At 69.8% G+C, this 57,252-nt stretch carries 55 protein-coding genes and 1 pseudogene; 22 read left to right on the top strand and 34 right to left on the bottom strand.

The genetic code is table 11. The features are described from left to right. Positions 1–1,599, bottom strand: a complete 1,599-nt coding sequence (locus ACFY3L_RS36705; RefSeq protein WP_389335014.1) for an ABC-F family ATP-binding cassette domain-containing protein — start codon at positions 1,597–1,599, stop codon at positions 1–3. A gap of 201 nt (positions 1,600–1,800) precedes the next feature. Here ACFY3L_RS36705 and ACFY3L_RS36700 point away from each other — a divergent pair, with 201 nt between their 5' ends. The 5 genes from ACFY3L_RS36700 (at position 1,801) to ACFY3L_RS36680 (ending at position 5,252) form a co-directional block, all read left to right on the top strand. Beyond that, a complete protein-coding gene (locus ACFY3L_RS36700) occupies positions 1,801–2,751 on the top strand; it encodes a neutral zinc metallopeptidase (protein ID WP_389335011.1) in 951 nt (316 codons plus the stop codon). Beyond that, positions 2,748–3,407, top strand: coding sequence for a DNA alkylation repair protein (locus ACFY3L_RS36695; protein ID WP_389335008.1), 660 nt, complete (start codon positions 2,748–2,750; stop codon positions 3,405–3,407). The genes ACFY3L_RS36700 and ACFY3L_RS36695 overlap by 4 nt, the downstream gene beginning before the upstream one ends. A 142-nt stretch (positions 3,408–3,549) precedes the next feature. After that, complete coding sequence (locus ACFY3L_RS36690; RefSeq protein ID WP_389335465.1) at positions 3,550–4,149, top strand: LysE family transporter; 600 nt, start codon at positions 3,550–3,552, stop codon at positions 4,147–4,149. Positions 4,150–4,179: 30 nt separating this feature from the next. Continuing rightward, the gene (locus ACFY3L_RS36685; RefSeq protein ID WP_389335005.1) at positions 4,180–4,677 is read left to right on the top strand and encodes an RNA polymerase sigma factor; all 498 of its coding nucleotides are present in this window, start codon (positions 4,180–4,182) and stop codon (positions 4,675–4,677) included. Then, the gene (locus ACFY3L_RS36680) at positions 4,674–5,252 is read left to right on the top strand and encodes a permease-like cell division protein FtsX (RefSeq protein ID WP_389335002.1); all 579 of its coding nucleotides are present in this window, start codon (positions 4,674–4,676) and stop codon (positions 5,250–5,252) included. Before ACFY3L_RS36685 ends, ACFY3L_RS36680 begins: the two co-directional genes overlap by 4 nt. Here the strand turns inward: ACFY3L_RS36680 and ACFY3L_RS36675 are convergent. The 8 genes from ACFY3L_RS36675 to ACFY3L_RS36640 form a co-directional block, all read right to left on the bottom strand. After that, positions 5,242–5,568, bottom strand: a complete 327-nt coding sequence (locus ACFY3L_RS36675) for a metal-sulfur cluster assembly factor (protein ID WP_389334999.1) — start codon at positions 5,566–5,568, stop codon at positions 5,242–5,244. The genes ACFY3L_RS36680 and ACFY3L_RS36675 overlap by 11 nt on opposite strands. Continuing rightward, entirely contained in the window at positions 5,565–6,014 is a 450-nt protein-coding gene (sufU, locus tag ACFY3L_RS36670; RefSeq protein ID WP_389334996.1) for a Fe-S cluster assembly sulfur transfer protein SufU, read from the bottom strand. The genes ACFY3L_RS36675 and sufU overlap by 4 nt, the downstream gene beginning before the upstream one ends. Next, positions 6,011–7,258 (bottom strand): cysteine desulfurase, encoded by a 1,248-nt coding sequence (locus tag ACFY3L_RS36665; RefSeq protein ID WP_389334993.1) that lies wholly within the window; start codon positions 7,256–7,258, stop codon positions 6,011–6,013. The genes sufU and ACFY3L_RS36665 overlap by 4 nt, the downstream gene beginning before the upstream one ends. 7 nt (positions 7,259–7,265) lie before the next feature. Next, complete coding sequence (gene sufC / locus ACFY3L_RS36660; RefSeq protein WP_389334991.1) at positions 7,266–8,045, bottom strand: Fe-S cluster assembly ATPase SufC; 780 nt, start codon at positions 8,043–8,045, stop codon at positions 7,266–7,268. Continuing rightward, positions 8,042–8,368: a non-heme iron oxygenase ferredoxin subunit gene (locus ACFY3L_RS36655; protein ID WP_389334988.1), complete on the bottom strand. Its 327-nt coding sequence runs from the start codon at positions 8,366–8,368 to the stop codon at positions 8,042–8,044. The genes sufC and ACFY3L_RS36655 overlap by 4 nt, the downstream gene beginning before the upstream one ends. Continuing rightward, entirely contained in the window at positions 8,365–9,501 is a 1,137-nt protein-coding gene (sufD, locus tag ACFY3L_RS36650) for a Fe-S cluster assembly protein SufD (RefSeq protein WP_389334986.1), read from the bottom strand. The genes ACFY3L_RS36655 and sufD overlap by 4 nt, the downstream gene beginning before the upstream one ends. A gap of 82 nt (positions 9,502–9,583) precedes the next feature. Beyond that, entirely contained in the window at positions 9,584–10,990 is a 1,407-nt protein-coding gene (sufB, locus tag ACFY3L_RS36645) for a Fe-S cluster assembly protein SufB (RefSeq protein WP_389334983.1), read from the bottom strand. Further along, the gene (locus ACFY3L_RS36640) at positions 10,987–11,739 is read right to left on the bottom strand and encodes a helix-turn-helix transcriptional regulator (RefSeq protein WP_389334980.1); all 753 of its coding nucleotides are present in this window, start codon (positions 11,737–11,739) and stop codon (positions 10,987–10,989) included. Before ACFY3L_RS36640 ends, sufB begins: the two co-directional genes overlap by 4 nt. 324 nt (positions 11,740–12,063) lie before the next feature. Between ACFY3L_RS36640 and ACFY3L_RS36635 the strand changes: the two genes are divergently transcribed. Continuing rightward, complete coding sequence (locus tag ACFY3L_RS36635; RefSeq protein WP_389335462.1) at positions 12,064–12,999, top strand: heme A synthase; 936 nt, start codon at positions 12,064–12,066, stop codon at positions 12,997–12,999. A 4-nt stretch (positions 13,000–13,003) separates the two neighbouring features. Here ACFY3L_RS36635 and ACFY3L_RS36630 read toward each other — a convergent pair whose 3' ends face one another. From ACFY3L_RS36630 to ACFY3L_RS36620, 3 genes are all read right to left on the bottom strand, one after another. Continuing rightward, positions 13,004–13,537 (bottom strand): GNAT family N-acetyltransferase, encoded by a 534-nt coding sequence (locus tag ACFY3L_RS36630; RefSeq protein ID WP_389334977.1) that lies wholly within the window; start codon positions 13,535–13,537, stop codon positions 13,004–13,006. After that, positions 13,488–14,204, bottom strand: a complete 717-nt coding sequence (locus ACFY3L_RS36625) for a DUF4184 family protein (RefSeq protein ID WP_389334974.1) — start codon at positions 14,202–14,204, stop codon at positions 13,488–13,490. The genes ACFY3L_RS36630 and ACFY3L_RS36625 overlap by 50 nt, the downstream gene beginning before the upstream one ends. A 64-nt stretch (positions 14,205–14,268) precedes the next feature. After that, positions 14,269–14,634 carry a VOC family protein gene (locus tag ACFY3L_RS36620; RefSeq protein WP_389334971.1) on the bottom strand — a complete coding sequence of 122 codons (366 nt, stop codon included), beginning with the start codon at positions 14,632–14,634 and terminating at the stop codon, positions 14,269–14,271. A 112-nt stretch (positions 14,635–14,746) separates the two neighbouring features. Here ACFY3L_RS36620 and ACFY3L_RS36615 point away from each other — a divergent pair, with 112 nt between their 5' ends. Then, positions 14,747–15,037: a hypothetical protein gene (locus ACFY3L_RS36615; protein ID WP_389334968.1), complete on the top strand. Its 291-nt coding sequence runs from the start codon at positions 14,747–14,749 to the stop codon at positions 15,035–15,037. 155 nt (positions 15,038–15,192) lie between these two features. Beyond that, positions 15,193–16,356: a lyase family protein gene (locus ACFY3L_RS36610; RefSeq protein WP_389335459.1), complete on the top strand. Its 1,164-nt coding sequence runs from the start codon at positions 15,193–15,195 to the stop codon at positions 16,354–16,356. An 81-nt stretch (positions 16,357–16,437) separates the two neighbouring features. Here ACFY3L_RS36610 and ACFY3L_RS36605 read toward each other — a convergent pair whose 3' ends face one another. The 6 genes from ACFY3L_RS36605 to ACFY3L_RS36580 all read right to left on the bottom strand — a co-directional run bounded on the left by ACFY3L_RS36605 (position 16,438) and on the right by ACFY3L_RS36580 (position 21,460). After that, complete coding sequence (locus tag ACFY3L_RS36605; protein WP_389334965.1) at positions 16,438–17,181, bottom strand: TIGR03089 family protein; 744 nt, start codon at positions 17,179–17,181, stop codon at positions 16,438–16,440. A 310-nt stretch (positions 17,182–17,491) separates the two neighbouring features. Beyond that, positions 17,492–18,118 carry a fibronectin type III domain-containing protein gene (locus ACFY3L_RS36600; protein WP_389334962.1) on the bottom strand — a complete coding sequence of 209 codons (627 nt, stop codon included), beginning with the start codon at positions 18,116–18,118 and terminating at the stop codon, positions 17,492–17,494. A 31-nt stretch (positions 18,119–18,149) separates the two neighbouring features. Continuing rightward, entirely contained in the window at positions 18,150–18,986 is an 837-nt protein-coding gene (locus ACFY3L_RS36595) for an undecaprenyl-diphosphate phosphatase (protein ID WP_389334960.1), read from the bottom strand. Beyond that, positions 18,983–19,900, bottom strand: coding sequence for a RimK family alpha-L-glutamate ligase (locus tag ACFY3L_RS36590; RefSeq protein ID WP_389335457.1), 918 nt, complete (start codon positions 19,898–19,900; stop codon positions 18,983–18,985). The genes ACFY3L_RS36595 and ACFY3L_RS36590 overlap by 4 nt, the downstream gene beginning before the upstream one ends. A 21-nt stretch (positions 19,901–19,921) precedes the next feature. Next, a complete protein-coding gene (locus ACFY3L_RS36585) occupies positions 19,922–20,245 on the bottom strand; it encodes a hypothetical protein (RefSeq protein ID WP_344502999.1) in 324 nt (107 codons plus the stop codon). Between the two features lie 300 nt (positions 20,246–20,545). Further along, positions 20,546–21,460: a heme o synthase gene (locus ACFY3L_RS36580; protein WP_389335454.1), complete on the bottom strand. Its 915-nt coding sequence runs from the start codon at positions 21,458–21,460 to the stop codon at positions 20,546–20,548. A gap of 518 nt (positions 21,461–21,978) precedes the next feature. Here ACFY3L_RS36580 and tkt point away from each other — a divergent pair. From tkt to ACFY3L_RS36550, 6 genes are read left to right on the top strand one after another with little or no spacing between them, the layout of a single operon-like run. Beyond that, on the top strand, positions 21,979–24,120 hold the full coding sequence (gene tkt, locus ACFY3L_RS36575) for a transketolase (RefSeq protein ID WP_389334956.1): 2,142 nt from the start codon (positions 21,979–21,981) through the stop codon (positions 24,118–24,120). Between the two features lie 33 nt (positions 24,121–24,153). Next, a complete protein-coding gene (gene tal / locus ACFY3L_RS36570; protein WP_389334953.1) occupies positions 24,154–25,263 on the top strand; it encodes a transaldolase in 1,110 nt (369 codons plus the stop codon). A 48-nt stretch (positions 25,264–25,311) separates the two neighbouring features. Continuing rightward, positions 25,312–27,096, top strand: coding sequence for a hypothetical protein (locus tag ACFY3L_RS36565; protein ID WP_389334950.1), 1,785 nt, complete (start codon positions 25,312–25,314; stop codon positions 27,094–27,096). 5 nt (positions 27,097–27,101) lie between these two features. Next, on the top strand, positions 27,102–28,619 hold the full coding sequence (gene zwf / locus ACFY3L_RS36560; protein WP_389334947.1) for a glucose-6-phosphate dehydrogenase: 1,518 nt from the start codon (positions 27,102–27,104) through the stop codon (positions 28,617–28,619). Between the two features lie 14 nt (positions 28,620–28,633). Next, positions 28,634–29,650 (top strand): glucose-6-phosphate dehydrogenase assembly protein OpcA, encoded by a 1,017-nt coding sequence (locus ACFY3L_RS36555; protein WP_389334944.1) that lies wholly within the window; start codon positions 28,634–28,636, stop codon positions 29,648–29,650. Further along, positions 29,647–30,615: a 6-phosphogluconolactonase gene (locus ACFY3L_RS36550; RefSeq protein WP_389334941.1), complete on the top strand. Its 969-nt coding sequence runs from the start codon at positions 29,647–29,649 to the stop codon at positions 30,613–30,615. The genes ACFY3L_RS36555 and ACFY3L_RS36550 overlap by 4 nt, the downstream gene beginning before the upstream one ends. 83 nt (positions 30,616–30,698) lie before the next feature. Here ACFY3L_RS36550 and ACFY3L_RS36545 read toward each other — a convergent pair whose 3' ends face one another. The 14 genes and pseudogenes from ACFY3L_RS36545 to rsgA all read right to left on the bottom strand — a co-directional run bounded on the left by ACFY3L_RS36545 (position 30,699) and on the right by rsgA (position 49,545). Next, positions 30,699–31,037 carry an RNA polymerase-binding protein RbpA gene (locus ACFY3L_RS36545; protein ID WP_389334938.1) on the bottom strand — a complete coding sequence of 113 codons (339 nt, stop codon included), beginning with the start codon at positions 31,035–31,037 and terminating at the stop codon, positions 30,699–30,701. 124 nt (positions 31,038–31,161) lie between these two features. After that, on the bottom strand, positions 31,162–31,419 hold the full coding sequence (gene secG / locus ACFY3L_RS36540; protein ID WP_389334935.1) for a preprotein translocase subunit SecG: 258 nt from the start codon (positions 31,417–31,419) through the stop codon (positions 31,162–31,164). Positions 31,420–31,478: 59 nt separating this feature from the next. Beyond that, a complete protein-coding gene (locus ACFY3L_RS36535) occupies positions 31,479–33,179 on the bottom strand; it encodes an ABC transporter substrate-binding protein (protein ID WP_389334932.1) in 1,701 nt (566 codons plus the stop codon). 234 nt (positions 33,180–33,413) lie between these two features. Continuing rightward, positions 33,414–34,196: a triose-phosphate isomerase gene (gene tpiA / locus ACFY3L_RS36530; RefSeq protein ID WP_360558129.1), complete on the bottom strand. Its 783-nt coding sequence runs from the start codon at positions 34,194–34,196 to the stop codon at positions 33,414–33,416. A gap of 3 nt (positions 34,197–34,199) precedes the next feature. Beyond that, positions 34,200–35,387 carry a phosphoglycerate kinase gene (locus ACFY3L_RS36525; protein ID WP_389334929.1) on the bottom strand — a complete coding sequence of 396 codons (1,188 nt, stop codon included), beginning with the start codon at positions 35,385–35,387 and terminating at the stop codon, positions 34,200–34,202. Continuing rightward, positions 35,384–36,388: a type I glyceraldehyde-3-phosphate dehydrogenase gene (gene gap / locus ACFY3L_RS36520; protein WP_389334926.1), complete on the bottom strand. Its 1,005-nt coding sequence runs from the start codon at positions 36,386–36,388 to the stop codon at positions 35,384–35,386. Before gap ends, ACFY3L_RS36525 begins: the two co-directional genes overlap by 4 nt. Before the next feature lie 828 nt (positions 36,389–37,216). Further along, a complete protein-coding gene (gene whiA / locus ACFY3L_RS36515) occupies positions 37,217–38,197 on the bottom strand; it encodes a DNA-binding protein WhiA (protein ID WP_033359740.1) in 981 nt (326 codons plus the stop codon). Next, the gene (yvcK, locus tag ACFY3L_RS36510) at positions 38,188–39,159 is read right to left on the bottom strand and encodes a uridine diphosphate-N-acetylglucosamine-binding protein YvcK (protein ID WP_389335451.1); all 972 of its coding nucleotides are present in this window, start codon (positions 39,157–39,159) and stop codon (positions 38,188–38,190) included. Before yvcK ends, whiA begins: the two co-directional genes overlap by 10 nt. Positions 39,160–39,226: 67 nt before the next feature. Further along, positions 39,227–40,099 (bottom strand): RNase adapter RapZ, encoded by an 873-nt coding sequence (gene rapZ / locus ACFY3L_RS36505; RefSeq protein ID WP_389334923.1) that lies wholly within the window; start codon positions 40,097–40,099, stop codon positions 39,227–39,229. A gap of 1,837 nt (positions 40,100–41,936) precedes the next feature. Continuing rightward, positions 41,937–43,976 carry an excinuclease ABC subunit UvrC gene (gene uvrC, locus ACFY3L_RS36500; RefSeq protein WP_389334920.1) on the bottom strand — a complete coding sequence of 680 codons (2,040 nt, stop codon included), beginning with the start codon at positions 43,974–43,976 and terminating at the stop codon, positions 41,937–41,939. Between the two features lie 52 nt (positions 43,977–44,028). Further along, positions 44,029–44,451, bottom strand: coding sequence for a Rieske (2Fe-2S) protein (locus ACFY3L_RS36495; RefSeq protein WP_389334917.1), 423 nt, complete (start codon positions 44,449–44,451; stop codon positions 44,029–44,031). 129 nt (positions 44,452–44,580) lie between these two features. Next, on the bottom strand, positions 44,581–45,090 hold the full coding sequence (locus ACFY3L_RS36490; RefSeq protein ID WP_389334914.1) for a Rieske (2Fe-2S) protein: 510 nt from the start codon (positions 45,088–45,090) through the stop codon (positions 44,581–44,583). Positions 45,091–45,431: 341 nt separating this feature from the next. Continuing rightward, a pseudogene (uvrA, locus tag ACFY3L_RS36485) lies at positions 45,432–48,371 on the bottom strand (excinuclease ABC subunit UvrA); the annotation flags it as partial. Between the two features lie 148 nt (positions 48,372–48,519). After that, on the bottom strand, positions 48,520–49,545 hold the full coding sequence (gene rsgA, locus ACFY3L_RS36480) for a ribosome small subunit-dependent GTPase A (RefSeq protein WP_389334911.1): 1,026 nt from the start codon (positions 49,543–49,545) through the stop codon (positions 48,520–48,522). Positions 49,546–49,634: 89 nt separating this feature from the next. On the opposite strand from rsgA, the gene ACFY3L_RS36475 reads away from it, so the two are divergent. From ACFY3L_RS36475 to ACFY3L_RS36450, 6 genes are all read left to right on the top strand, one after another. Further along, positions 49,635–50,069, top strand: coding sequence for a hypothetical protein (locus ACFY3L_RS36475; protein ID WP_389334908.1), 435 nt, complete (start codon positions 49,635–49,637; stop codon positions 50,067–50,069). 182 nt (positions 50,070–50,251) lie between these two features. Next, on the top strand, positions 50,252–50,929 hold the full coding sequence (locus ACFY3L_RS36470; protein ID WP_389334905.1) for a maleylpyruvate isomerase family mycothiol-dependent enzyme: 678 nt from the start codon (positions 50,252–50,254) through the stop codon (positions 50,927–50,929). 85 nt (positions 50,930–51,014) lie between these two features. Next, complete coding sequence (locus tag ACFY3L_RS36465; RefSeq protein ID WP_389334902.1) at positions 51,015–51,605, top strand: MBL fold metallo-hydrolase; 591 nt, start codon at positions 51,015–51,017, stop codon at positions 51,603–51,605. 103 nt (positions 51,606–51,708) lie between these two features. Beyond that, on the top strand, positions 51,709–51,867 hold the full coding sequence (locus ACFY3L_RS36460; RefSeq protein ID WP_389334899.1) for a hypothetical protein: 159 nt from the start codon (positions 51,709–51,711) through the stop codon (positions 51,865–51,867). 11 nt (positions 51,868–51,878) lie between these two features. Then, on the top strand, positions 51,879–52,250 hold the full coding sequence (locus ACFY3L_RS36455) for a hypothetical protein (RefSeq protein WP_389334896.1): 372 nt from the start codon (positions 51,879–51,881) through the stop codon (positions 52,248–52,250). Continuing rightward, positions 52,247–52,882: a DUF2637 domain-containing protein gene (locus ACFY3L_RS36450; protein ID WP_389334893.1), complete on the top strand. Its 636-nt coding sequence runs from the start codon at positions 52,247–52,249 to the stop codon at positions 52,880–52,882. The genes ACFY3L_RS36455 and ACFY3L_RS36450 overlap by 4 nt, the downstream gene beginning before the upstream one ends. A 171-nt stretch (positions 52,883–53,053) precedes the next feature. Here ACFY3L_RS36450 and ACFY3L_RS36445 read toward each other — a convergent pair whose 3' ends face one another. Further along, positions 53,054–53,191 carry a hypothetical protein gene (locus ACFY3L_RS36445; protein WP_389334890.1) on the bottom strand — a complete coding sequence of 46 codons (138 nt, stop codon included), beginning with the start codon at positions 53,189–53,191 and terminating at the stop codon, positions 53,054–53,056. Positions 53,192–53,400: 209 nt separating this feature from the next. Between ACFY3L_RS36445 and ACFY3L_RS36440 the strand changes: the two genes are divergently transcribed. Beyond that, complete coding sequence (locus ACFY3L_RS36440) at positions 53,401–55,053, top strand: hypothetical protein (RefSeq protein ID WP_389334887.1); 1,653 nt, start codon at positions 53,401–53,403, stop codon at positions 55,051–55,053. 776 nt (positions 55,054–55,829) lie between these two features. Continuing rightward, complete coding sequence (locus ACFY3L_RS36435) at positions 55,830–56,951, top strand: DUF4238 domain-containing protein (RefSeq protein ID WP_389334884.1); 1,122 nt, start codon at positions 55,830–55,832, stop codon at positions 56,949–56,951. A gap of 14 nt (positions 56,952–56,965) precedes the next feature. On the opposite strand, the gene ACFY3L_RS36430 is transcribed toward ACFY3L_RS36435, so the two are convergent. Beyond that, on the bottom strand, positions 56,966–57,252 hold a 287-nt coding region (locus tag ACFY3L_RS36430), incomplete at its 5' end, for a hypothetical protein (protein WP_389334881.1).

Here is a 57,252-nt window from a genome sequence, read left to right as displayed (position 1 = left end):
TCAGGCGAGTTCCACGAGCTCCAACAGGTCGTCGCTCCACGCGTCCTCCACCCCGTCGGGCAGGAGGATCGCGCGGTCCGGCTTCAGCGCCGTCACCGCGCCCGGGTCGTGCGTGACCAGCACGATCGCCCCCGGGTAGCGGGCGATCGCATCGAGGACCTGCTCCCGGCTGATCGGGTCGAGGTTGTTGGTCGGCTCGTCGAGCAGCAGCACGTTGGCGCCGGAGCAGACCAGCGTGGCGAGCGCGAGCCGGGTCTTCTCGCCGCCGGACAGGACCCCGGCGGGCTTGTCGACGTCGTCGCCGGTGAACAGGAACGCGCCGAGGATCTTGCGCAGCTCGGTGTCGTTCTGGTCCGGGGCGGCGGAGCGCATCAGCTCCAGGATCGTGCGGTCGACGTCGAGCTGCTCGTGCTCCTGGGCGTAGTAGCCGCGCTGCAGGCCGTGCCCGGCGTGGACCTCGCCGGTGTCGGGCTCCAGTTCGCCGGCGAGCATCCGCAGCAGGGTCGTCTTGCCGGCACCGTTGAGCCCGAGGATCGCGACCCGGGAGCCGCGGTCGACGGCCACGTCGACATCCACGAAGATCTCCAGGGACCCGTACGTCTTCGACAGGCCGGACGCCGTCAGCGGGGTCTTGCCGCACGGCTTCGGGTTGGGGAAGCGGACCTTCGCGACCTTGTCGGAGACGCGGACCTCTTCCAGGTCGCCCAGCATCCGCTCGGCCCGGCGGGCCATGTTCTGCGCGGCGACGGTCTTGGTCGCCTTGGCCCGCATCTTGTCGGCCTGCGCCATGAGGGCGCCGGCCTTCTTCTCGGCGTTGGCCCGCTCGCGCTTGCGGCGCTTCTCGTCGGTCTCGCGCTGCTGCTGGTACAGCTTCCAGCTGAGGTTGTAGAAGTCGATCGTCGCCCGGTTGGCGTCCAGGTACCAGACCTTGTTGACGATCGCGTCGAGCAGCTCCACGTCGTGGGAGATCACCACGAGGCCGCCCTTGTGGCTGGACAGGAAGTTGCGCAGCCAGGCGATCGAGTCGGAGTCGAGGTGGTTGGTCGGCTCGTCGAGCAGCAGGATGCCGCCGCCGGTCGCCGCCGCGTCACGGAACAGGATGCGGGCCAGCTCGATCCGGCGGCGCTGACCGCCGGAGAGCGTGCCGATGGTCTGGGCGAGCACCCGGTCGGGCAGGCCGAGGTTGGCGCAGATGCGGGCGGCCTCGGCCTCGGCCGCGTAGCCGCCGAGACCGGCGAACTGGTCCTCCAGCTGGCCATACCGCCGGATGAGCCGCTCGTCGTCGCCGAGCGTGGCCTCCAGGGCCTTCATCTCGGCGTAGATGGTGTCCAGGCCGCGGGCGGACAGCACCCGGTCACGGGCGGTCACGTCGAGGTCACCGGTGCGGGGGTCCTGCGGCAGATAGCCGACGGGGCCGCGGCTTTCCACCGACCCCGCGTGCGGGGTGCCCTCACCGGCGAGGACCTTGAGGGTGGTGGTCTTGCCGGCACCGTTGCGGCCGACGAGACCGATGCGGTCGCCGGGCTGGATGCGCAGGTTGATGTCGCTGAGGAGGATGCGCGCGCCCGCGCGCAGCTCAAGACCCGTGGTCGTGATCACAGGAAGGACTCGCTCTCGCAATATTCACAGGGAAGGGTGGGCAGACTCCTGGCGTGAACCGGGGTCACTCCCTCTGGGTGCGAGTCACGGGGCATATCGTACCGTGCGCACCACCCCGAACCGCCACACGATTACGTCACAAGATCATCGGGTACCGACGCAGCAGACGCCGATCGATTCCCCCGTCTGAAGAGGTGTGCCATGCAGTTCAACGACGATGCCGATCTCGACAGCAGCCAGGTCAACGACCTGCGCGGCTCGACCAGTGGTGGCGGCGGTGGCGGTGGCGGCCTCGGTGGCATCCCGATCCCCATCCCGGGTGGCGGCGGCGGGAAGATGGGCCTCATCATCACCCTGGTCGTCCTCGCCCTGGTGGTGTGCGGCGGCGGTGGCCTCTTCGGCAGCGGCATGCTCGGCGGCGGTGGCGGCGGCAACCAGCAGGCCGACAACTCCGACATCGAGAAGCGCTGCGACAAGTCCAACAAGGACCGGTTCAACGACGCCGACTGCCGCAACCTGCTGTACGTCAACTCCGTCCAGGCGTACTGGAAGGCCGAGATGCCGCAGGCGTTCGGCCAGCAGTACCGGCAGGCGAAGACGAACTACTTCAACGGCTCCGTGAACACCGGCTGCGGCCAGGCCGACTCCGGCGTCGGGCCGTTCTACTGCCCAGCCGACAGCCAGGTCTACATCGACCTGAGCTTCTACAAGGAGCTCTCCAGCCGGTTCGGCGCCAAGGGCGAGTTCGCCGCCCCGTACGTCATCGCCCACGAGTACGGCCACCACATCCAGAACCTGCTCGGCACCAACGCCAAGGTCCAGCAGGGCGACACCGGCCCCACCTCGGGCTCGGTGCGCCTGGAGCTGCAGGCCGACTGCTACGCCGGCACCTGGGCCTTCCACGCGACCGAGACGAAGGACCGCGAGGGCGACGCCGTGCTCTTCACCTCCATCACGCAGGCGGACATCAACGAGGCGCTCGAGGCCGCCGAGGCGATCGGCGACGACACGATCCAGAAGAAGTCCGGCGGCGGCGTGCACCCGGACGCCTTCACCCACGGCACGTCCGCGCAGCGCAAGAAGTGGTTCACGCAGGGCTTCAACACCGGCGACCCGAAGCAGTGCGACACCTTCTCCACCAGCAACCTGTGACACTGATCGATCTGCGGCAGGTGTACCGGGGGCACGCCGCCCCCGGTACCGCCGTTTCCATGCGCGCGTACATGCGGGACCAGTTCGACTTCCTCGGCATCCCGTCGCCGGTCAGACGGAAGCTGGACAGACCGTTCCTGAAGGCGGACGACCCGCTCCGGCTGGCCCAGGAGTGCTGGGAGCAGCCCGAGCGGGAGTTCCAGTACTTCGCCTGCGACCTGCTGACCAGGCACGCGAAGCGCCTCACGACGGAAGACCTGCCCGCCCTGCGCGCCCTCATCACGACCAAGCCCTGGTGGGACACGGTCGACCTGCTCGCCGCCAACGTCGTCGGGCCGGTCGTCCGCCAGGACCAGACCCCGATGGACGCCTGGATCGAGGACGACGACCTGTGGGTGGTGCGGACCGCGATCCTGCACCAGCTGCGGTACCGCGAGGCGACCGACCCGCGGAGGCTCTTCTCGTACAGTGGCCGATGGCAGCACGAGCAGGACTTCTTCATCCGCAAGGCCATCGGATGGGCGCTGCGCGAGTATGCGAAGACCGAACCGGACGCGGTGCGCGCCTTCGTGGCGGCGAACCCGGACCTGTCCGGACTGTCCAAGCGGGAAGCGCTGAAGAATATCGGTGGCGGCACCCCGGCACCGGCGCCATGATGCACGCCATGAACCGATGCCTCCTGACCGCGGCCCCCGCCACTTCCGGCGAAGGGGCGAAGCGACAGGCCGGCGTCCTGACGGAGGCGAGCCGCAAGCAGCGTTCGTGACCGCCGGCCTCGGCGAGGTCGTCCTCTCCGGGATGCTCGCCGGTTACGGGGTCGCGGTGCCGGTCGGCGCGATCGGCGCCCTGATCGCCGGCCTCGCCGCCCGCACCGGCTGGCGGACCGGCGCCGGCGCCGCGATGGGGGTCGCCACCGCCGACGGGATCTACGCGGTGATCGCCGTCCTCGGCGGCGCCGCCCTCGCGGGGCTCATCGCGCCGATCTCCACTCCCCTGCGCTGGGTCGCCGCCGTGGTACTGGTGGCGCTCGCCGTCAAGACCGCCACCGACGCGCTGCGCCACCGTCACGAGGCGGCGCGTCCCAGGGCTGCCGACGGCAGGATGACCCGCCCGGCCGGCGCGTACTTCGCGCTGCTCGGCCTGACCCTGCTCAACCCGGCGACGATCGTCTACTTCGGCGCGCTGGTCCTCGGCCGCCGCGCCGACGACGGGCTGTCCGCGGCCGGCGAGACCGTCTGGGTGCTGTCGGCGTTCGTGGCGTCGGCGAGCTGGCAGCTGCTCATCGCCGGCGGCGGCACGCTGCTCGGCAAGGTCCTCACCGGCCCGCGCGGCAGGCTGTGGACCGCGCTGACGTCGAGCGCCGTGATCGCCGTCCTCGCCGTCGTCCTGGTCGTGTGACCTTTTGCCGCGCTCGCGCGTGATGTCGGCATGAGGGATGCCGAAGGGTTCGCCGAATGCTACGCGCTGCAGTTCCGGCAGATCGCCGCCCAGCTGAGCGTGTACCTCGGCGACCTCGACGAGGCGCGGGACCTGACCCAGGAGGCGTTCGTGCGCGCCTGGCAGCGCTGGGACCGCATCAGCCGGTACGAGGAGCCCGCCGCCTGGATCCGCCGCGTGGCGTGGAACCTCGCCACGTCCCGGCTGCGCCGGCTGCGGGTGGCGCTGCGTCACCAGCGCGGCGCCAGGCTCGAGCTGGTGCCGGGCCCGGACGAGCACGGCGGGCACGGCGTGGCGATCCGCGACGCGCTCGCCGGGCTGCCCGACGGGCAGCGCCGCGCCGTGGTCCTGCACTACCTGGTGGGGCTGCCGGTGGCGGAGATCGCCGAGCTGTGCCGGGTCCGTGAGGGCACGGTGCGCAACTGGCTGTACCGGGCCCGGCAGTCCCTCGCGGCCACGTTGGACGACTTCCGAGAGGCACGCCGATGAACCAGCAGCTGCGCGACGCGCTGCACGCCGAGTACGAACACGCCCATGACACCATCCGGCCCGACGGGGTCGCCGCCGTCCACGCCGGCGCCGCCCGCAAACGGCGCCGCGCTCTCCTGACGGCCGGCGCCGTGGTCGTAGCCCTGGCCGTGACGGCCTCGTGGCGGCTGATGCCGGGCAGCGGGCCCACAGGGCCAGCGGATTCCACCGGGCCCGCCACACCGGCGCAGGCCCGGCCCGGCTGCGACCGGCCGGGCTTCGACGTGGCCGTATTCCTCAAGTACGGCAGCACCGCCGAGCAGGCCGAGCGGATCGACCGGACGCTGCGCGACTCCCCCGAAGTCTTCTGCCTGGTGTTCGAGACCCGCGAGCAGGCCTGGGAGAGGTTCAAGGTCCAGTTCGCGGACGCGCCGGACCTCGTCGCCGCGACCACGGTGGACTCGCTGCCCGAGTCGTTCCGCTTCAGGGTCTCCCAGGCGCCGGAGGCCCACGCCGTCGGGCAGCGGGTCGGCGGCCTCGACGGCGTCTCGGACTACCTCTGCTCCTGCCTCAGCGTCACACCGACTAGACGTTGAACCCCAGGGCGCGCAGCTGATCGCGGCCCTCGTCGCTGATCTTGTCCGGGCCCCACGGCGGCAGCCACACCCAGTTGATCCGGATGTCGCTGACCAGGCCGCCGCCCGGGCCGGAGCACAGCGCCTGCCGGGTCTGGTCCTCAATGACGTCGGTCAGCGGGCACGCCGCGGACGTCAGCGTCATGTCGAGGGTCGCGACGTTCTCCTCGTCGACGTGGATGCCGTACACCAGGCCGAGGTCCACGACGTTGATCCCGAGCTCCGGGTCGACGACGTCCTTCATCGCCTCTTCGATGTCGGCGAGCACCGCGGTCATGCCTTCTCCTCACTCGGGACGGCTCGGCTGAGCGCGTCCTTGTATGCCATCCACGCCAGCAGGGCACACTTCACCCGGGCCGGGTACTTCGCGACACCGGCGAACGCCACCGCGTCCTCCAGCACATCCTCGTCGGGCTCGACCTGGCCGCGGCCGCCCATGAGCTCCGTGAACGCCTCGTGCCGCCGCAGCGACTCCTGCACGGTGCCGCCCTTGAGCAGGTCGTGCAGGATGCTCGCGGACGCCTGGCTGATCGAGCAGCCCATGCCCTCGTACGACACGTCCGCGACGGTGTCGCCCTTGATCGACACGCGCAGGGTCACCTCGTCGCCGCAGGTCGGGTTGACGTGGTGGGCCTCGGCGTCGAACGGCTCGCGCAGGCCACGGCCGTGCGGCCGCTTGTAGTGATCCAGGATGATCTCCTGGTAGAGCTGGTCCAGCTTCATGCGAAGACCTTCCGCACCCGCTCCAGGCCGCGGACCAGCGCATCGATCTCGTTGGTCGTGGTGTACAGGTAGAACGACGCCCTCGTGGTCGCCGGCACCCCGAAGCGCACGCAGGTCGGGCGGGCGCAGTGATGCCCCACGCGGACCTGCACGCCCTCGTCGTCGAGGATCTGCCCCACGTCGTGCGGGTGGACGCCGTCGACGGTGAAGGAGATCGTCGCCCCGCGGCCTTCCGCACTGGCCGGGCCGATGATCCGCACGTCCGGCGTCGCGGCCAGGGCGTCGAGGGCATACGCGGTGAGCTGCTTCTCGTACGCCTGGATCGCTTCCATGCCGACGGCGCTGAGGTAGTCGACGGCCGCGCCGAGTCCCACGGCTTCCGCGATCGGCGGCGTGCCGGCCTCGAAGCGGGCGGGTGGCGGCATGAACGTCGAGCCGGTCATCGCGACCGTCTCGATCATCGAGCCGCCGCCCAGGAACGGCGGCATGGCGTCGAGCAGCTCGAACCGGCCCCACAGCCCTCCGATGCCGGTCGGGCCGAGCATCTTGTGCCCGGTGAACGCGACGAAGTCGGCGCCGAGCGCGGTCACGTCGACGGGGATGTGCGGCACCGACTGGGAGCCGTCGAGCAGCACCAGCGCGCCGACCTGCCGGGCCCGGGCGACGAGGACGTCGACCGGGTTGATCGTGCCGAGGATGTTGGAGTAGTGCACCACCGAGACGAGCTTCGTGCGCTCGTTGATCAGCTCGTCGATCGCCGACAGGTCGAGCCTGCCGTCGTCGGTGAGCCCGAACCAGCGCAGCGTCGCGCCGGTGCGCTGCGCGAGCAGCTGCCACGGCACGATGTTGGAGTGGTGCTCCATCTCGGTGATGACGATCTCGTCGCCGGGACCGATCCGCAGGCGCGGGTCGTCGGCAACCGCCGTGAAGGCGTGCGCTACGAGGTTGATCGCCTCGGTCGAGTTCTTCGTGAACACGATCTCGGCCGCGGTGCCCGCCCCGACGAACGCGGCGACCTTCTCGCGCGCGCCCTCGAACGCCTCGGTCGCCTCGGTGCCGAGCGTGTGCACGGACCGGGCGACGTTGGCGTTGTGCTGCTCGTAGTGTTCCCGGACCGCGTCGATCACCTGGCGTGGCTTCTGCGACGTGTTCCCGGAGTCGAGGTAGACGAGCGGGTTGCCGTTGACCTCCCGGTCCAGGATCGGGAAGTCCTTGCGTACCGCGTCAACATCCAGCGCGTTCATGATTCCCCTATGCGTGGTGCGTCGCGGGTCCCGCGCCGGCGAGGTACCGCTCGTAGCCCTCGGCTTCGAGCTGCTCGGCCAGCTCCGGGCCGCCTTCCTCCACGATGCGCCCGCCGACGAAGACGTGGACGAAGTCAGGCTTGATGTACCGCAGGATGCGGGTGTAGTGCGTGATGAGCAGCAGTCCGGTGTCGCCGGCCTCGCGGACCCGGTTGACCCCTTCGCTCACGATGCGCAGCGCGTCGATGTCGAGGCCGGAGTCGGTCTCGTCGAGCACCGCGACCTTCGGCTTGAGCAGCTCCAGCTGCATGATCTCGTGCCGCTTCTTCTCGCCGCCGGAGAAGCCCTCGTTGACGTTGCGCTGCGCGAACGCCGGGTCCATCTGCAGCTTCTCCATGGCGCCGCGCAGCTCGCCGGCCCAGGTGCGCAGCTTCGGCGCCTCACCGTCGATCGCGGTCTTCGCGGTGCGCAGGAAGTTCGCGACCGACACGCCGGGGACCTCGACCGGGTACTGCATCGCCAGGAACAGGCCGGCACGGGCCCGCTCGTCGACGGTCATCGCCAGCACGTCCTGGCCGTCGAGGGTCACCGAGCCGCCGGTGACCTCGTACCGCGGGTGACCGGCGATCGAGTACGCCAGAGTGGACTTGCCCGAGCCGTTGGGGCCCATGATGGCGTGGGTCTCCCCCGCCCCTACGGTCAGATCGACCCCGGCGAGGATCGGCTTCAGCTCGCCGTCAGGCAGCTTCACCGATACCTGCAGGTTGCTGATCTCCAGCGTGCTCACTTCGTCACTCCGTTACTGGGATTCAAGTCGATGTAGACGTCGCCGTCGCGGATCTCGACGGGGTAGACCGGGACCGGCTCGGTCGCCGGGAGGCCGGTCGGCTCGCCGGTGCGCAGATCGAAGCGCGAGCCGTGCAGCCAGCACTCCAGGGTGCAGCCCTCGACCTCGCCCTCCGACAGCGGGACCGCGGCGTGCGAGCACTCGTCGTAGACGGCGTAGAAGTTGTCGTCGTCGGCGTGGACGAGCGCGATCTCGGTCCCTTCGACCTCGACCTGCCGCACCGCCCCCTTGGCCAGATCGGCCGCCGCACACACACGGATCACGTGCCGGCCGCCTCGAGCCGCGCGTCGATGGCCTCGCCCAGCCGGTCGCGCAGCGACTCGACCGGGATCTTGTGCAGCAGCTCCGCGAAGAAGCCGCGGACCACGAGCTTGCGGGCCTGCTCGTCCGGGATGCCCCGGGACATCAGGTAGAACAGCTGCTCGTCGTCGAACCGGCCGGTGGCGCTGGCGTGGCCGGCACCCGCGACCTCGCCGGTCTCGATCTCCAGGTTGGGCACCGAGTCGGCGCGCGCCCCGTCGGTCAGCACCAGGTTGCGGTTGATCTCGTACGTGTCGGTGCCGGTCGCCTCGGCCTGGATCAGCACGTCGCCGACCCACACCGTGTGCGCGTCCTGACCCTGCAGCGCGCCGCGGTACGCGACGTAGCTGCGGCAGTCGGGCACCGAGTGGTCGACGAGCAGCCGGTGCTCCAGGTGCTGCCCGGCGTCGGCGAAGTAGAGCCCGAACGCGTCGATCTCGCCGCCGCGGCCGGTGTAGTCGACGCTGGTGTACTGCCGGACCAGGTCGCCGCCGAGCGTGACCTGGACGTGCGTGACCTTGGCGTCGCGGCCGAGCCGGAAGCGGATGTGCTGCGCCTGGACGGCGTCGGCGTCCCAGTCGGTGACCGTGACCAGCGTGAGCCTGGCCGCGTCGCCGACGAGCACCTCGACGTTGTCGGCGAGCGTGACCGAGCCGACCTGCTCCAGCACGACGGTCGCCTCGGCGAGCCGGCCGACCTCGACGACGGTGTGCCCGAACGCGACCTCGGTGCTCGATCCGACGAGCCGCACCACGGCGGCGGTCTCCGGCACGGCGTTCGCCGCGACCGACACGACCAGCGTCTCGGCGGCCCCGCCGGCGGCGAGGGCGCTGATCCGGTCGAACGGGGTCAGCGCCTCGCCGACCTTCCGGTCCGCGCTCTCGACGGTGACGCCCTCCGGCAGCTGCAGCGTCTCCGCCTTCGGCGCTGTCACGCCTTGCGTGTCGGCGCCGCCCGTCGCCAGCCCTCGCAGGCGCTTGAGCGGGGTGAACCGCCACTCCTCCTCCCGCCCGGTGAGGGCGGGGAAGTCGGCGACGTCGAACGAGCGGACCTGCTGCGCGCGGGTCTTCGGTGGTACCAGGACGGGTGCGCTCATTCCGCCGCCTCCGCTACGCTCCGGCGTCGGCCTGAGCCAAAACTGACACACGATGAGCGGCCCGAGCCGCTTCGCTGGCCGCTCATCCGACCGCGCCCTCCATCTGCAGCTCGATGAGCCGGTTGAGCTCCAACGCATACTCCATGGGCAGTTCCTTGGCGATCGGCTCGATGAAGCCGCGCACGATCATCGCCATCGCCTCGTCCTCGGTGAGGCCGCGCGACATCAGGTAGAAGAGCTGGTCGTCACTGATCTTCGAGACCGTCGCCTCGTGCCCCATCGACACGTCGTCCTCGCGGATGTCGACGTACGGGTACGTGTCCGAGCGGGAGATCGTGTCGACGAGCAGCGCGTCACACTTCACCGTCGACCGGGAGTGGTGCGAGCCCTCCAGGACCTGCACGAGGCCGCGGTAGCTCGTCCGGCCGCCGCCACGGGCGATCGACTTCGACACGATCGTGCTCGACGTGTGCGGCGCGGCGTGCACCATCTTGGCGCCCGCGTCCTGGTGCTGGTTCTCGCCGGCCATCGCGACCGACAGGACCTCACCCTTGGCGTGCTCGCCCAGCATGTACACCGCCGGGTACTTCATCGTGACCTTCGAGCCGAGGTTGCCGTCGATCCATTCCATCGTGGCGCCCTCGTGGCACACCGCCCGCTTGGTGACCAGGTTGTAGACGTTGGTCGACCAGTTCTGGATCGTGGTGTACCGGCAGCGGGCGCCCTTCTTCACGACGATCTCCACGACCGCGGAGTGCAGCGAGTCGGAGGAGTAGATCGGCGCGGTGCAGCCCTCGACGTAGTGGACGTACGCGTCCTCGTCGACGATGATCAGCGTCCGCTCGAACTGGCCCATGTTCTCGGTGTTGATCCGGAAGTACGCCTGCAGCGGGATCTCCACCTTCACGCCCTTGGGCACGTAGATGAAGCTGCCGCCGGACCACACCGACGTGTTGAGCGCGGCGAACTTGTTGTCGCCGACCGGGATCACGGTGCCGAAGTACTCCTTGAACACGTCCTCGTGCTCACGCAGCGCGGTGTCCGTGTCGAGGAAGATGACGCCCTGCTCCTCGAGATCCTCGCGGATCTTGTGGTACACGACCTCCGACTCGTACTGCGCGGCGACACCGGCGACGAGGCGCTGCTTCTCCGCCTCGGGGATGCCGAGTTTGTCGTAGGTCGCCTTGATGTCGTCGGGAAGGTCTTCCCAGCTCGCCGCCTGCTTCTCGGTCGAGCGGACGAAGTACTTGATGTTGTCGAAGTCGATGGTCGACAGGTCCGCGCCCCAGGCCGGCATCGGCTTGCGGTCGAACAGGCGCAGGCCCTTCAGGCGCAGGTCGAGCATCCACTGCGGCTCGCTCTTCTTCGCCGAGATGTCGCGCACGACGTCCTCGTTGAGGCCGCGGCGTGCCGCGGCACCGGCGCTGTCCGAGTCGGCCCAGCCGTACTCGTACCGGCCGAGACCGGCAAGCTGATCGGCGGTGGTCATCTCACGTTCCTTTGCCTATTTGGCCGAATTTCACGGGCATTATCGGATCGGGCACCGGGGACCGGCGCCGGGATGTGCGTCGTGCAGACACCATCACCGTTGGCGATGGTCGCGAGGCGCTGGACATGGGTGCCCACCAGGCGCGAGATGACCTGGGTCTCGGCCTCGCACAACTGCGAGAACTCCGCGGCGACGTGCGCCACCGGGCAGTGATGCTGGCACAGCTGGCCACCGGTGGCGATCGTGGTCGCGCCGGCAGCGTAGCCCTCAGCGGTCAGCGCCTGGGCGAGCGCCTCGGCACGCGCGAGCGGGTCGTCGCCGGCCTCGGCCATGGCGGCCTTGCAGCGCTCCTCCAGCCCGGCGACCTGCGCCATGGCGAACGCGGCGACCGCCGCCTCGCCGTGGTGCTCGGCGATCCACCGCAGCGCGGACGTTGCGAGGTCGTCATAGGTGTGCGGCAGCGTCTCACGCGCCGCGGCGGTCAGCGTGAACACCCGCGCCGGCCGCCCCCGCCCGCGGCGCCCGCGGTCCGGCCGCTCCCGGCTCTCCACCAGGCCTTCTGCCAGCATCGCGTCGAGGTGCCGGCGGATCCCGGCCGCGCTCAGCCCGAGGGCGAGCCCCAGCTCGGTCGCCGTCGCCGACCCCTGCTGCAGCAGCAACTCCGTGACCCGGTCACGGGTGCGCACGTCGAGCGGTGGGCACGCGTCAGCGACAGCAGACCCCCGCTGCACCACCTCCGCGTTTTTCACAACACCAACGTTACGTAAATCGCCTGACGCAGGCAAACCGCCCTACGGGTGATCCAACGCACGGAAGGTAAGGCTCTCCTTAGCAACGCCACCCCGCTATCGAGCAGGGTGTATAACGGTGAGTGGCGAGGCGACATGACTTTTCGCTGTCCGATTAGGAGAGCAGGGGTACGGTTGCTTTGAAAGCGGAGCGGGCACCGACGCAGACCCGTGACGCGGAATGGCGACGGCGAGACAGGACCACAGCGGCGGAACGGCGACGGCGAGACAGGACCGCGGCGGGAGTGATATGTAGCCGCGCGTAGTATCGGCCGGGTGTTAGGGATGGTGTCGTCGCTGCTCGATCGGCCGGTGGTGCTGCGGCGGGCGGCGTTCGCGTCGCTGGCGGCGAATATCGGGATCGTGTGCACGGGCGGGTTGGTCCGGCTGACCGGGTCGGGGCTCGGCTGCCCGACGTGGCCGCGGTGCACCGAGGAGTCGTACGTGACGACCCAGGCCATGGGGCATCACGGGATCATCGAGTTCGGCAACCGGACGCTGACGTTCGTGCTCGGGCTCATCGCCGTCGTCGCGCTCGCGGCGGCGTGGCGGCAGCGGCAGCGCGTGCCGGGGCTGCTCGCCGCGGGGGTCTGGATGATGGCGGGGATCGCGTTCCAGGGAGTGCTGGGCGGGATCACCGTGCGGATGGCGCTCAACCCGTGGACGGTGATGGCGCACTTCCTGGCGTCGATGCTGCTGATCGCGCTGGCGTACGTGTTCTGGCACCGCACGCGTGAGGTGCCGCCGCGGTGGACCGCGCCGCGGGCGATCAGGACTGCCGGGGTCGTGATCACGGCGGTCTCGGCGGTGGTGCTGGTGCTCGGGACGATTGTGACGGGCAGCGGGCCGCACTCCGGCGACACGAAGGCGGCGCGGACCGGGTTCGACCCCGAGACCGTGTCGCAATTGCACGGGGATGCGGTTTTTGTCCTGGTCGGGCTGACCGTGGCGCTGTGGTTCGGCCTGCGCGCGCTGGGAGCGCCGCTGCGGGTCACCCGGGCCGCCGCCCTGCTGCTCGCCGTCGAGCTGGCGCAGGGAATTGTCGGGTTTGTCCAATACTTCACGGGCCTGCCCTGGCCGGTGGTGTTGCTCCACATGCTGGGCGCCTGCCTGGTCTGGGCGGCGACGCTGGGGTTGCTGCTGGCGGTGTCACCCGGCCGCGAACCGGCCGACGGGACGCCGGTCGCGGATCAGCTGGTGCCCGACGCGAGCACCGCGTGAACGGCTACGCCGGCCACTCGGCGGCGAGGACGGCGTAGAGCAGGTCGTCGGTCCACTCGCCCTTCCAGTAGCTGGCCCGCACGAGCAGCCCCTCCCGGCGGAAGCCGAGCCGCTCCAGGAGCCGGGCCGAGCGCTCGTTGCGGGCGTCCAGCGACGCGTGCACGCGGTGCAGGCCCTCCTCGACGAGGAGGTGCCGGACGACCCGCCCGACGGCCTCGGTGGCGTAGCCCTGGCCCTGGAACGCGGGCGCGAACGTGAAGCCGATCTCCGCCTGCCGGCCGCCGTCGCCGCGGTTGACGCCCACGTCGCCGAGGAGCAGGCCGTTGTCGCGGCCCTCGACGGCGTACTGGAACCAGCCTTCCCGCTCGGGGTCCAGGCGCGCGGTCTCCGCGACGAAGGCGAGTGCGTCGCCGAGCGGATAGGGCGCGTCCCAGGACTGGTACCGGGCCACGTCCGGGTCCGAACGGTAGGCGGCGAGGGCGGCGGCGTCACCGGCGTGGAAGCGCCGCAGCAGCAACCGGTCTGTCTCCAGGAGCACGCACGAAGTGTAGTGCCAGACAGGCCGCGAGCAGAGCGATCACCGCCGATACGATCAGCCGGACGACGAAGACGTGCGGGCCGCCGTAGTGCAGGTTGCCCACGACGAACGCGCAGGCCGCGAACGCTTCGACGGCGCACGACCAGAACAGCCACGGCCGCCGCGTCACGACCGGTGCGTCCCCGTGCCATTCCCTGAGCAGATGGCGGCGTTGCACGTACCAGATGAACAACGGCAGCAGGAGCAGTGCGGCGTAGTCGCTGACGTCGCGGACCAGGCGCCACGACGAGATCACCTCGGGCTGCGGGTGGGTGACCAGGTCCCACAGCAGGTGGCTGGCGTCGCCGAGCAGCGCCGAGGTCGCGGTGATCCACCACCGGTGCCTGACCCGCCCCAGCACACCGAACTCCCGCAGCGCCCCCGGGAGGTGCGCCGCGACGACGGGGGCGCCGAGGCGGATCAGCCACGCGGTGAGCACGGTGACGGGTAGCCCCCACCAGAACGCCGCCGCGACCGTGTGGCTGCGGATGGTGACGGCGTCGCCGAGCGCGTACGCGATGTCGGGGGCGGTGGCGCCGACGGCGAGCGCGACGCCGTCGAACCAGCGCGGCCGCCACAGCTTCAGGGGCAGGACCGCCAGCGGGTGGGTCGGGAGGGTCGATGGCACACCGCCGACCCTGCCGCACCGGCGCCCGGATCCGGTGGGCCTGCACCGCAGTTGCACACGATCTTCACGAATGCGGGCGGGTCATGCAGAACTCGTTGCCCGCCGGGTCGTGCAGGACCACCCAGCCGGAGCCGCCGGGCTCGCGGTGGTCGGCGGCGAGGGTCGCGCCGAGTGCGAGCAGCCGGTCGATCTCGGCGTCGCGGTCGCGGTCGCCGGGCTGGAGGCACACGTGCACGCGGTTCTTCAGCGTTTTCGGCTCCGGTACCGCCTGGAAGTACCACCTCGGTCCGTCCTCCGGCTCGATCACGACCTCGGCGTCGCCGGGCGAGCAGCCGGGGTGGACGGGGTGGCCGACGACCTCGGCCCAGAAGGACGCGAGCGCATACGGGTCGGCACAGTCGAAAGCGACGTTGCGGAGAAATGACACCATCCGCAAGACCTTAGCCGCATCTATTGCCAGGTTGTAAATTCATCTGCACGTTCTTTGTATCGGTATCTTCATGTGTAACGCTGCTCCGATGGGGCAACGAGAACCGCTCATCATGCAGATCTACTGCCGCCTGGAAGTCGCGGTCAACGACCCCGACGTGATCGCCAAACTGGCCGGTCAGCAGCTTCGCGAGGCCGAAATCGACTGGTCACGCAAGGAAGAGGACCTCGAAGAGGCGGTCCACCAACTCGAGTCGGACTTGCAAGAGGCATTGGCATGCGTCGTTGAACAACAGCGCATGACAGAGCATCTGCCCGGGGTCGAGCCGCGCGGCGGGCTGGTGTTCACGACGCTCGGCAAGCCCGACGACCGCTTCCGTCCGGGGTTCACCGACTTCCTCTAGAGCGTCCGCCCCCGGTCCTCGATCCGGGGGCGGCCGGCACCGCCTCGCCGATTCGGTCGTGGCGGGGACGGCGGCGGCCGAACTGACCGCGTTGCGAAAGCTCACGATGAGGGTCTGCGCCCCCGGCCTGCTCGATAGAGTCCACCAAAGTGAGCATGAAACCGTCCTCCGCGACCCTGTTCGACGGCGTCCTGGCCCGCGGCGAGGTCGCGACCGCCGTCGGCGACGACGCGTGGCTGACCGCGATGCTGCAGGTGGAGGCGACGCTCGCACAGGTGCAGGCGTTCAGCGGGCTCATCCCCCAGGCCGACGCCGACGCGATCGCCGGCTGCGCCCGGCCCGAGCACTTCGACGCCGCCGACCTCGGTGTCCGCGCCGCCGCCAGCGGCAACCCCGTCGTGCCGCTCGTCGAGCGGTTGCGCGCGCTCGCCGGCCCCGCCGGGCCGTCCGTGCACCTCGGCGCCACCAGTCAGGACATCCTCGACACCGCCGGCATGCTCGTCGCCGCGCAGGCGCTGCGGCCGCTGCTCGGCGACCTCGCCGCCTGCGCCGACCAGGCCGCCCGCCTCGCCCGCGAGCACCGCGACACCCGGATGATCGGCCGTGCGCTGCTGCGCCAGGCCGGGCCGACCACGTTCGGCCTGAAGGCCGCCGGCTGGCTCACCGGCCTCGACGCCGCCCGCCGCCGGCTCGAACAGGTGCGACGGGAGCGCCTCGCGGTGCAGTTCGGCGGCGCGGCCGGGACGCTCGCCCCGTTCGGCGACGACGGGCCCGACGTCGTCGAGTCCCTCGCCACGCTCCTCGGTCTCGCCGAGCCCGTCCTGCCCTGGCACACCGAGCGCACCCGCGTCGCCGAGCTCGCCGGCGCCCTCGGCGGCGCCGCCGGGACCGTCGCGAAGATCGCCCGCGACCTGACGCTCATGGCGCAGGACGAGGTCGACGAGGCCTCCGGCGCCGCCCCCGGCGGCTCGTCGGCGACGCCGCACGAGCGCACCCCCGTCGCCGCCGTCTGCGCCCTCGGCAGCGCCGCGTCCGCGCCTGGCCTCGTCGCCAGCCTCCTCGCCGCGATGGCCCACGAGCACGAACGCGCCGCCGGCGCCTGGCACGCCGAGTGGCGTCCGCTGCGCGAGCTGCTCGTCTGCACCGGCTCGGCCGCGTCGTGGCTGCGTGTGGCCCTGGAGCGGCTTCTCGTGCACCCCGACGTCATGCGCGCCAACCTGGCCCGCGCCACCGCTGCCTCCGGAGCGGCCGACGAGTCTGCCGATGCCGCCGGTGTACTGGTGGACCGCGCCCTCCAGGCGCACGCCAAATCCCCCTAGCGACTCACCGCTCCGCCCCTGCGGTGACGTCTCATGATCCTGTGCGGTTCTGGTAGCCAGGGCTACCGGAACCATTCGGGATCATGAGGTGCCGAAGACTCGGGTGGCGGACTCGGCGGTGGTGATGGTGGAGAGCTGGGCCGGGTCCGGGCAGAGGATGATCGATGCGCCGACCGACAGCGGGGCGAGCAGCCACTTCACCGGGTGCTCGTGCTCGGTGGTGTCGATGACGACGCGGTCGCCGGGGCGGAGGTCCTGCCGGTCGGCGAGCTCGCGGGCGATGCTGCCCCACTGGCCGTACGTGGTGCCGTCGCCGCTCGCCGCGGCGCCCGGCCGGACCAGGGCCGGTGGTGGGACGTCGGCCGGGTAGGGGGCGACGGCGGTGTCGAAGTCGCGGTAGCCGAGCACGTCGCGGGGATCCCCCGACGCCGAGGTGCCGAAGACGAAGCGGTGCGGGGCGTCCGGGATGGACTCCAGCCAGGAGCCGAGCCGGTCGCGGGCGGCGAACACCACGTCGAACGGCACGCCCGCATTAGGGCCCACGTCGGGCAGGCCGGCGGTCGCGGCCAGTCGGAAGGAGACGGTGACGCCGAGGGACCAGGCGCCGAGCAGCGCGGCGGCGGTGCGCCAGTGCGGCGGGAGCAGGGCGGCGGCGCGGCTGCCGGAGCCCAGGCCGCAGTCGTGCAGCAGACCCGCGGTGCGGGCGGCCCAGCCGCCGAGCTGCGCCGCGGTCAGGGCGGTGCGCCGGCCGTCGGGCTCGTAGTGGACGAGCAGCGGCACGTCGGCGCCGGCGACACCCGCCGGCGGGAGCAGCTCGGGAATCATCCAGCCACCATAGCCGTATCAGAGCATGGTGACGCCTCGCAGCGGGCCACCTCGGGGACGGCGGGCGGACGTGGATGCGCCTTGCGCGATCCACCCGGCAGCCAGGCTGACCGCACGATGCCGCTGGCGCAGAAGCCGCATCGTGGACACCGCTTGCCCTGCCTCACGCCTCAGCGCGGGCAGTGCGCCGCAGCGCGGCGCACTGGGGTGCGGGTGAGCATCCCCACCGGGACCCGCCGCGGCAGCGGTGGAGCGGAAATACAGCGGGTGAGAGTCCCCGCCGGGACCCGCCGTGACAGCGGCGGGGGAACTACAGCATCGTGACGGCCTCGGAGCGGGCGACCTCGGGGGCGGTCGGCGGGAGGGACTCGTACTTCTTCAGGACGGCGTGGACGACGAAGACATACGGCGTCTGCGAGATCAGGCCCGTGACCGTGGTCGTCACCCGCGTGCAGCCCCTGCCCGGCGGGACGGTCTGCCACGTCCAGCCGGGCTGCGGGCCGATGAGCAGCTCCTGCGACATGGCGGTCAGCTGGTAGGAGGCGATGGACGGGTCTCCGATGTTCCACCAGCTGACGGTGGCGGACGTGGTGCCGGGGACGACCTCGACGCCGTTGATGACGCCGGGGCGCACGACGCCGGTGCAGTCGGTCGGGCTCATGCTCGGGGTCGGGTGGCTGCGGCTGACCTTGGGCAATGGCGAGATCGACGCGAGGGGGCCGCGGACCGGGGCGCCGGTGGTCGTGCCGGCCGACGGGTCGACCGCGTCGCCCTTCGAGTAGACGGTCTTCTGCGGCAGGTCCAGCACCTTGCCGTCCTGCTTCTTGTTCGCGTCGCCGCCGCCGGTACCGCCGAGCCCGGGCAGCACGGAGCAGCCGGCGACGCCGCTGAGCAGTGCCGAGGCCAGAACAAGGGCCGCGCCGGGCCGCCGTTTCACATGGTGTTCATCGGCGGCCCGGGCGGGAAGCTTAGGTCGCCTCGATCGTGCCGGTGCCGACGAGGAGGAGCAGGAGGGCGCCGAGTGCCACCCGGTACACGATGAAGACGGTGTACGTGTGCCGCGCCACGAACTTCAGCAGCCACGAGACGGCCAGGTAGCCGACGGCGCCGCTGACGACGGTCGCGGTGATCGTCGCGGGCCAGCCGACGCCGGTGGCGATGTTCTCGTGCTCGTCGGCGATCTGCAGGACGCCGGCGGCGAGCAGCGCGGGGATGGACAGGAAGAACGACAGCCTGGTGACGGTGACCCGGTCGAAGTCGCGCAGCAGGCCCGCGGACATCGTCGCGCCGGAGCGGGAGACGCCCGGGATGAGGGCGAGGGCCTGCGCGGTGCCGATGATGAGTGTGTCCTTCCACGTCACGTCGGCCTCGTGGCGCTGCTGGGTGGCGGCCCGGTCGGCGAACCACATGACGCCGGAGAACACGATGAGCGCGCCGCCGACGAACCAGAGGCTGCGCAGCGTCGTCTCGACCTGGTCCTTGAAGAGCAGGCCGACGATCCCGACCGGGATGGAGCCGAGGATCACCGACCAGCCGAAGCGGTAGTCGAGGTTGTCGCGCCGGGACCTGTCGAACAGGCCACGGAAGAACGCGGGGACGATCCGCACGATGTCGCGCCGCAGGTAGAAGGCGGTCGCGAGGACGGCGCCGGTCTGGATGATCGCGGTGAAGGCGGTGATGTCGGGGTCGTCGATCGAGTAGCCGAGGAGCTTCTCCAGGATCGTGAGGTGGCCGGTGCTGGAGATCGGCAGGAACTCGGTCAGTCCTTCGACGAAGCCGAGGAGGACCGCTTCGAAGATGTTCACGAGCGGATGGTCAGACGGTCGGCGATGGCCCGGGCGAGGCGGTCCGGGGCGCCCTCGGCGGTGGTCAGGAACAGCGACGGCTCGGTGAGCTCGACCTCGATGACGACCGGGTCGCCGGACGGGGTCGGCAGGAGGTCGACACGGGCGTAGAGCAGGCCGGCACGGTCGAAGGGCAGCGCCGCGAGGACCCGCTCGGCGAGGTCGCGCTCGGCCGGCGACGGCGTCCTCGGTGTGATGGTCTCCTCCTGGTACAGCGTCTCGACGCCCACGTCGGGGCCGGTGAGGATGGCGCCCTTGCGGATCGCGTGGCTGTAGGCGCCCGCGATGAACAGCAGGGCGGTCTCCCCCGCGGTGTCGACGTCGGCGAGGTACGGCTGGACCATGACGAGACGTCCGGCGTCGTGCAGGCGCCGCACGTGCGCGGCGGCGAGGTCGGCCTGCTCGGGCAGCCGGTAGCGGCCGGTGTCGACGCTGCCGACGCTGACGGCCGGCTTCACCACGATCTCGGTGGTGTCCGATCCTGTGACGCTGTCGAGCTCGATCGGGTCGCCGGGGTCGAGCCACCGCGTCGGGACGATGGGGATGCCCTTGTCGTGGAGTTCGCGGAGGTACCGCTTGTCGGTGTTCCACGCGATGACGTCGGCGGTGTTGGCGAGTCGTGGCACGGACGCGGCCCAGGCGGTGAACTCCGCCCGGCGGGCCGGGTAGTCCCAGGTGTTGCGCACGACGGCGAGGTCGTAGGACGGCCAGTCGACGGCCGGGTCGTCCCAGACGGCCGGGACGGCGGTGACGCCGGCGGCGGCGAGGGCCGGGACGAGGCTCTGGTCGTCCTCGTCGAGGCCGGGGAGTTCGGCGCAGGTAACGAGAGCGACCCGGGCACCGGCCCGGGTCGCGGAATTTGACTGTTCGATGATCACGAAGCGAAGATACCGACCCTAGCGGGAGAGGACACGCCGCCCCATGGAGCGCCAGAGGTCGTTACTGGGCCGCATCTGCTCGAGCAGCTCGCGCTCCCAGGCATTCTCGATCTTGACTCCGGCCTGCGCGCAGGCGGAGCGCGCGATGTCGGTGCCTTCCGCCATCTGGTCGCCCCAGACGCCGTCCTCCCCGACCAACACGATGCGGGCACCGCGCCGGCCGACGTACTCGATGACTGCCTTGGCGCCGCCGTGGTCGTCCGCGAAGGACTTGATGCCGGAGATCAGGCTGCCCGGCACCGGGCGGCTCAGGGTCATCGTCGTATCGGAACCATCTGCCATGACGGCCACACTAAAGGGGTAAGCCACGGCTCGTGGGTGAACTGCGGGTCGGATGTGATCGTAGTTACTGACAGGTTTAGTTCACGGCGCGTTCGTTTTGCCCCGACAGAACCAGCTAAAAGCGGATATTCAGGTGCCGGGATCGGGCGGCAAATGAGAGACATGCATCACGTCGTGCGTGTCGGCGCGCTGTGTGCCAAAAATTCGGGCGTTTCCGGGTCAAGCCCCGCTCAGCTCGACATTTGACGGCGCTTCCAGCGGCCCCGAACGGGTATCGGTTCGGGGCCGGTGGCAACCAGATCACTGGATGAAGACGTCCACCCCGACCGCCACGCACAACAGCGTGAGATACGTGACCGACCAGTGGAACAGCCGCATCGGCTTCAGCGGCTCGCCGCGGCGGGCCCGGCCGTCGAGGCGGTGCGCCTCCAGCAGCAGCAGCGCGCCGACGACGACCGCGACGACGCCGTAGACGGGCGTCATCCCGAACGGCCACAGCGCCACCGACGCGGCCACGGTCAGCCAGCTGTAGATGACCGTCTCCAGGCCGACGCGGCGCATGCTCGCCACGACGGGCAGCATCGGGATGCCGGCGCGGGCGTAGTCGTCCTTGAACTTGATCGCCAGGGCGTAGAAGTGCGGCGGCTGCCACAGGAAGACGACGGCGAACATGACCCAGGCCGGCCACGACAGGCCGCCGGTGACCGCGGCCCAGCCGATCAGCACCGGCGCCGCGCCGCACGCGCCGCCCCACACCGTGTTCTGCGGCGTGGTGCGCTTCAGCCACATCGTGTAGACGAGGTCGTAGTAGGCGATCGCGCCGACCGTGAGCAGGGTGGCGAGCAGGTTGGTGAACGTCGCCATCAGCACCGTGGACAGCGCGGCCAGGATCAGCCCGAAGATCAGCACGGACCGCGGGGTGATGCTGTGCGTCGCGAGGGGGCGACGCGACGTGCGCTTCATCAGCGGGTCGATGTCGCGGTCGATGTAGCAGTTCAGCGCATTGGCCGCGCCGGCCGCCAGCGACCCGCCGATCAGCACCACGGCGATCAGCCACAGCGACGGCACGCCGCGCTCCGCGAGGAGCATGGCCGGGACCGTCGTGATGAGCAGCAGCTCGACGATGCGCGGCTTCGTCAGCGACACGTATGCCTTGACCACGGCGCCGAAGCCGGCGCGGCGGCCGGCCTCCTGCCGCTGCTGTGCCCGGGCCAGTGCCGCTGCCGTCGTGGGGCGGACCGGCTCGGACGCGCTCTGGGGAACCCCGCGGTCGACGAGCTGCGTCACGTCTGGATTGCCACCTTCCGGCATCGGCCGCACCTGGACCGCCTGCCTTGGGGCCGCGGCCGGGTGACGGCGCGTGGCGGCAGGGCGAGACCGAGGGTCCCGCCGAGACCGGCGGGCTCTCGCATCCTAGAGCAGAATCAACGCAGGCCAGAGCGGGACCCCACCACATCGGCGGTCACCTTCGTCACGGTCGCCGCCCGTACCGTGGCGGGTACTGTTTCGCGCAGGGCTGAACCGATCCAGGTTTACCGCCGGGCGCGCGCATCCGCGCAGTCGCGCGGCGGTGACCGGCCACGCGGCCATCGACTACCGTTGCCGCAGGCAGTGTCGCCGATGTCCGAAACATGGTCGACTGCGCGTGGGCCTACCCATTCGTGGGTAGGGTCGTCCTGAAGAGCCCCGCAACACCGCTGACAAAACCCTCGTTCGACAGGAGCAGCACAGCCGTGAGCGCTGAAGAGGTCAAGGGTCCCGAGCTTTCCTGGTCCGACGTCGACCGGCGGGCGGTCGACACGGTGCGGGTCCTCGCCATGGACGCCGTCGAGAAGTCCGGCAATGGCCACCCCGGCACCGCGATGAGCCTGGCACCCGCGGCCTACCTGCTGTTCCAGAAGGTCATGAAGCACGACCCGACCGACCCCAACTGGCTCGGCCGTGACCGTTTCGTGCTCTCGTGCGGACACTCGAGCCTGACGCTGTACATCCAGCTGTACCTCTCTGGCTACGGTCTGAGCCTCGACGACCTCAGGTCGCTGCGGCAGTGGGGCTCGCTCACCCCGGGACACCCCGAGCACGGGCACACCGCTGGTGTGGAGACCACCACCGGCCCGCTCGGCCAGGGCCTCGGCAACGCCGTCGGCATGGCGATGGCGGCCCGCCGCGAGCGCGGCCTCTTCGACCCTGAGCCGGCGACCGGCGCCAGCCTGTTCGACCACCACGTCTACGTGCTGTGCTCCGACGGTGACATCGAAGAGGGCGTCACGCACGAGGTCAGCGCGCTCGCCGGCCACCAGAAGCTCGGCAACCTCGTCGTCATCTACGACGACAACGAGATCTCGATCGAGGACGACACCAAGGTCGCCAAGAGCGAGGACGTCGCCGCGCGGTATGAGGCGTATGGCTTCCACGTGCAGACCGTCGACTGGCGCGCCGGTCACGACGCCGGCGACGGTGTCTACGTCGAGGACGTGCAGGCGCTGTGGGACGCGATCCAGGCCGCGAAGGCCGAGACGAGCCGGCCGTCGTTCATCGCGCTGCGCACCATCATCGGCTGGCCCGCCCCGAAGAAGCAGAACACGGGCAAGATCCACGGCTCGGCGCTCGGCGCCGACGAGGTCACGGCGACCAAGCAGGTCCTGGGCTTCGACCCGAAGCTGACGTTCGAGGTGGCCGACGAGGTCCTCGCGCACACCCGCGGCGCCATCGAGCGCGGCCGCGAGCTGCACGCCAAGTGGGACAAGGAGTTCGAGGCGTGGCGGGGCTCCGCCGGTGACCGCGCCGCGCTGTTCGACCGTCTCTTCGCCGGACGGCTCCCCGAGGGCTGGGAGAAGAACCTGCCGGAGTTCCCGGCCAGCGAGAAGGGCCTCGCGACCCGCAAGGCGTCCGGCGACGTGCTCAGCGCGCTCGCCCCGGTGCTGCCCGAGCTGTGGGGCGGCTCCGCCGACCTCGCCGAGAGCAACAACACCACGATGGAGGGCGAGCCGTCCTTCCTGCCCGCCGAGTTCGCCACGAAGGCGTTCCCCGGCAACGAGTACGGCCGCACGCTGCACTTCGGCATCCGCGAGCACGGCATGGGCTCGATCCTCAACGGCATCAAGCTGCACGGCCCGACCCGGCCCTACGGCGGCACGTTCCTCGTCTTCTCCGACTACATGCGGCCCGCGGTGCGCCTCGCGGCCATCATGAAGCTCCCGGTCGTGTACGTGTGGACGCACGACTCGATCGGCCTCGGCGAGGACGGCCCGACGCACCAGCCGATCGAGCACCTGACGGCGCTGCGCGCGATCCCCGGCCTGGCCGTGGTCCGCCCCGCCGACGCCAACGAGACCGCGTGGGCGTGGCGCCGGGCCCTGGAGGTCACCGACCACCCGGTCGCGCTGGCGCTCAGCCGGCAGAACCTGCCGACCCTGGACCGCGACGAGTACGCGCCGGCCGAGGGCACCGCCAAGGGCGGTTACATCCTCAAGGACGCCTCCAACGGCCAGCCGCAGGTGATCATCGTGGCCACCGGCTCCGAGGTGCAGCTCGCCGTCGCCGCGCAGCGGCGGCTCGAGGCCGAGGGCACCCCGACCCGGGTCGTGTCGATGCCCTGCCAGGAATGGTTCATGGAGCAGGACCTGGCGTACCGCCAGCAGGTCCTGCCGAGCGGGGTCAAGGCGCGGGTCAGCGTCGAGGCCGGCATCGCCATGTCGTGGCAGCACATCATCGGCGACCACGGCGTGGCCGTGAGCATCGAGCACTACGGCGCGAGCGCCCCGCACACGGTCCTCTTCGAGCAGTTCGGTTTCACCCCCGACAAGGTCGTCGCGGCCGCGCACGCCTCGCTCGCCAAGGTCGGCGAGATCACCGGCACCACCACGGGCAACTGAGGACATCGGCATCTGAGTTAGAGGAGCACTGCGATGAGTTCCGATCGGCTGGCCGAGCTCTCCGCCGCGGGTGTGGCGGTCTGGCTCGACGACCTCTCCCGCGCCAGACTGAGCGGAGGCGGCCTCGACAAGCTGCGCCGTGAGCAGCATGTCGTGGGCGTCACCACCAACCCGACCATCTTCGCGAAGGCGCTGACCTCCGCGGAGGACTACGCCGACCAGGTCAAGGACCTCGCCCTGCGCGACGCGCAGGTCAACGAGGCGATGCGCATGCTCATGACGTATGACGTGCGCTGGGCCTGCGACGTCATGAAGCCGGCCGCCGACGCCAGCAAGGGCATCGACGGCCGGGTCTCCATCGAGGTCGACCCCGGCCTCGCCGCCGACACCGCCCGCACCGTCGCCGAGGCGAAGGCGCTGTGGTGGCTCGTCGACCGTGACAACCTGTTCATCAAGATCCCCGCGACCAAGGAGGGCCTGCCGGCGATCACCGCCGTGCTCGCCGAGGGCATCAGCGTCAACGTGACGCTGATCTTCTCCCTGGAGCGCTACGAGGCGGTCATGAACGCGTTCTTCGCCGGCCTCGAGCAGGCGAAGGCCAACGGTCACGACCTTTCGAAGATCGGCTCGGTCGCGTCGTTCTTCGTGTCGCGCGTCGACACGGAGTACGACAAGCGGCTCGACAAGATCGGCACCGACGAGGCGAAGGCCCTCAAGGGCAAGGCCGCGATCGCCAACGCGAAGCTCGCCTACAAGAAGTACGAGGAGCTGTTCTCCTCCGACCGCTGGCAGGCCCTCGCCGACGCCGGCGCCCACCCGCAGCGGCCGCTGTGGGCGTCCACCTCGACGAAGAACCCCGAGTACCGCGACGTCATCTACGTCGAGGAGCTCGTCGCGCCCGGCACGGTGAACACCATGCCCGAGGCGGTCATCCACGCGTTCGCCGACCACGGCGAGGTCCGCCTCGACGCGATCACCGGCTCCTACGCGGAGGCCAAGCAGGTCATGGACGACCTCGCCGCGGTCGGCATCGACTACGACGACGTCGTGCAGGTCCTGGAGCGCGAGGGCGTCGAGAAGTTCTCCGTCTCCGGCAACGAGATGATCGAGACCGTCCGGGCGGCCCTCGAAGCCGCCAAGTAAGGCACGCGGTTCAGTAGGCTGGTCATCGGGGCCGGTCATCTTTAGGGGGTGCGGGTGCCTGATCTCCTCGACGACGTCACCGCTGCTGCCGGACTCACGGTGTTCGGCGCCGCGGCCGTCGCCGGTGCGATCGACACCCGCGCCCTTCCGCGTTCCCCGCTCGACTGGTCCCCCGACTACGACGCGGTCCCCAGGGTCACGATGCTCCGCGCGGAGCTGCGGGCCCTGGACCTGGACCGGATCGTCCTCGCCGGCGACGGGGCGCCGGCCCGCGCCGCCGACGCGATCGCCCGCACGCTCGGCGTGCCGCTGACCGTCCTGACCGGCACCGACCCGCACGGCATCGCCGCCGCCGTGGCCGGCCCGCTGCGCCGCACCGTGGTCGTGCTCACCGCGGCGTCGCCGATCGCCGTCTCCCTGTCCGTCGACAGCCACCGCCGGGCGTTCCTGCAGGCGTTCGAGGACCAGGGGATCCACGACCTCGGGCGGCGGTTCGTGTTCGTCACCCGGCCCGGGTCGCCGCTCGCGACGACGGCGCTGGAGATGGGCGCGCAGCTGTTCCTCGCGCAGCCCGGCCCGCTGTCCGCGTACTCCCTGGTGCCGGCGGGTCTGGCCGGCGCCGACATCGACGAGCTCGTCGAGCAGGCGTTCGCGCTGGCCGAGCCGCCCCGCCGCACGCCCGCCGCCGGCTTCTCCCTGCCGCCCGCGAGGCGCGCGACCGCGGGGTTCGCACCTCCCGGTGCGCCGCCGCCCGCCGGGGCGCCGGAAGCGCCGGCGTCCGGATCCGCGACGACCGCCTCGCCGGCCGGGTTCGAGCATCCGGCCGTCGCGCTGGGGGCCGCGGTGGCGGCCGCCGTCGCCGCGGGCCGGGACAAGATCGCCCTCGCCGCCGACGGCAGCGGGCTCGTGGGGCTCGGCGAGTGGATCGCCGCGCTGATCGACGGTGCCGGTGCCCGGGCCGTGCCCGTCGCCCTCGAGACGCCGAGCAGCTGGGGGCACGAAGGACCCGACGTCCTCAGCGTGACCACGGGCGGACCCCTCGTGCCCGGCGTCATGCCCGGCGGCGGGATCAACCCCGACCTGGCCGTCAACGGGCCGCTCGGCGTGCAGCTGCTCGTCTGGGAGCAGGCCCTCACGATCGCCGGGCTGATCGGCACCGGGCAGGCGGACGGCGAGCGGACCGGCTCCTCCCCCGCCGGCTTCGGCTCCATCGGCTTCGGCGCTGCCGGTTCCACACCCGCCGGCGGTTTGGCGTCCGGCGGTGGCGGGCACGGCGATGGTGGTGATCTGTCGTCGCGCGAAGGGGTGCTGCGGGTGCTCGACACTGGGGTGCCGCCGCAGGTGCCGGCCTTCGTCGAGGGGGCCGTGGAGGTCCACGGGGCCGTGACCGCGACGACGTTGATCGGGGCGATCGACGAGTTCGCGCGGTCGGTGCCGCCCGGTGCGGCGCTCACGGTGCTGGCATACCTCGACCGGACCGCCGACACCGCCGCGCTGGACGTGCGGACCGGACTCGCCGGCCGGGTCGACCGGGCCGTCCGGCTCGCGTGGGGCGGCGACGTCCCACTCGCCGCTGGTGGCGAGTCCGTCCAGGCCGCGACGGGCGTCGGTGGATCAGGCGGTACATCAGGGGCCAACGTCATCCAGATCACCGGCGCCGTCCCGAGGGACCTCGGCGTCCCCGGGCGCCCTTACACGTTCGGCGAGTTGCAGGCCGCGGAGGCCGCCGCCGACCGGCAGGTCCTGCTGGAGCGGGGCCGTCCGTTGCTGCGACTGCACCTGACCGACCGGAAATCCGGTATCGACCAACTGTTGGCCGCCCTCGGAGGGTGAGTGTGATGACCAATCCCTTGCGGGACCCGCAGGACCGGCGACTGCCTCGGATCCCCGAGCCGTGCGCGCTGGTCATCTTCGGCGTCACCGGTGACCTTGCCCGCAAGAAGCTCATCCCGGCTGTGTACGACCTGGCCAACCGGGGACTGCTGCCGCCGAGCTTCGCGGTCCTCGGCTTCGCGCGGCGCGACTGGGGCGACGGCGACTTCGAGGACCTCGCCCGCAAGGCGGCGCAGAACGGCGCCCGGACCACGTGGCGGGAGGAGGTGTGGTCGCGCCTCTCCGGCAACATCAAGTTCGTGCCCGGGTCGTTCGAGGACGACGCCGCGTTCGACCACCTCGCGCAGACCCTCAACGACCTGCACGACGAGTCCGGCATCCCCGGCAACGCGGCGTTCTACCTGTCGATCCCGCCGTCGGCGTTCCCGGTCGTGCTCAAGCAGCTCGAGCGCACCGGCATGTCCGACAACGCGAAGTCCGGCGGCTGGCGCCGCGTCGTGGTGGAGAAGCCGTTCGGCTACGACCTGGCGTCGGCGCGGCAGCTCAACGACCTCGTCGACGACGCGTTCACCGCGCAGGACGTGTTCCGCATCGACCACTACCTGGGCAAGGAGACCGTCCAGAACATCCTGGCGCTGCGCTTCGCCAACAACCTGTTCGAGCCGGTGTGGAACTCCAACTACGTCGACTCGGTGCAGATCACGATGGCCGAGGACGTCGGCATCGGCACCCGCGCCGGGTTCTACGACACCGTCGGCACGGCCCGCGACGTCGTGCAGAACCACCTGATGCAGCTGCTCGCGCTGGTCGCGATGGAGGAGCCGACGGCGTTCGACGCGACCGCGATCCGCACCGAGAAGCTCAAGGTGCTCAACGCGATCACCGTGCCGTCCGACGTGTTCACCAACACGGTCCGCGGGCAGTACCTGACCGGCTGGGTCGCGGGCGAGCGCGTCCCCGGCTACCTGGAGGAGAAGGACGTCCCGGCGGACTCCAAGACGGAGACGTACGTGGCGATGCGCCTCGGCATCCAGAACCGCCGCTGGGCCGGGGTGCCGTTCTACATCCGCGCCGGCAAGCGCATGCCGCGCCGCGTCACGGAGCTCGCGATCTCCTTCAAGAAGGCGCCCCACCTGCCGTTCCACCAGACCGACGTGGAGATGCTCGGCCACAACCAGCTGGTCATCCGGGTGCAGCCCGACGAGGGCGTGATGCTGAAGTTCGGCTCGAAGGTGCCCGGCACGACCATGGAGGTCCGCGACATCGCGATGGACTTCCAGTACGGCGAGGCGTTCACCGACGCGAGCCCCGAGGCGTACGAGCGGCTCATCCTCGACGTCCTCGTCGGCGACAAGACCCTGTTCCCCGACTCGGCCGAGGTCGAGGCGAGCTGGAACGTCATCGACCCCCTGGAGGAGGCGTGGAAGGGCTCGACGCCCGAGCCGTACCGCGCCGGCGAGTGGGGTCCTCGAGCAGCCGACGAGATGCTGGCCCGCGAGGGCCGCGCCTGGCGCCGGGCCTAGAGGGGGAGTTCGTCATGATCGGGCTTTGGGACACCACCGGTATCGAGGTCGTGAAGGCGCTCGCCAATGAGCGGCGCAGCGCGGGCGGGCTCACCAGCGGCCTCGCCCTCACCCTCGTCGCCGTCGTCGACGAGCGGCAGGTCCGGGAGGCGGAGGCCGCCGCGACCATCGCCGCCTCCGCGCACCCGTGCCGGCTGCTCATCATCGTGCGCGCCGACGTCACCCAGCAGCGGTCCCGCCTCGACGCGGAGATCGTCGTCGGCGGGCGGCTCGGGCCGTGCGAGGCCGTCGTCATGCGCATGCAGGGCCGCCTGGCGCTGCACGCCGAGTCGGTCGTCATGCCGCTGCTCGCCCCGGACGTGCCGGTGGTGACCTGGTGGCAGTGCACGCCGCCGGAGCGGATCGCGTATGACCCGCTCGGCGTCGTCGCGGACCGCCGCATCACCGACAGCGCCCAGGCCCCCGACCCCGTGGACGCGCTGCGCATCCGCGCCGAGGACTACGTGCCCGGCGACACCGACCTGGCCTGGTCTCGGATCACCCCGTGGCGCACGCTGCTCGCCGGCGCCTTCGACGCGACCCGGGTCGGCGTCAGGTCCGTCGAGATCATCGCCCCCGACACCGACCCCACGGCGCCGCTGCTCGGCGGCTGGCTCGAGGCCCGTCTCGGCGTCCACCCGACCCGCAAGCCCGGCTCCGGCAAGATCATGGAGGCGGTGAACCTGGAACTCGCCGACGGCAGCAGCATGAACCTCATCCGCGACCTGAACGCGGGCATCGCCACCCTCAAGCGCACCGGCCAGCCCGACCGGATCCTGCCGCTGAGCCGGCGTCCGCTCGGCGAGGAACTGGCCGAGGAGCTGCGCCGTCTCGACCCCGACCAGCCGTACGCGGCCGCGCTCGCCGCCGCCACGGGCAAGCAGCACCTCGACGAGCGCGGGGCGCCCCGGGTGCACATCTGGAAGGACCCGGCGCTCGCCGAGCGCCCGGAGGCCGCTTCGTCCTCGTCCCTGGAGTCCGTCCCTTCATGACCGTCGTCATTCACGATGACCCGAAACAGCTCGCCGAGGCGACCGCTGCCCGCCTGATCGTCCGGCTCACGGACGCGCAGGCGGAGCGGGGCGTCGCGTCCCTCGTCCTCACCGGCGGGCGGATCGCCGCGCAGATCTACGCGGCGGTCCTCGCCAACCCGGCCCGCGACGCCGTCGACTGGTCCCGGGTCGACTTCTGGTGGGGCGACGAGCGGTTCCTGCCGTCCGGCGACCCCGACCGCAACGAGACCCAGGCCAGGGCGGCGATGCTGGACAGCCTGCCGGTCGACCCGGCCCGCGTCCACCCGATGCCCGCCTCCGACGACCCGCTCGGCGACGACGCCCCGGCCGCGGCGGTGTCCTACGCCCGCGAGCTGGCCGGCGCTGCCGGCGGCGGTCCTTCTGCCGGCGGCGGTCCTTCTGTCGGTGGCGGGGCTGCCGGCGTCGGGGCGGCCGGCGCTGCCGCGTCCGCCGCCGGGGCGCCCGGGCTCGCGGCGGCCGGTGTGGCTGCCATTGACGCTGCCGCGGTCGGGTCCGCTGGGTCCCCCGGGTTCGCTGGGTCCGCCGGGCCGGGCGCCGCTGATGCCGGGCTGCAGCCGGGCGGTGCTGCCGGGCTGCCGGGCGGTGTTGCCGGGCTGCCGCGGTTCGACGTGGTGCTGCTCGGCGTCGGCGAGGACGGCCACGTGGCGTCGGTGTTCCCCGGCCACCCGGTCGGCGACGAGACCGGGGCGACCGCCTCGGTCCACGACAGCCCGAAGCCGCCACCGGTCCGCGTGACGCTGACCCTGCCCGCCATCAACACGGCCAGCGAGGTCTGGCTGATCGCCGCCGGCGACGGCAAGGCCGACGCGGTCCGCGAGGCATGCACAGCCACGCCCGCCGCGCTCCCCGCCGCCCGCGTGCGCGGCGAGCACCGAACCCTGTGGCTCCTGGACCGCGCCGCCGCGTCCTCCCTGCCCGCCTGACCCTCGCCCCTCATGATCCGGAAGAGTTCTTGTCGCTGTAGGCGCAACAAGTCTTCCGGATCATGGGGGTGCGACAGGGCTGCTCAGGCGCGGCGCTGGCGGAGGCGGGCCAAGGCCTCGGCCAGGATGGCCTCGCCGTCCTCGTCGGAGCGGCGCTCCTTCACATAGGCCAGGTGGGTCTTGTACGGCTCGGTGCGGGGCCGCTCCGGCGGCGCCTGCTCGTCCTGGCCGGCAGGGAGCCCGCACCGCGGGCACTCCCAGGTGGTCGGGGGCGTGATCTCGGCGGCGAAGGCGGGCTCGGTCATGTGCCCGTTGGCGCACCAGTAGGTGACGCTGCGACGGGCCGCCTGCTCGCCGCGCTCGGCCCAGCGCATGGGGCCGGAACCTACTCGGGTCCCGCGGATGGCGTTACCAGCTGCCACGGCTGCTCGCTCCTGTTCGTCGGGGGGGGTGCGACGTCGTGCGGAGGCAGGAGTGTGGGCGAAAAACACCTGCGCGCGGTCCGTCGAACGGACCGCGCGCATGAGTCTAGAACACCAGGAGTGCTCAGACACCAGCGTTCTGGACAACTTTCAGCCAGAGGCCAAGACCAACGATGCAGGCGAACCAGATGATGCCGACCAGCAGCGTGTAGCGGTCGAGGTTCTTCTCGGCGACCGACGAGCCGGCGAGGCTGGACGAGACGCCGCCGCCGAACATGCTCGACAGGCCACCGCCCTTGCCGCGGTGCAGCAGCACGAGCATCGTGAGCAGCACGCTCGTGATGATGAGCAGCACGATCAGGGTGTAGGCGAACGCCGTCATGGCGCGGTCGTCCTCTCGGTGGGCGGACAGCAGTAGAGAGCAGACGCAAGCTTACTGGACTACGCGAGTCCGAGGGCACACAGGTCCGGCTGGCCGAACTGCGGATGGATGAAGCCGCCCCGGACCTTCGTGCCGGACATCCGCAGCGCCTTCATGTAGATGATCGGGATCGCGGCTGCCTTGCTCGCGATCTTCTCGTCGAGCTCGCCCCAGAGGAGGTACTGGCGCTCCGGCACCGACTCCTCCAACGCCGCCGTGATGTCGTTGTTGATCTCGGGGTCGTTGAGCAGGGCGTAGTTCTGGTTGTTGGTCGCGTTGGCCTTGGCGGGGATGAGGCGGCCGTCGAACAGGGGCGGGATGACCGCGGAGCCGTTGGCCCAGTCGGGGATCCAGCCGGCCCAGAGCAGGTCGTTGGTGTTCGCCGGGTTGCCGATGACGTCGAAGTACGTCTCCGGGTCGATGCCGTTGACCTTGATCTGGATGCCGATCTGCTGGTACGTCTCGACCATCGTGGTGGCCAGGCGGCGGATGTCCTTCTGCTCCGGGATCGCCAGGGTGAGCGTCGTGGCGCACGGCTTGCCCTTGTTGCGCTGGTCGTCCATCAGCTTCATCGCCACGTCCGGCTTGCCCTCGACGTTGGCGGTGCTGTCGTACAGGTCGAAGTCCTTGTGGGCCTTCAGCTGCGGGGCGATCATCGTGTTGGCGTAGTCGCCGAAGACCGAGCCGCCCATCGCCGCGCGAAACTTCCGCTTGTTGAAGGCGAAGACCAGGGCGCGCCTGCAGTCCAGCTCGGGGATGCGCCTGGTGTTGAGCGACAGGTACCGGATGCCGCCGTAGCTGCCCTGCACGGCCCGTGCGGACAGGCCGGGGTCGTTGACGACCTGCTGCACGAAGTTCGGCGCGACGTTCTTGTCCAGGTCGATCGCCTCGGCCCAGTCGCCCTCGCTCTGGATCAGGTTCGAGGTGACGGTCGGCAGGTCACCGTTCGCCTCGATGATGATCTTGTCCGGGTACGCCTTGCGGACGCTGTCGGTCTTGCGGTCCCAGTACTGGTTGCGGACGTAGACGAGCTGCTGGTCGGTGTTCTCCTGCAGCTTGTACGGTCCGTTGGAGAGCGGCTTCTTGTCGTACTCGGCCTTGGTGTCCTGCTTGGCCTGCACCGGCGCGAACACGGACATGGCGGCGGTGTAGCCGAAGTCGCCGACCGGCTGGGACAGCATGAACTTGATGTTGCGGTTGTCGACGCACTGCACGGACTGCAGGCCCTTGCCGTTGTTGTTGCCGCCGACGAACGGGCCCGCGTAGTTGTCGGTGCCGGCGAGGTACGTCTTCGGGTACGGCTGGGCGACCGAGAACAGGCTCGAGAAGCTGCGCTCCACGCCGTACTTCACGTCGGCGCAGGTGATCGGGGTGCCGTCCTCCCAGCGGAGGTCGTCCTTGAGCTGGAAGTCCCAGACCCGGTTGCCCTCGCTGGGGCGGCCCGCGTCGGTGGCGAGGTCACCGACGATCTCGCTGGCGGCCTCGCCGGGCTCGGAGCGGAACGTGGTGAGGGTCCGAGTGGTGAGGCGGCTGATGTTGGCCTCGGTCGCGGTCGCGATGCGCTGCGGGTCCAGGTGGGCCGGCATGGCGCTGACGACGACGCGGAGCGTCCCGCCGGTCTTCGGCGGCTGCGGGCGGTTCTCGGCGCCGGCGTCGCTGCAGGCCGCCGTCGCGAGCAGCGACAGGCCGGCCAACGACGCGACGAAACGCTGTGCGAGCATGCTCGGTCCCCACTCGTCATGGTCGGCCCGTTCGTGGCGGGCGGCCCTGGCTGTTGCTCCCGCGCCCGGCGCGGGGCTGTCCGCGCTGTGCGCGAGCATGTCCGGCAGCCCGGTGTCGGGGCTGTGGACGAGGCCACTTTAGGCGGCGTTCATGCCGGGCGGAACCTGGGGTGGGACACAAAACAGCGTCGCGCGGCCCGGGTCCGGACCGCGCGACGCTGCGTTCTGAGCTGGTTACTTGCCGAGGCGGCAGATGCGGACAAACCCCTCCGCATCGATGCTGGCGCCACCGACGAGCGCGCCGTCGATGTCGGGCTGCTCGATGATCGACGCCACGTTGTCGTGCTTGACCGAGCCGCCGTACAGGATGCGCACCCGGTCGGCGGTGCCGCCGGTGTACTTCTCCGCGAGGCGCGTCCGGATCGCGCCGATGACCTCCTGCGCGTCCTGCGGGGTCGCGACCTTGCCGGTCCCGATCGCCCACACCGGCTCGTACGCCACGACGATCTTCTCGACCTCGTCGGTCTTGATCTTCTCGAGGCCCGCGTCGAGCTGGGCGAGCGTGTAGCCGACGTGCTCGCCGGCCTCACGGACCGCCAGGCCCTCGCCGACGCACAGGATCGGGGCGATGCCGTTCGCGAGAGCGGCCTTCACCTTGGCGTTGACGAGCGCGTCGTCCTCGCCGTGGTACTGGCGGCGCTCCGAGTGCCCGACGACGACGTACTGGCAGCCGAGCTTCGCCAGCATCGCGCCGGAGATCTCGCCCGTGTACGCACCCGACGAGTGCTGCGACAGGTCCTGAGCGCCGTAGCCGATGAGCAGCTTGTCGCCGTCGACCAGCGTCTGCACGCTGCGGATGTCGACGAACGGCGGCAGCACGACCACCTCGACGTCGTTGAGCTGCTGCTCGTTGAGGCTGAACGCCAGCTTCTGCACCAGGGCGATGGCCTCGAGGTGGTTGAGGTTCATCTTCCAGTTGCCGGCCATGAGCGGCCGGCGGCCGGTTGCTTCTGCCATCGCTCAGCCCTCCAGTGCCGTGATGCCGGGCAGAGCCTTGCCCTCGAGGTACTCCAGGGACGCGCCACCACCGGTCGAGATGTGGCTGAACCCGTCCTCCGGGATGCCGAGCGCGCGCACGGCCGCGGCCGAGTCGCCGCCGCCGACGACGCTGAAGCCGTCGATCTTCGTGATCGCCTCGGCGACGCCCCGCGTGCCGGCCGCGAACGGCGCCAGCTCGAAGACGCCCATCGGCCCGTTCCAGAACACGGTCTTCGCGGACTCGACGGCCTGCGCGAACAGCGTCACCGACTCCGGTCCGATGTCCAGGCCGAGCTCCTCGGCCGGGATCGCGTCGGCGGCGACGACCTGGGTCTTCGCGTCGGCCGCGAACTTGTCGGCGGTCACCACGTCGACCGGCAGCACGATCTTGCCGGCGCCGCGGGCGAGCAGGTCGGCGCAGGTGGCGACCATCTCGTCCTGCAGCAGGCTCTTGCCGACCTCGTGGCCCTGGGCCTTGAGGAAGGTGAAGCACATGCCGCCGCCGATGAGCAGCTTGTCGACCTTCGGCAGCAGCGCCTCGATCACGGCGAGCTTGTCGGAGACCTTCGAGCCGCCCAGGATGACCACATACGGCCGCTCGGGGTCGCCGGTGAGCTTCGACAGCACGTCCAGCTCCCGCTGCACGAGGCCGCCGGTGTACCGCGGAAGCAGCGCCGCCACGTCGAACACGCTCGCGTGCTTACGGTGGACCGCGCCGAAGGCGTCGTCGACGTACACGTCGGCGAACTCGGCGAGCTGCGCGGCGAACCCGCCCCGCTCCGCCTCGTCCTTGCTGGTCTCGCCCTTGTTGAACCGCAGGTTCTCCAGCAGCGCCACGTCACCGTCGCCGAGCCCGGCGACCGCGGCCTGCGCCGACTCCCCCACCGTGTCGGTGGCGAACGCGACGGGCTTGCCCAGCAGCTCGCCGAGCCGGTTCGCCACCGGCCGCAGCGTGTACTTCGGGTCGGGCTCGCCCTTCGGACGGCCCAGGTGCGACACCACGGTGACCCGTGCGCCGGCCTCACGCAGCGCGTTGAGCGTCGGCAGGACCGCCCGGATGCGCCCGTCGTCGGTGATCTTGTCTCCGTCGAGCGGAACGTTCAGGTCGGCGCGCAGAAGCACGCGCCGACCTTTGACGCCCTCGCTCAGGAGGTCGTCGAGCGTCTTCACAGGCCGGTGCCCACCAGCGTGACGAGGTCGACGAGGCGGTTGCTGTAGCCCCACTCGTTGTCGTACCAGCCGACGACCTTGACCTGGTTGCCGATCACCTTGGTGAGGCCCGCGTCGAAGATGCACGACGCCGGGTCGGTGACGATGTCGCTGGAGACGATCGGGTCCTCGGTGTAGACCAGGATGCCCTTGAGCGGACCGTCGGCGGCGGCCTTGACGGCGGCGTTGACCTCGTCGACCGTGGTCTCGCGACCGACGGTGACGGTCAGGTCGGTGGCCGAGCCGGTCGGGATCGGCACACGCAGCGCGTAGCCGTCGAGCTTGCCCTTGAGCTCCGGCAGCACCAGGCCGATCGCCTTCGCGGCGCCGGTCGAGGTCGGCACGATGTTCAGCGCGGCGGCGCGGGCACGACGCAGGTCCTTGTGCGGGCCGTCCTGCAGGTTCTGGTCCTGCGTGTACGCGTGGATCGTGGTCATGAGGCCACGCTCGATGCCGAACGTGTCGTTGATGACCTTGGCCATCGGCGCGAGGCAGTTGGTGGTGCACGATGCGTTGGAGATGATCGTGTGGTTCGCGGCGTCGTACTTGTCCTCGTTGACGCCCAGGACGACCGTGAAGTCCTCGCCCTTGGCCGGCGCCGAGATGATGACCTTCTTGGCGCCCGCGCCGACGTGAACCTTGGCCTTCTCGGCGTCGGTGAAGATGCCGGTCGACTCGATCACGACGTCGGCGCCCAGGTCGCCCCACGGCAGCTTCGACGGGTCGCGCTCGGCGAGCGCCTTGAACGTCTTGCCGTTGACCGTGATCTCGTCGGAGGTCGCCTTCACCTCGTAGGGCAGGCGGCCCAGGATGCTGTCGTACTTGAGCAGGTGCGCCAGCGTCGCGTTGTCGGTGAGGTCATTGACGCCCACAACCTCGATGTCAGCGCCCTTGGCCAGCGCCGCACGGAAGAAGTTGCGGCCGATGCGGCCGAAGCCGTTGATGCCAACCCGGATGGTCACTTCGACACATCTCCTCGCCTCGTCGCGGCCGGCCGTTGCCGATGCCGGTCGCCCGTGAGTGATCATGGCTCGCCCGGTCGTGGCCCTAATCGGTGAGGCCCATGAGCGGGGAGCGGCCGCGTGGAGCGGCATACGGACGGCTTCGTCGCCGAACAGGAAAACCCTATCGCTTGCACGGTATCGAACTCCCGCGGGGGTGTCTGAGCACACAGCCCGATCATCCGGTTTCACCCTCCCTCGAAGGGGGCTCCAGATCCGTCCCGTGCCCCCGCGCCGCCGACGTTGGAGACATTGTCTCGCTGGGGTACGACAAAAACTCGGCGAGATCGGCGACGTCCCGCGGCGGTTTTTCTGTCGCCCATGATCTGGAAACCCAGGTCTCCGGCGTCACGCGAACCACTCAGCTCCCACCAGCCCCGCAGGCCACTCGCATGATCCGGAATTCCTGGGCGCACACAGGCTTCTGGATCACGGGAACCGCTCACCTGGACGAGTTCGCGCTGCTCTGGGGCACAAGGATTCCCAGACGACGAGCACCGCTCAGGCCGCGACACGTCCTGCCCCGCGGGACGGTCGCGGCGTGGCGTCGGCGGACGGGCCGCGGAGGCGGGCCGGCCGGCGGCCACGTGCTTGTCGCAGCCGGCGGCCACGTCGCGGCCGGCGGCCACGTCGCGGCCTCGGCCGGGCGGGGCGCGGAGGCGCCCCAGCCGGCGCCGCGTCCTGGCGCAACCGCACGCGGACGTGGCAGGGAGGGCCGCCTGGGCCCGACCGGTCGCTGACGGAGAGCGACGGTCGTGCCCACGACGGACCAGAGCCCGCATGGATGGGCTAACTGACCAGCATCTCCGGCGTGACGGCGGACTCGGTGTCGGGGATTCCGAGGTCGCGGGCGCGCTTGTCGGCGAGGGCGAGCAGACGCCTTATGCGCCCGGCGATCGCGTCCTTCGTGAGCGGCGGGTCCGCGAGCGCGCCGAGCTCCTCCAGGGAGGCCTGCCGGTGCTCGAGGCGCAGGGTGCCGGCGCTGAAGAGGTGCTCGGGGGCGTTGTCGGCGAGGATCTCCATCGCGCGGGCGACCCGGGCGGCGGCGGCCACCGCGGCGCGGGCGGAGCGGCGCAGGTTGGCGTCGTCGAAGTTGGCGAGGCGGTTGGCGGTGGCCCTGACCTCGCGGCGGACCCGGCGCTCCTCCCAGGTGAGGACGCTCTGGTGCGCGCCGATGCGGGTGAGCAGCGCGGCGATCGCGTCGCCGTCCTTGACCACGACGCGGTCGACGCCGCGGACCTCGCGGGCCTTCGCGGTGATCCCGATGCGCCGGGCGGCGCCGACGAGCGCGAGCGCGGCCTCCGGCCCGGGGCAGGTGATCTCCAGGGCGCAGCTGCGGCCCGGCTCGGTCAGCGAACCGTGCGCCAGGAACGCGCCCCGCCACGCCGCGACGGCGCAGCACATGTTGGCCGACACGACGTGCGGGGGCAGCCCCCGGACCGGCCGGCCACGGACGTCCAGCAGGCCCGTCTGCCGCGCGAGCGCCTCGCCGTCCTTGACCACGCGGACGATGAAGTGGCTGGCCTTCCGCAGGCCGCCGGACGCGAGGACGTGGATCTCGCTCTGGTACCCGTAGACCTCCGAAACCTCCCGGCGGAGCCGGCGGGCGGCGGCGTTGGTGTCGAGCTCGGCCTCGACGACCACCCGGCCGGAGACGATGTGCAACCCGCCCGCGAAGCGGAGCAGCGCGGCCATCTCGGCGCGCCGGCAGCAGGGTTTCGCTACGTCCACCCTGCTCAGCTCGTCCTTGACCGCAGCGGTCATCGCCATTCTGTCGTCACCTCGCGGGGCTCAATCGAACTGTCGGTGGTGCTGCTCAGTAGTGGTTTCAAGGCTGAAGCCAGCGCGTGCGGGTCGTGCAGCGGTGCTCCGTCAGCGACAGCCATCGGCGCGAGCACGAGACGGGCACCCAGCGATTCTGCCGCACGATGGACCGGTTCGGGGTCGCCTACGGCTTTCCCGTCGGCAAGAACTACATCGACCTGTAGCCCAGGTAGGTAACGACGCAGGGCAGCAAGGTGTTCCGGCAGGGTCAGGCCGGCCGTCTCACTGTCGGCCGCCAGATTGAGCGTGACCAGGCGCTTTGCGGCGCTCATGGAGATCGCTTCCGCCAGTTGCGGCACCAGCAGATGTGGAATCACGCTGGTGAACCACGATCCCGGCCCGAACAGCAGCCAGTCCGCGTTCTTCGTCGCCTGTACCGCCTCCGAACAGGCCTCCGGTGCGGCCGGCACGAGCCGGACCCTGTCGATCCTCTTCGGGGTGACCGCGACGGCATGCTGACCGCGCACCGTCACCACCTCACCACGCTCGGACAGGTCCGCCTCGATGTGCAGCGGCTGCCGCGACATGGGCAGCACCCGCCCGTCGCACCGCAGCATCTGCGCCGCCTGGTCCAGCGCGACGACGGGGTCGCCGGCGAGCTCCATCAGGGCGCACAGGACGAGGTTGCCGACCGGGTGCCCGGCGAGGTCGTCGCTGCCGGCGAACCTGTGCTGGAACACCTCCGCCATCGCCTCCTCGTCGGCGAGCGCGGCGAGCGCCTGGCGCAGGTCCCCGGGCGGCAGGATGTCGCGGGTCGCGCGCAGCCGCCCGCTGGACCCCCCGTCGTCGGCGACCGTGACCACGGCGGTGATGTCCAGCGGCGTGTCCAGGTGAATCCGGCGCAGCGCCCGCAGGGACGCGGACAGCCCGTGCCCGCCGCCGAACGCGACGACCCGCACACCACTCACGCCGTCACCTCCGCTGCGCCCCGGCACCGGCCTGAGCCACACCTGCAGTACCGATTCGCGGCTCCGCTCATTCGCGCCCCAGGTCGCGGTGCTGCGGCGCAGCGGCGAGACGCATCTCACGAAGCCGCCGGGCGAGCTCCTCGGCGATCGCGACGCTGCGGTGCTTGCCACCCGTGCACCCGACGGCGATCGTCAGGTACCGCTTGCCCTCCCGCTCGAAGCCGGGGGCGGTCGCGTTGATCAGCCTGGCGTACGTCTCCACGAACGTGACCGCGCCGCGCTGCCCGAGCACGTAGCGGCTCACGTCGGTCTCGCGTCCCGTGTGCTCGCGCAGCTCCGGCACCCAGTACGGGTTCGGCAGGAACCTCGCGTCGAGGACGAAGTCGGCGTCTGGCGGGAGTCCGTACTTGAAGCCGAACGACAGCACCGTGACCCTGATCTGGGTCGTGTCCTCTTCGCCGAACATCTCCTCGATGCGCCCGCGAAGCTGGTTGACGTTGAGGTGGCTGGTGTCGATCAACACGTCGGCCTGCTCGCGGGCCTCCTGGAGCAGCTTCCGCTCAGCGGCGATGCCGTCCGACAGCCGCCCGCCGCCCTGCAACGGGTGCGACCGGCGCACGCTCTCGAACCGCCGGATCAGCACCTCGTCGTCGGCGTCGACGAACACCATCCGCGGGTTGAACCCCCGCTCCCGCAACGACTTCACCGCGCCCGGCAGATCGGTGGAGAACGCGTGGCTGCGCACGTCGAGCACCATCGCCGTCCGCCGCGCCGCCCCCCGCGCCGCGAACGCCAGCTCCGCCATGTCGAGCAGCAACGCCTGCGGCAGGTTGTCCACGACGTAATACCCGACGTTCTCCAGCGCCCGGGCGACCGTGCTCCGCCCTCCGCCGGACACCCCCGTCACGATGACCAGGTCGGTCGCCGTGCGGTCAGCCACCCCTGGCGATTCTTCGCTCACCACGCCGACGAGTTTATGCCGTGCCATCCGCCCGTCCGGCGGCTCGGTCGGTTTGCACCTTTTCAGGGTGCTCAGATCAGCCGTCCCGCACCAATTGACCCCGTTCGGCCCGATACCCACTACACCAACGTCGTCAACGGTCGGGATGATGCACCCTGGCCTGCCCCAGCAATTCTCAGCTGGATCGGCGAATCCGCACGCGTGATACCTGCGGTCGGCGCGCGCCGCCCCCGGGCCAGCGGGATGTGCACTGATCGAAGGCCAGCAACAGCGTGACAGCACCGAATGCCACCCCCGCCGGCACTGGACCACGCGAGAACGGCGGCCGGAAAACCTCACCGCAACCACGCCACCTGACGCCCGCCCCAGAACCGTGCGGAAGACGCACTCCCCTCCGCACACGGACATCACCACCAAGACAGCAAACGCGTGAGAACCCTCGCCATCACCATGATCGAAGGACACCCCTGGCCGCCCGCACGACCACCAGACGACTTCGATCATCGAAGGCCACAACCACGATCGCTCCGACGGGGCTACAAACGCGCGGACAGTGCTGCAACGAAAGCTGGCTCGTGAAACCCAACGACAGCGTGGAAACACCGAATGACACCCCCGACGGCGCCGGACCATCCGAGAACGAAGGCCGGAAAACACCACCACGACCACGCCACCAGACGCCCGACCCCCCAAATCCGTGCGGAAGACACACGCTCCCTCCGCACACGGACATCACCACCGAGACAGCGAACGCGGATCTCTCAGCCGAGAACCCTCGCCATCACCGTGATCGAAGGACAGCCCGGGCCGCCCAGACGACCACCAGACGACTTCGATCATCGAAGAAGGTCACGACCACGATCGCTCCAAGGGGCTACAAACACGCGGACGGTGCCGCAACGAGAGCTGGCTCGTGAAACCCAACGACAGCGTGGAAACAGCGAATGACACCCCCGACGGCGCCGGACCATGCGAGAACGAAGGCCAGGGAACATCACCGCAACCTCGCCATCACCATGATCGAAGGACAGCCCTGGCCACCCTGACAACCACCAGACGACTTCGATCATCGAAGGCCACGACCACGATCGCTCCGACGGGCTACAAACGCGCGGATGGCGCTGCAACGAAAGCTGGTTTGTGATGCCAACGACGGCGTGGAAACACCGAATGACACCCCCGACGGCGCCGGACCATGCGAGAACGAAGGCCGGGAAACACCACCGCAACCACGCCACCAGACGCCCGGCCCCAGATCCGTGCGGAAGACGCACCCTCCCTCCGCACACGGACATCACCACCGGGGACAGCGAACACGGATCTCTCAGCCGGCAATCCTCACCACCACCGTGATCGAAGGACAACCCTGGCCACCGCACGACCACCAGACGACTTCGATCATCGAAGAAGGCCACGACCGCAATCGCTCCAAGGGGAACCACGACGGCAGGGATGGTGCTGCGACGAGAGTGCGTCGCGCTGGTTCATGAAGCCAACAACGGCGGGTGCGGCGCCGGCGGTCAGCACGATGGGCACTGGTCCTGGAAACCAGCGACGGTGTGGAAACACCGAATGACACCCCCGACGGCGCTGGACCATGCGAGAACGAAGGCCGGGGAACAGCACCGCAACCACGGCACGGACGGCAACCACGCCACCAGGCGCCCGACCCCCAGGCCGGGCGGAAAGAACCCACCCACCGTGCTGGCCTGCTACGGCGAAATCCCACACGGATCGGCGGACCCGCACGCGGACAGCAACCACCAGGGCAGCGAAGCGTGGACCGACGACGTGGCGGACGGCCGAAGCGCGCCGGCTAAGCGTCGGACGTCGAAGCGTCGACCGCCGGCGGTAAGGAAACAGGAGCAGGTGTCGCGGATGACGAGCCGACCGGCGCCGGCGACGTAGCCGGCACAGAGGAGGCAGCGGACGGCGGAGGGCCGTTCAGAGCGGCCAGAATCCCCTCCGCCGTCCGGCGGCCGATGCCCGGCACCTCGGCGATCTCCTCGATGGTGGCCGCTTTGAGACGCTTCAATGAGCCGAAATGGCGCAGCAGGGCTTTGCGGCGGATTTCGCCCAGGCCGGGGACGTTGTCGAGGGTCGATTCGGTCATGCGCTTGGAGCGCTTCTGGCGGTGGTAGGTGATGGCGAAGCGGTGGGCCTCGTCGCGGGCGCGCTGCAGGAGGTAGAGGCCTTCGGAGGCGCGGGGCAGGATGACGGGGAACTCGTCGTCGGGGAGCCAGACCTCCTCCAGGCGCTTGGCCAGGCCACAGATGGTGATGTCGTCGATGCCGAGGTCGAGCAGGACCTGGGCGGCGGCGTTGACCTGGGGCTGGCCGCCGTCCACGACGACGAGCTGGGGCGGGTAGGCGAACTTGCGGGGCCGGCCGGTGGTCGGGTCGATGCCGGGCCGGGACGGGTCGGCGTCCTCGGCGGCCAGGGAGTCGAGCTCGACCTTGGAGTCCAGGTAGCGGGCGAAGCGACGGCGCAGGACCTCGGAGATGGCGGAGACGTCGTCGGTGGCGCCGTTGATGGCGAAGCGGCGGTATTCGCTCTTGCGGGACAGGCCGTCCTCGAAGACGACCATGCTGGCGACGACGTCGGTGCCCTGGATCTGGGAGATGTCGTAGCACTCGATGCGCAGCGGGGCGGTCTGCATGCCGAGTGCCTCGGCGATCTCCTCCAGGGCCTTGCTGCGGGTGCTCAGGTCGCCGGCGCGGCGCAGCTTGTGCTGCTGGAGGGCCTGCTCGGCGTTGCGCGCGACGGTCTCGGCGAGGGTCTTCTTGTCGCCGCGCTGCGGCACGCGGATCGCGACCCGGCTGCCGCGCAGCTTGCTCAGCCAGTCGGCGAGCGCGTCGACGTCGGCGGGCAGCTCGGGGACGAGCAGCTCCTTCGGCAGGTCGGCGGGGTCGGTGCCGGCCTCGGCGCCGTAGATCTGGCTGCAGAAGTGGTGGACGAGGTCGCCGGCGCTGAGGTCCTCGGTCTTCTCCACGACCCAGCCGCGCTGGCCGCGGACCCGGCCGCCGCGCACGTGGAACACCTGGACGGCCGCTTCGAGCGGGTCGTCGGCGAACGCGACCACGTCGGCGTCGGTGCCGTCGCCGAGCACGACCGCCTGCTTCTCCACCGCCCGGCGCAGCGCGCCCAGGTCGTCGCGGATGCGGGCGGCGCGCTCGAAGTCCAGCTCGTCGGAGGCGGCGAACATCTCCCGCTCGAGCCGCTTCACCATCGTGTCGGTCTTGCCGGCCATGAAGTCGCAGAAGTCGTCGACGATGCGGCGGTGCTCCTCCTCGCTGACCCGGTCGACGCACGGCGCGGAGCACTTGCCGATGTAGCCCAGCAGGCAGGGGCGGCCGATCTGGCCGGCCCGCTTGAACACACCGGACGAGCAGGTCCGCGCCGGGAACACGCGCAGCAGCAGGTCGAGGGTCTCGCGGATCGCCCAGGCGTGGGCATAGGGGCCGAAGTAGCGCACGCCCTTGCGCTTGGCGCCGCGCATCACCTGCAGGCGCGGGTAGGCCTCGTCGAGCGTGACCGCCAGGTACGGGTAGCTCTTGTCGTCGCGGTAGCGGACGTTGAACCTGGGGTCGTACTCCTTGATCCAGTTGTATTCGAGCTGGAGCGCCTCGACCTCGGTGCCGACCGTGACCCAGTCGACCTTCGCCGCGGTGGTGACCATCTGCTGGGTGCGCGCGTGCAGGGTCCACACGTCGGCGAAGTACGAGTTGAGGCGCTGCCGCAGGCTCTTGGCCTTGCCCACGTAGATGACGCGGCCCGACGGGTCGCGGAACCGGTAGACCCCTGGCGTGTCGGGAATGGTGCCCGGGGCGGGGCGGTACGTGGACGGATCTGGCACGCTTCGAGACTATCCGGGGGGTACGACAAAAGCCGACCCCCCGGAAGCGACCTCACGCCAGCGAGATGTTGTCCCCGTCGATCTTCAGGGTCTTCTCGGCCAGCCCCTTGGTGGCCGGACCGTTCTTCACGGAGCCGTCGGCCGCGGAGAAGACGCTGCCGTGGCACCTGCAGTTGATCGCGCCGGCCGAGACGTCGGAGACGACGCACGACTGGTGGGTGCAGATCGAGCTGAACGCCTTGAACTGCCCGGCCTCCGGCTGGGTGACGACAACGCCGCCGCCGTCCTTGAAGATCTTGCCGCCGCCGACAGGGATGTCGGCCTTGGTCGCCAGGACGCCCGCGGCGGCACCGCCGGTGCTGCTGTCCCCGGTCTTGCCGCTGTCGTCACTGTCGTCTCCACAGGCGGCCAGCGCCGTCACGGCCGTGATTCCGGCCGCTCCGGCGAGCACCGCGCGGCGAGTCGTGTCACTCATAGGCTCCTCCAAGGTCGTTGGCCTGCTGGCTACGCCAGGAAATACGTAGATCATGGAGCGTACGGTTCAATGCTCAACAAACTCTGGGAATCCGTTACCTGCCCGTGACATTCACGGAGCACAACGCGACTACGCCTCGACGACGTACCCTGCCTGCACCTTCACGGGCACAGCGCTCAACCCACGCGTCGCCGGCCCGCGCGCGAGGCTGCCGTCCGCGATCTTGAACTGCGAGTTGTGCCCCGGGCACATGATCGTCGTCGCCCCGGCCGACGGAGGCTCCACGGTGACGCCCTGGTGGGGGCAGCTCGCCTGGTACGCCTTGAATGTCCCCTGCTTCGCCTGCACCACGAGAATCGTGTCCTTGGCGATCACGCCGCCACCCACCGGCACGTCCTTCACGGCGACCAGCGCACCCGCCGGCGGCGCCGCGTCGCTGGAGCCCGTCGCGGGCGCGGTGTTGTCGAACGGGTTGGCCGCGGTGGTCGGCGCGGCGGAGGGGGGCGCCTGGCTGCCCGCGGCCGCCGGGGTCTCCTCGTCGTCACCGCATCCGGCCAGCACCGCCACGCCGAGCGCGCCCGCGCCCAGCAGCAGTGCCCGGCGGGCCGAGCAGGGGTTGAACACGTCCTGAACCGGCACGTCTGTCCTCCTGGGGGTGAGGGCCTTGCCAGCGGCCACCGTAGCAGCGCCCGATCGTCACCGTCCCCCGGTCACCGCATCCGCCAGCAGGCGACCCCCGTTCCCCGCTCCGGCATTTCCGCTGGGGTACGACCAGCGGAAATGCCGGACCGGAGGCACACACGAGATCAGCCCTTCGCGGCCGCCTTCTTCGCCGGAGCGCGCTTCGCGGGTGCCGCCTTGGTCGCCTTCGCGCGGGTGCCCGCCGCCTTGGCGGGCCGTGCGGTCGCCGCGGCCCGCGCGGGCTCCGCCACCGGGAGGTCGTCGGGCTCCACCGTCGAGACCGCCGCCCTGGTCCGCGGCGACGCGGCCTTCCGGCCGGACCGGGCCGGTGCGGACATCGCGCCGTTGGCCTTGACCGCCCGGTCACGGGCCGTGGTGTCGCCGCTGATGTCGCCCTTCAGGCCCAGCACCGGCCGCAGGAACTGCCCCGTGTGGCTCTCGGCGATCTCCGCGACCTCCTCCGGCGTGCCCGCCGCGACCACCGTGCCGCCCTTGTGACCGCCCTCGGGACCCATGTCGATGAGCCAGTCCGCAGACTTGATGACGTCGAGGTTGTGCTCGATGACGATGACGGTGTTGCCCTTGTCGACGAGGCTCTGCAGCACGATGAGCAGCTTGCGGATGTCCTCGAAGTGCAGGCCGGTCGTCGGCTCGTCCAGCACGTACACGGTGCGGCCGGTGGACCGCTTCTGCAGCTCCGACGCGAGCTTGACCCGCTGCGCCTCGCCGCCGGAGAGCGTCGGCGCGGGCTGGCCGAGGCGCACGTAGCCCAGGCCCACGTCGTTGAGCGTCTTCAGGTGCCGGTGGATGGCCGGGATGGCCTCGAAGAAGCTCGCGGCCTCCTCGATCGGCATGTCCAGGATCTCCGCGATCGTGCGGCCCTTGTAGTGCACCTCGAGGGTCTCGCGGTTGTACCGCGCACCCTTGCAGACCTCGCACGGCACGTACACGTCGGGCAGGAAGTTCATCTCGATCTTGATCGTGCCGTCGCCGGCGCACGCCTCGCAGCGCCCGCCCTTCACGTTGAACGAGAAGCGTCCCGGGCCGTAGCCGCGCACCTTGGCCTCGGTGGTCTCGGCGAAGAGCTTCCGGACGTTGTCGAACACGCCGGTGTACGTCGCCGGGTTGGACCTCGGGGTGCGGCCGATCGGTGACTGGTCGACGCCGACGACCTTGTCGACCTGCTCCAGCCCGGAGATGCGGGTGTGCCGGCCGGGCACCAGGCGGGCGCCGTTGACGACGTTGGCCAGCACCGCGTGGAGGATGTCGTTGACCAGGGTCGACTTGCCGGAGCCGGAGACGCCGGTCACCGCCACGAACTGCCCGAGCGGGAACGGGACGGTCAGGTTCTGCAGGTTGTGCTCGCGGGCGCCGACGACGACCAGCTCGCGGCCGGGCGTGCGGGGGCGGCGGATCTCCGGCGTCGGGATGCTGCGCCGGCCCGCCAGGTACGCGCCGGTCACCGACTCCTCGGCGGTGATCAGCTCCTCGTACGGCCCGCTGTGCACGACCCGGCCACCGTGCTCACCGGCGCCGGGCCCGATGTCGACGATCCAGTCGGCGGTGCGGATCGTGTCCTCGTCGTGCTCGACCACGATCAGCGTGTTGCCGAGCCGCTTGAGCCGCGTCAGGGTCTCGATGAGCCGGTGGTTGTCGCGCTGGTGCAGGCCGATGCTGGGCTCGTCCAGCACGTACAGGACGCCGACGAGGCCGGAGCCGATCTGGGTCGCGAGCCGGATGCGCTGCGCCTCGCCGCCGGACAGGGTGCCGGAGGCCCGGTCCAGGGAAAGGTAGTCGAGGCCGACGTCGACGAGGAACCGCAGCCGGGCGTTGATCTCCTTCAGGACCCGCTCGGCGATGAGCTTCTGCCGGTCGGTGAGGGTCATCGCACCGAGGAGCTCCGCGCAGTCACCGACGGACAGGTTGCAGATGTCGGCGATGCTGTGCCCGGCGATGGTGACCGCGAGGATCTCCGGCTTGAGCCGGGACCCGCCGCAGGTGCCGCAGGGCACGTCGCGCATGTACCCCTCGTACTTGTCGCGGGACCAGTCGCTCTCGGTGTCGGCGTGCCGGCGCTCGATCCACTGCACCACGCCCTCGAAGCCGGTGTAGTAGGAGCGCTCGCGCCCGTACTTGTTGCGGTACCGGACGTGGACCTGGTCCTCCGACCCGTACATGATCGCCTTCTGCGCCCGCGACGACAGCGCACGCCAGGGCGTGTCCAGGTCGAAGCCGGCCTCGGCGCCCAGGGCCTCCAGCAGGCGGAGGAAGTATTCGAGGGTGTGGCCGGTGGCCCAGGGCGCGATCGCGCCGCCGCGGAGCGTCTGCTCCGGGTCGGGCACGATCAGCTCCGGGTCGACCTCCTTCTTGGTGCCGATGCCGGTGCAGTCGGGGCAGGCGCCGTATGGCGCGTTGAACGAGAACGACCGGGGCTCGAGGTCCTCGATCGACAGCGGGTGCTCGTTGGGGCAGGCGAGGTGCTCGGAGAAGAGCCGCTCGCGGTGCTCGTCGTCCTCGGGCACGTCGACGAACTCGAGGATGACGATGCCTGCGGCGAGCTTCAGCGCGGTCTCGACCGAGTCGGTGAGCCGCTGCTTGGACGACGCCTTCACCGAGAGCCGGTCGACGACGACCTCGATGGTGTGCTTCTCCTGCTTCTTGAGCTTCGGCGGCTCGGTGAGCGGGTGCACGACGCCGTCGATGCGGGCCCGCGCATACCCCTTCGACTGCAGCTCCTGGAAGAGGTCGAGGTATTCGCCCTTGCGGCCGCGCACGACCGGGGCGAGCACCTGGAAGCGGGTGCCCTCCTCCATCGCGAGGACCCGGTCGACGATCTGCTGCGGCGTCTGCCGGGTGATCAGCTCGCCGCAGACGGGGCAGTGCGGCTCGCCGATGCGCGCATACAGCAGCCGCAGGTAGTCATACACCTCGGTGATCGTGCCGACCGTCGAGCGCGGGTTGCGCGAGGTCGACTTCTGGTCGATGGAGACCGCCGGCGACAGACCCTCGATGAAGTCGACGTCGGGCTTGTCCATCTGGCCGAGGAACTGGCGTGCGTACGACGACAGCGACTCCACATACCGCCGCTGCCCCTCGGCGAAGATCGTGTCGAACGCGAGGCTCGACTTGCCGGAGCCCGAGAGCCCGGTGAACACGATCATCGCGTCGCGCGGCAGGTCGAGACTGACGTCACGGAGGTTGTGCTCCCGAGCGCCACGGATGATCAGACGGTCCGACATGCTTCCCCTTGGCAGTGAATATGTCCGCCAGCAGCGGCAAAGAGTCCGGCAGCGGTGATTTTGTCCGGTTCGGACACCGTCACGGTGCCAGCCGACAACTCTAGCCAGGGGGTATGACAATTTTCCGCGCCCGAACGGGGGACCCCCCTTACGGACGTGCCAGCCGTCGCCGGTCGCGGCTCTCGCGCTTGAGCCGCCGTACCGATGCCAGCTTCTGCTCTTTCTGCAGTTTCTGCCAACTGGCGAAGCGGCGGGGGCTGAGCTCGCCGTCCTCGACCGCGGCCCGGACCGCGCAACCGGGCTCCTCACCGTGCCGGCAGTCGTCGAACCGGCACAGCGTCGCGAGCTGCGTCACATCGGCGAACGCCCGGTCCAGGCCCGCCGCGGTGTCGAACATGCCGACGAGCCGCACCCCGGGCGTGTCGAGGACCGCACCGCCGCCCGGCATGGGAATCAATGCCCGATATGTGGTGGTATGCCGTCCACGGCCGTCGCCACGCAACGCCTGCGTCTGCATCACCTGCGCCCCGGCGAGGGCGTTGACGAGGCTCGACTTCCCGGCACCGGACTGCCCCAGGAGGCCGAGCGTCCGCCCGTGCGCCACGAGCGGCCGCAGCGCGGACAGGCCCATCCCCGTGCGGGAGCTGACCGCGTGGACCTCGACCCCGTCCGGCATCTGCTCGGCGAGCGCCTCGGGATCCGCGGCCAGGTCGCACTTCGTCAGGACCAGCACCGGCCGCGCCCCCGACTCCCAGGCGAGGGCGAGCAGCCGCTCGATGCGCCCGAGGTCCGGCGACGGGTCGACCGGCTCCACGACCGCAACCGCGTCCACGTTGGCGGCCAGGACCTGCCCGAACGACTCCTCACCGGCGACGGCCCGGATGATCGCGGTGCGTCTGGGCAGCACCGCCTCGGCCGTCAGGCGCTCGTCCGGCCACGTCCGCACGACGAGCCAGTCCCCCGCGCACGGCAGCGACCCGGGATCGGCGGCGGCACGCGCCAGGAGGCCCCCCGACAGGCTCGCGCGCAGCGGGCCGTCGGACGCGATCGCCGTACACACGCCCCGGTCGACGCGGCTGACCCGCGCCGGTCGGAATCCGGGCAGGTCGAACCGGCCGGAGTACAGCGCGGCATACGCGTCGTCCCAGCCCAGGGATGACAGGTCAATAATCATGAACATCCTTTACGAACCCGTGTTCGGAAATCCACGGTAGGTAGCGCGTCCACACCGCGAAACCGAATATCGGGGCTATCGTCAGGTGCGTGCTCCCCTCGCATGTGCTGGCCGGCGCCGTCGGGCTGCGCCTGGACCGGGCCGACGTCCAGTGGCACGTCTCACCTGGGCAGGACGACTCGCTCATGCGCTTCTGGCTGACGTTCGCCGGCGTCTCGTACGGCTTCCACGTCGGCGCCGAGGACGAGATCCTCGACGTCATCGTCGAGGAGCGCGGCACGGACGCCGACATGGGCGTCTACGGCCGGCTCGAGGTCAGGGCCGCCGCACCCCGCGACCCCGCCGCGGCCGCGGTCGGCCAGCGCCTCGTGGCCGTGCACGATCTGTACGCCGGCTACCTGGGCAAACCCATCGGCGCCCGGCTCAGCTTCGAGCACGTCGACCTCAGCGTCGCCGACTGGGAGGACGAGCTGCACTGGGCCGCCGGCGACCTGCCACCCGCCGTCGGCGTCCGCCAACGCTGATCTTGCCGCGTTCGCAGGTGTTGTACGAGCGGCGCCCGTCACCGTCCGCGGTCGGCTCCGGTGGCTGGTCCTACCCCCTTCACCAGTCGCGCCTTCTCCGCCCTGCGACTTCCTTCATCGGCGGATCTTGTCGTCGGCTTTTGCCGGTAAATCTTGTCGGTGGGGGGCGGTAGGGTTGGGCGGTGACGGCTGATCCACTCGTGCTGAGCGCGGAGCTCGACCGCGCCACCGCCCGCCTCCTCGACACGGTCCGCACCCTCGACGGCAACGGTCTGGTCGCCCCGTCCCGCTGCGACGGCTGGACCCGCGGCCACGTCGTGACCCACCTCGCCCGCAACGCCGACGCCTACCGCAATCTGCTGCACTGGGCCCGCACCGGGGAGAAGACCCCCACGTATGCCAGCCCCGAGGCCCGCGAGGCAGGCATCGCCGCCGGCGCCCCCCGCCCGCACGAGGAGCAGCTCGCCGACCTCACCACCGCCTGCGACCTGCTGCGCGAATCGATCGACACGATGCCCGCCGAGGCCTGGACCGCGCTCGTCGAGTGGGGCAGCACCGGCCCCACCCCCGCCGCCCGCGTCGTCTGGGCCCGCATCTGCGAGGTCGAGCTGCACCACGTCGACCTCGACGCCGGATACGGCCCGGCCGACTGGCCCGCGTCCTTCGTCCGGCGCATCCTGCACGACCCCGCCACCCCGCACGTGGCGACCCTCGTCTCCGACGACGGCACCAAGCTGCTGTCCGTCGAGGGCGCCCCAGTCGTCACCGGCCCGGCCCACCTCCTCGCCGCCTGGCTCACCGGCCGCGGCGACGGCACCGGCCTCGCCGGCGACCTTCCCTCCCTGGAGGCCTGGAAATGAGCAGCCCGGAGCGCAGCGCAGAAGCTGCGAGTCAGCATCGCAGGTGTGGCTCAGGCCGGCACCGGAGCGCAGCGGAGGCGACGGCATGAGCGGTCTGACCTTCACCAAGCTCTCCGTCGGCCCGATGGACAACAACGCCTACCTGCTCACCTGCACCACCACCGGCGACAGCCTGCTCATCGACGCCGCCAACGACGCCGAACGCCTGCTCCAGCTGATCGCCACCGCCCCGTCCGGCATCTCCACCGTCGTGACCACCCACCGCCACCAGGACCACTGGTTCGCCCTCGAGGACGTCGTCAAGGCCACCGGCGCCGCCTCCCTGGCCCACCCCGCCGACGCCCCCGAGATCCCGACCGCCACCGGCACCCTCAACGACGGCGACACCCTCCCCCTGGGCGACTGCGACCTGACCGTCATCCATCTCGTCGGCCACACCCCCGGCTCGATCGCCCTCTACCACGACGGCCACCTCTGGACCGGCGACTCCCTCTTCCCCGGGGGTCCTGGAAAGACCACAAACCCAGCGAACTTCAAGTCTCTGATGGACGACCTCGAAGCCAAGATCTTCGGCGCCTACCCGGACGAGACGGAGTTCCACCCGGGACACGGCAAGGACTCGACACTCGGCACGGAGCGCCCGTCGATCCCGGAGTGGCGCGCCAGAGGCTGGTAGCCGTAGTCGGCTCAGGACCCCCGACCCTGTCCCCTGTGTCGGAGGAGCTCCTGAGCAATGACCATCCCACCGTATTCACCTGGGTTTGTTGTACGCGCCGATCATGCGCGCCGTCCGCGACCGCTTCGTCATCGAAGTCCTCAAGGAACTCGTGGCGATCCTTGAGGACAAGACCATCGCGAGCGACGCGGAGGCGTACGCGGCCTTCCGCCGCACCGTCGCGATCCTGTCGGTCCTCGCCCACGAGGGGCGGCGCCGGTGAGCACCCCTCCGTTGACGTTCACCGAGGCAGCCGACCGCAACCCGTTCCAGCTCCTACTGGATCTGTACAACCACACCCAGCAACGGCGACCCGCGGACGAGCCGGCCGACGCGGCCCTCGAAGAGCTGGCCCTGGCCGCCGCCGTGGTGTCGTGGTGGACCCGCTGGCAGCCGCTCACCATGCACCGCGCCTTCGAGTCCGGCGCAACCCTCGCCGACGTCGCGTCCGCGACCGGACTTACCGAGGACGAAGCCTATATCCGCTGGTCACGCTGGACAGACGTCCAGTCCAGGCTGATCCTTGGCGGACGTCCGGCCATCGGCCCGGACATTGCCGCGGATATCCGGACACGCCTCCTGCCATCCCCTCGGGACGCCCGATGAACCCGATGCGCCTGGCCCGGACCGCCAGCACAGCGGCCGTCGCCTCCATCGCGGCCTGGTCCTCATGGAGCCACATGGTCCACGTCGCCCTGCACTTCGGCGAACGACCGGAGGTCGCCTACGTACTGCCGCTCTCCGTGGACGGCATGCTCATCGTCGCCTCAACCGTAATGGTCGACGACAAGCGCACCGGCGGACGCGTCCGCTGGTCGGCGCGAATCGCCTTCGCGGCGGGCGTGGCCGCAAGCGTCGCAGCCAACATAGCCGCCGCCGAAGCAACCACCGGCGCACGGATCGTTGCCGCGTGGCCGGCAATTGCCCTACTACTGGTCGTCGAGATGCTCGCCCGCACGGAGTCTTTGCCCATCGAGCGCGCCGAACGCAATGAATCTGCCGCATCTCCTCTACTCCCGCGGTCCGCGCATCGACCGCAGCCAGGCCGACCGGCACAAGCCGCCAACTCGGACGATGCACCATCCGCACCAACTGTTAGGAAACGACGTTCTGCGGCGAAGACCGCTGAGGCGATTGCAGCCGTCCGCACGCAGCGCCCAGACGCCACTACAGCGGACATCGCGAACACCCTAGGCGTGTCCGACCGCCATGTCCGACGCATTCTCAACGCAAAGTGATGTGTCGATTATGATAAGTAAGAGCAGGTTCGACTCCCACCAGGCACCAGATCGATCGAGTCCAAGCCAAGCCGGACGGCCCAACCATCCGGTCGCTCGCGCCCCGACGTGCATGTATACGTCCTGGCTAGCTACGTGGACGGCCGATCTCAATCTTCGATCGAGGCCCATTCACCGCCTGACGTCCACGAACGGCCCACTTCCGGCATCGCCAAGGCGCTCGGCTCCACCCGTCCAGCGGCCATGTCCGCCGGACGGGTCCTGGTCCAGCAGCGACTCGAACGGTTCCGCCATCTCGAACCGCTCCATCGCGCCATCCGTCAACTTCGACGGGCGACGTTCCGAAGGCAAGGGTGGCTTTCGTATGGGTCTTGAGCAAAGGAGTAGGCACTACCCACTTGGGCACCGTCGCGCACCGTAAATTCGATGCCTTCCCGTCGGACAGTGACTACAGTGCTTGGTGCCCCAGCATTGCTGATCGGACACTATCCTGCTAAGAACTGACGAGGTCGCGACTCATGACGGATGTCACTGAATCCGGCATTACTCCGGAATTCATCTCCTTGTGCAGCGAGCTACTGGGCAACGACCTCCTCGCTTATGCTCTTAGCTGTCGGCCCGACGAGCTCGACGCACTCGGGTCTAGCACTCTCGCACCAAGCCAAGCGCAGGCGGAGGTTGCAAACATTCTCTCAGCCATTCACAGCCAGATCCCTGAGGACGTTGGCGTAGAGGACATTGAGCGCGTGTTTCGTGGAGTTCTGATGGATCTCGATCAGGAGAACCGCCCGCGCATCGTTCGCATGCATCATTACACCAGTGGGCAGGAAGTCACTTTTCTCGCCGATAACGACGACATGGTTGAGTTCAACCTTCGTAATCTCGCACTCGACGTCTATCCGGCCTTCTTGCTGCCTCCCGACAGGGAATTCGGCTCGATGCCACAAACCGTGAACATTCATGTTTCGAGCCTTGCTCATCGGCATCCCGCGAGCGCCGCTTTTCTCCATGCCGTCATGGCGGACCCCCTGTTGCAGCGGGCATTCCCGACCGACACGGAGTATAGCGGCAAGACGGGATACGCATACACAAACGCTGGCTCGGCCTGGAGCTTGCAGCTTTTGAGATTTCCCAACGTGCTTCTGGAGCGCGCGTGGAGGCAGCTGGCGGCCTCCGAGCGGACGCCCGTGGCGTTCTCCGAACGCGCCGCGGAGGAATTGAAGATCGCCCGACGTCTGGTTCAGGGCAGAACGTCGGTAGTGACGCTTCGTCATGCCCTCGCTGGCGTGCTCCTGCCGCCAGGTACTCATGCGACCCTGGATTGTGGAGTGCTCCGGGAGGCTACGCAGCAAGATTGGGAAGTGGTTCCCGAGCACGTTAAAGGCATGGTGGAAACAAGCACTGCTGCTGGGGAAACGATCTCAATTCATTACGAAGGCGATATTGTCCTTGACTATAACTTTCCGCTCAGGATGCGCATTCAAGAGTGGGATCCGGACAACCTTCGAGGCGAATTTCCGCCTGATCTCCCGTACCCCTCCGAAGTAGGTAGCACGCTGACGCGACTGCGCTTCAGTCTTGTTCTCGCCGCTCCACGGGACGGCAGGGTCCTTCTCCTGCCAGCGTGGCAAACTATTGACCTTCCCCTGAGTTCCGGTTCGGGTATTGGATTTGCCGACCTCAAAAGCAACCCCAGCATTCTACCGACGCAGCTCACTCAGACAGAATTTGACGAGTGGATGACGCTGTACACGAAGCTCGGCACCAAATCGGCAAAGCGGTTGGAACTTGCCTTCGGCCGCATTTTGCGTGCCATGTCCGAGCGACGAGAGCCGGTAGACATGCTGGTCGACGCCGTCATCGCTTGGGAGAACTTGTTCGGAACCAAAGAAGGCGAACCAACCCTTCGAGTAACGAGCTCGATCGCCATCCTGCTCGAACAGAATTTCGAAGCGAGAGCGAAGCTCAGGAAACGGCTGACTGACATATACAATTTGAGGAGCGATGTCGTTCATGGAAATCGCAACCTCGAATATAGCGAATATCCCCAGTGCTTCGAGGCGCTAGACATTGCGATCAAGGTGCTCAAAGTAATGATCCTAGATAGACCAGACATACTTGACCTGCCCGACGGCGCACAACGCAGCAACCGGCTGATCCTGGGCAATTAATTCCAACCGCTGCAACTCAGGCGGCTGCAAGACGGCACCGATGGGCCATGAGGCCGCTCGCCTTGGTTCGGGGTTAAAAGCAAGGATTAGATGCGCGTCACAGTCCTGTGCGCAGCCAGCGGGCAAGTTGATCACCGAAGCGGCCACCCGCTGGCACCGCCGCACAACGAGGTAGAACCATGAAATGCCAGGGTGGAGACGTCGGCAGTCCATCCGCGAGCACTCGCAGGATGGGGCTACTTGGCTGGTGGCCAGATTGAGCAGCCCGCGCTCCGGGCAGTCGCGGACGCCGCATGCGGATCGCGGCAATACTGCAGTGCGGCACGGGCCCTGAGGATCGCCGCCGGCTTACCACATGTAAGCCGTTCATGATGCCGGTGATGCCCAGCTGTTGCGCTCCATGACGCGACTCGCAGGTTGCGCGTGCCATGCCGAACCAACCCTCTGCTTGGGCATCTTATGCCCAAGCAGAGGGTGCGTAGGTGCGCAAGGGTCGATTTCAACTGCGATCCACGCGGGCCATCTTCACGGTTCAGAGAAGGTAGCTGGCGTTGCCCTGGCAGACCGGGCAGCAGACAGAGGAATGACAGCCAGGGACACCGGTAGTGGAAGCCACGTATCCCTGGACCCACCGCGCAACGAGCGGCAATCGTCGCGAGGATGTCCGACGATCAAGCAGCCGTCAGAAATCCTCGCGTTCAAGCCCGTGTCGCAAGCCGTCCGGTGGCTGAACGTCCGCACAATGGAAGGCAGCCGCACGAACAGGAGGGGGTAGCGTGGCCGACCGCGTCCGCCGACAACACGTCGTGTCGCAGTTCTACCTTAAGTGCTTCGCGAACGACGTCCGCCAGATCCGGCGAACCACCCTGCCCGGCACGCACGAAGCAACACTCGCCACTTCCGATGCCACAGTCAACAAGGACTTTTACACCATCACCCTGCCAAATGGCACGAAGTCCGATGCATTCGAGCGCGCGTTTGCCGAACTCGAAACCTCCGCGGCGGCAGCGTTCCATGCGGTCGGCACCGGAATGTGGCCCCTTGTGGGAGAACCGCGACGTGCAATGGCAAACTGGATGGCGCTCCAACACCTCCGAACTGAGGGTATCCGATACAACCAGAATGCGCACAGCGCGACGATGATCAGGCTGATCGTGGGCGTGTCGGGCAAGGAAGCGCTGCGCCAGGTGATCCAGACGGCAGAACGTCGAGCCGTTACCAACGAAGAGCTTGACTGGGAATGGGATGACCTGACGAAGCCGGGAGGTCCAGAGCTCATCCCCTCTGCCCGCGAGCACCTGCAGCTGCTGGTTTCGCTCGTCGATCCGATGACGGCTTATCTGCACGACGCCCAATGGAGTGTCATTCGGTTCAAGCGACGGGCACTACTCACCTCGGACGAGCCGGTATCCCTGCTTGTACGGTCGGATTACCCGGCATGGCGAGGCGTCGGTATCGCCACGGCTGACGCCTTCCTCCTGCCGCTCAACCGGCGCATGGCCATGCTTGTGCGGCCGCGTGCGACCATGCCAGCTCCAATGCAAGGCATGCCCGACGCGACGGTCCCCGGCACCACCCAGCTCGCAAGCACCGTAAACCAGGAGACGGTTCTCGGTGCCAGACGCTACCTCTATCGCCATCCCGATGATGACCTACCTAAAGGCCTGCGTCTACCGGAGCCACGCGTCGATAGCCCTGACACGACAACCGGCGACGACTTCGTCCGGGAGCAGGGCTACTTTCATGGCATCGATGAAAGCGCGCTGGCTTCGTTGGCACAGGCGGCAGGACCTCACGATGCCACACGCAGCTTTTCGATCACTGACCTGCCCTGGCCGATTCCGGGACGAAGAGTGCCCACGAGCAGGCCGGCGTTCGAGCCGCAGAAATCCCCGTAAGCCGGGCAGACGAATTACGTGTGGCGAACCCTTGGCGGGAGAAGGCGTTCGGGGCCAATCCACTGCTGCCCGTCTTGGATCTCCACGAGTCGGGCAACGATGTCCTCGACACCATCGAACGCCTCGCCGGCCCGAGCCGCGAACTCCACCACGTTGACGTAGACGACGTCTGGCCGAAACGCACGCTGCCGTGTTCGGTCACGGGTCAGGGTCATTGCGTTGTCGGGTAACTGCTGGTCGCGGCGGTGATCAGATCGTGCGGTAGGCGGTTGGCGCGTCGGGTAGCGCGAGCGATGTTGGT

This window comes from Dactylosporangium sp. NPDC000521 (assembly GCF_042898305.1).
GTDB lineage: Bacteria > Actinomycetota > Actinomycetes > Mycobacteriales > Micromonosporaceae > Dactylosporangium.
This window is presented reverse-complemented; position numbering and strand designations above follow the sequence as displayed.

Bases quoted from the DNA above. Each gene is read 5' to 3' on its own strand.
- ACFY3L_RS36555 (WP_389334944.1), top strand. From the start codon at position 28,634: ATGATCGGGCTTTGGGACACCACCGGTATCGAGGTCGTGAAGGCGCTC.
- sufD (WP_389334986.1), bottom strand. From the start codon at position 9,501: ATGAGCGCACCCGTCCTGGTACCACCGAAGACCCGCGCGCAGCAGGTC.
- ACFY3L_RS36465 (WP_389334902.1), top strand. From the start codon at position 51,015: ATGAGCGGTCTGACCTTCACCAAGCTCTCCGTCGGCCCGATGGACAAC.
- tpiA (WP_360558129.1), bottom strand. From the start codon at position 34,196: ATGGCAGAAGCAACCGGCCGCCGGCCGCTCATGGCCGGCAACTGGAAG.
- ACFY3L_RS36495 (WP_389334917.1), bottom strand. From the start codon at position 44,451: ATGAGTGACACGACTCGCCGCGCGGTGCTCGCCGGAGCGGCCGGAATC.
- sufB (WP_389334983.1), bottom strand. From the start codon at position 10,990: ATGACCACCGCCGATCAGCTTGCCGGTCTCGGCCGGTACGAGTACGGC.
- tal (WP_389334953.1), top strand. From the start codon at position 24,154: ATGAGTTCCGATCGGCTGGCCGAGCTCTCCGCCGCGGGTGTGGCGGTC.
- ACFY3L_RS36585 (WP_344502999.1), bottom strand. From the start codon at position 20,245: ATGGCAGATGGTTCCGATACGACGATGACCCTGAGCCGCCCGGTGCCG.
- secG (WP_389334935.1), bottom strand. From the start codon at position 31,419: ATGACGGCGTTCGCCTACACCCTGATCGTGCTGCTCATCATCACGAGC.
- ACFY3L_RS36605 (WP_389334965.1), bottom strand. From the start codon at position 17,181: ATGATTCCCGAGCTGCTCCCGCCGGCGGGTGTCGCCGGCGCCGACGTG.
- ACFY3L_RS36665 (WP_389334993.1), bottom strand. From the start codon at position 7,258: ATGAACGCGCTGGATGTTGACGCGGTACGCAAGGACTTCCCGATCCTG.
- ACFY3L_RS36615 (WP_389334968.1), top strand. From the start codon at position 14,747: ATGCAGATCTACTGCCGCCTGGAAGTCGCGGTCAACGACCCCGACGTG.
- whiA (WP_033359740.1), bottom strand. From the start codon at position 38,197: ATGGCGATGACCGCTGCGGTCAAGGACGAGCTGAGCAGGGTGGACGTA.
- ACFY3L_RS36690 (WP_389335465.1), top strand. From the start codon at position 3,550: ATGCTCGCCGGTTACGGGGTCGCGGTGCCGGTCGGCGCGATCGGCGCC.
- ACFY3L_RS36550 (WP_389334941.1), top strand. From the start codon at position 29,647: ATGACCGTCGTCATTCACGATGACCCGAAACAGCTCGCCGAGGCGACC.
- ACFY3L_RS36460 (WP_389334899.1), top strand. From the start codon at position 51,709: ATGCGCGCCGTCCGCGACCGCTTCGTCATCGAAGTCCTCAAGGAACTC.
- ACFY3L_RS36535 (WP_389334932.1), bottom strand. From the start codon at position 33,179: ATGCTCGCACAGCGTTTCGTCGCGTCGTTGGCCGGCCTGTCGCTGCTC.
- ACFY3L_RS36675 (WP_389334999.1), bottom strand. From the start codon at position 5,568: ATGACCGCGGTGCTCGCCGACATCGAAGAGGCGATGAAGGACGTCGTC.
- ACFY3L_RS36610 (WP_389335459.1), top strand. From the start codon at position 15,193: ATGAAACCGTCCTCCGCGACCCTGTTCGACGGCGTCCTGGCCCGCGGC.
- ACFY3L_RS36620 (WP_389334971.1), bottom strand. From the start codon at position 14,634: ATGGTGTCATTTCTCCGCAACGTCGCTTTCGACTGTGCCGACCCGTAT.
- ACFY3L_RS36440 (WP_389334887.1), top strand. From the start codon at position 53,401: ATGACGGATGTCACTGAATCCGGCATTACTCCGGAATTCATCTCCTTG.
- ACFY3L_RS36680 (WP_389335002.1), top strand. From the start codon at position 4,674: ATGAACCAGCAGCTGCGCGACGCGCTGCACGCCGAGTACGAACACGCC.
- ACFY3L_RS36450 (WP_389334893.1), top strand. From the start codon at position 52,247: ATGAACCCGATGCGCCTGGCCCGGACCGCCAGCACAGCGGCCGTCGCC.
- sufU (WP_389334996.1), bottom strand. From the start codon at position 6,014: ATGAAGCTGGACCAGCTCTACCAGGAGATCATCCTGGATCACTACAAG.
- zwf (WP_389334947.1), top strand. From the start codon at position 27,102: ATGACCAATCCCTTGCGGGACCCGCAGGACCGGCGACTGCCTCGGATC.
- ACFY3L_RS36445 (WP_389334890.1), bottom strand. From the start codon at position 53,191: ATGGAGCGGTTCGAGATGGCGGAACCGTTCGAGTCGCTGCTGGACCAG.
- rsgA (WP_389334911.1), bottom strand. From the start codon at position 49,545: ATGATTATTGACCTGTCATCCCTGGGCTGGGACGACGCGTATGCCGCG.
- ACFY3L_RS36700 (WP_389335011.1), top strand. From the start codon at position 1,801: ATGCAGTTCAACGACGATGCCGATCTCGACAGCAGCCAGGTCAACGAC.
- ACFY3L_RS36685 (WP_389335005.1), top strand. From the start codon at position 4,180: ATGAGGGATGCCGAAGGGTTCGCCGAATGCTACGCGCTGCAGTTCCGG.
- ACFY3L_RS36635 (WP_389335462.1), top strand. From the start codon at position 12,064: ATGGTGTCGTCGCTGCTCGATCGGCCGGTGGTGCTGCGGCGGGCGGCG.